Consider the following 56,574-nt stretch of genomic DNA (forward strand, 5'->3'; position numbering starts at 1 on the left):
CGACCTGTGCTTGCGTCTGTAGGGCTGCGCCGCATGGCGGTGGTGAACACCTTGCCGCCGTTTCGGGACACTATGACGGTGAAAAGGGTAACGCTGGTCATATTCCAGATAATCCAGTTCGTAAAATATGCTCGCCATCTCAAGTGATTCACGTGGCGTGAGGATGAACTGAATATCAGCCGGAGCCAGTTTCCGCCTGGCTTCCCATTGCATGTAGAGTGTGAACATCCGGTGTCTGCCTTTCCCTTTAAAATTGCAGGGATTTTCCGGCTAATATGATGAAAAATCAATCGTTCAGATAAAGAAAGCCTCATGCCCCATGGTGGGTACACAAGAAAACGGCGAGCGGAGCGACCAACTTCAGGCCGTTCTTTTGGGTTTCAGATTTTGCTTTGGGAGGATTATAGCGTATGCAGCACCGAATTTACCCGCGAGGGCACAGAACGCATTAGCCGCCAGCAGCAGACGTGGGTGCGGTTTGCTTACGGGTGGCGGATCATGGCGGCGCAGGTGAGTTTGATGGTGTAACGCTGAAAAACCTGCCTGGTGGCGCTGCGCTTACCGGGCCTACAATGTCCCGTATGCCCTGCGGATGCTGTAGGCCGGGTAAGGCGCAGCCGACACCCGGCACAATACGACATCGCTATTTCTGAAACGGATGCACGTCCCGCCAGTGGTCAGCAATTTGCTGGCGGGTACAGACCCAGACCCGCTCATGCTGCTGCACATAATCCAGGAACCGTTGCAGCGCGCGAAAACGTCCCGGACGCCCCAGCAGGCGGCAGTGCATGCCGATGGACATCATCTTCGGTGCGCTTTCACCCTCTTCATACAGCACGTCAAAATTGTCTTTCAGGTAAGTATAAAACTGCTCGGCGGTATTAAACCCCTGGGCGGTGGCGAAGCGCATGTCGTTCGCGTCCAGCGTGTAGGGCACGATCAGGTGCGGTTTACGGCTGCCATCGCTGCAGGCCACTTCCGTCCAGAAGGGCAAGTCGTCGCCATAGTAGTCGCTGTCGTAGTCAAAACCGCCGTGCTCGACCACCAGCTGGCGCGTGTTGGGGCTGTCGCGCCCGGTGTACCAGCCCGTAGGCGGCTTGCCAAACAGATCGGTCAGCACGTGCACCGCTTTGTGCAGATGTTCCCGCTCCTGGTTGATATCCATATTCTGATAGTGGATCCAGCGCCAGCCATGGCTGACCACGTCATAATCCGCCGCCTTGATCGCCGCGACAATCTCCGGGTGACGTGCCAGCGCCATCGCCACGCCAAAGACCGTCAGCGGCAGGCCGCGTTTCTGAAATTCACGATGGATTCGCCAGAACCCGGCGCGGCTGCCGTATTCGTACAGGGAGTCCATGGACATGTGTTTGTCGGGATAGCTGGCCGCTCCGATGATGTCCGAGAGAAACTGTTCCGACCCGGCATCGCCATGAAGGACGTGGTTTTCTGCCCCCTCTTCATAATTGAGCACAAACTGCACGGCGATGCGTGCCTGATTCGGCCACTGCGCATGCGGCGGGTTGCCTGCGTAGCCACGCAGATCCCGCGGATAACCCTCTTCAAAAAGCCCCATTGCTACCCCCCCAAAAATTAAAATGGATTCAATACCTGAAAATGTCCGCTTAACGGTTTGTTCTCCGGGAAGGCCAGATCCCCGTGCTTGCTGGTTGACAGCCCCAGCGCCACCAGCGATTCCACCATCTTCACCGCCGCACTGACACCGTCGATCACCGGCACGCGCAGCTCGCGCGTAAGCTCCTGGGCGAGCGTTGCCATCCCGCCACAGCCCAGTACGATGGCGCCGCAGCCATCCTCTTTCAGGGCCTGTATACAGCGCGCGCGCACCTTCTCCTGCGCCAGGCCGCTGCCGTCTTCCAGCGCCAGCACCGGGAGATCAATCGCGTGCAGGGCCGCGCAATGATCCTGAAAACCATACTGCTGCAGCAAATGACGGGCGATAATCAGCGTGCGCGGCAGCGTGGTGACGATGGAAAAGCGCGTCGCCACCAGCGTGGCCATGTGCATGGCAGCTTCGGCAATGCCGACAACCGGCCCTTGCGCCAGCTCGCGCGCGGCCAGCAGCCCTGGGTCGCCAAAGCAGGCAATCACGTGCCCTTCCACCCCCTGCTCTCTGCCTTTTTTGACTTGCTCAAGGACACCCACGGCGGCAATGGCTTCATCAAAATGGCCTTCGATTGAGGGCACACCCGCACTGGGGCAGACCGCGAGGATCTCCGTGTCCGGCGCAGCCACCGCGCGGGCGGCCGCGCCGATGGTTTCCGTCATTGCGAGGCTGGTATTGGGATTAATGACTTGTATACGGACAGACGACATTACGACTCCTTGTGGCTGGCGAACAGCCGGGCAAAATCGGGCAGGCATTCCCCCGCCCGTTCGAAACAGAGGCTGGCGACGATGTGTTCAAAATGGTGCATTAAGGCATCACTCAGGGGTTGCAGCGCTTTCTGACGCAGCAGCTCCACAAGCTGTTCGTGGTCATTGCAGCGACACCCCTGACGCCACGGCGCGCCCCAGGTGGCAATCACCAGCGAGGAGCGCTGGCTCAGGCGGGTCACCATCTCCGTCAGGACCTGATTGCCGGAGATGGCCTGCAGCTGAATATGGAAATTTGCGGAGTGGCGGATCGCCGCCGGGCCGTCGTAAGCCTCATGCGCCTGCTGCTCCTGACGGATGATTGACGCCAGCGCGGCCAGATGCGGCGGCTGACAGTGCGCCAGCACGTCCGGTAGATTGGCGACCTCCAGTAGCGCGCGGGTGCGAAAGATCTGCCGGGCCTCTTCGACCGTCGGGCTGGCAACGTGTGCACCACGTTTGGGCGTTAAGGTGACCATTTGCACAGCGGCGAGTCGCTGCAGCACCTTACGGATGCCCGTACGACTCACGCCAAAGACCTCCGCCAGCGCCTCTTCCGGCAATTTGCTTCCCGGCAGCAGTTGATGTTCGACAATCGCGGTCATCAGCGCCTGAAAGATGGATTCGTCTTTGTCTTGCAGGTCTGGCGCGGCGTGCAGACTGTTCACGTTGTTCATTAACCACTCCACTTTTTACTTTTCGCTATCGAATCGTATACATAAAAATAAAATATTGCATACAAGATTTATTATTTTGGCCTGGATCCTGCAACACCGTCTGCACTCCCACTCAACGGGTTTTTCATTCACAGGAGCAGGTTTCATGCCAAACAGACAAAATATGCAACACGGTACGGCCGCTGATTCCGGTGCGGTATACAGCCCACGGCTTTGCAATGAGGATCTGGCACCGACGCGTGACCAGAACTGGAGCTGGTACAACATCTTTTCTTTCTGGATGTCCGACGTCCACAGCATGGGGGGATACGTGGTCGCCGCGAGCTTCTTTACGCTCGGGCTGGCAAGCTGGCAGGTGTTGCTCTGCCTGCTGGTGGGAATTTGCATTGTGCAGTTGTGTGCCAACCTGGTGGCGAAACCGAGCCAGATGGCGGGCGTGCCGTATGCGGTGATCAGCCGTCAGGCCTTTGGCGTGTTCGGGGCAAACATTCCGGCGGTGATCCGCGGGCTTATCGCCTTTGCCTGGTACGGCATTCAGACCTATCTGGCCGCTAACGCCCTGATGCTGGTGGCGCTGAAGTTCTGGCCGTCGCTCTCGTCGCTCACCACCGGCGCGTTCCTCGGACTGTCGCACCTGGGCTGGGTCTGCTTTGCCATTATGTGGGTATTGCAGGCAATGGTCTTCTGGCACGGCATGAATGCCATCAAGCGCTTTATCGACATCGCCGGCCCGGCGGTGTATGTGGTGATGCTGGCGCTGGCAGGATGGATTGTATACAAGACCGGATTCGACGGGATCTCCTTTACCCTCGCCAGCAAATCCCTGAGCGCGGGCGAGCAGACCTGGCAGATGATCACCGCCACGGCGCTGGTGGTCTCCTACTTCTCAGGCCCGTTGCTCAACTTTGGTGATTTCTCCCGCTACGGCAAAAGCATGGGGGAAATCCGCCGCGGTAACCGCTGGGGCCTGCCGTTTAACTTCCTGCTGTTCTCCATCGTGACCGTGGTGATTGTCTCCGGTACCCAGTCGCTGTTTGGCCGCATGATCACCGACCCGATTGAAACCGTCAGCCGCGTGGGCAACGATCTGGCGGTGGCGATTGGTCTGTTGACCATGATCACCGCCACCATCGGGATTAACATCGTGGCCAACTTCGTCTCCCCGGCGTTTGATTTCTCTAACTGTTCCCCGCAGAAAATCAGCTTCCGCACCGGGGGAATGATTGCCGCCGTCGGCTCGATCCTGTTAACCCCGTGGAACCTGTTTAACTCCCCGGAGCTTATTCATTACACCCTGGATGTGCTGGGGGCGTTTATCGGTCCGCTGTTCGGTATCCTGATTGCCGATTTCTACCTGATTAAGCGTGGCAAGGTATCCGTGGACGACCTGTTCGATGACACGCCAGAAGGGAAATACTGGTACCGCAACGGCTTTAACCCGAAAGCCATCGGCGCGCTGATCCCCTCGGTTGCCGTCGGGCTGGTGATAAGCTTCATCCCGGCGCTGCATGAGGTGGCAAACTTTAGCTGGTTCATTGGCGTGTTCCTTGGCGGGGTAACCTACCGCTGGCTGGCGCGCGAAGAGCGCGAAGGGGCGTCCGCCGCTCACTTCACGTCACCCGAGGCCACGCAAACAATCAGACAGGAGCCGTGATGGATTACCAGACTGCGATACGCGGTGCATTTTTCGATATCGCCCGGGTCTGCGACAGCGCAGACCTGATTGCCGACCATGCGCGCTACCAGGAGGACGGCCTGCTGTTTATTCACCACGGGAAAATCGTGGCGCTCATGGCCTGGCAGGAGGGAGAGCAATATCTTGACCCGCACAAGGGTTACACCGACCTGCGCGGCAAACTGCTGCTGCCCGGCTTTATCGATACCCACGTTCATTACCCGCAGACCGAGATGATCGGCGCCTTCGGCGAGCAGTTGCTGGAGTGGCTGACCACCTATACGTTTCCGGTGGAGAGCCAGTTTGCCGACGAGAGCTACGCAAAAGAGATTGCGGAATTTTTCATAAATCAGCTGGTGAGCCACGGCACTACCACCGCACTGGTGTTTTGCACACTGCATCCGCAATCGGTGGATGCGCTGTTTACCGAAGCATCGCGCCTGAATATGCGCCTTATCGCCGGGAAGGTGATGATGGACCGGCACACCCCGGACTACCTGACTGAAACGGCACAACAGAGCTACCAGCAGACGCGGGATCTAATCCAGCGCTGGCACCACCATGGACGGCTGGGGTATGCCATTACGCCACGCTTTGCGCCCACCTCATCACCGGAACTGCTGGCGGCGGTGCGTTTACTCAGAGAGGAGTTTCCGGACACCTGGCTGCAGACCCATCTGAGCGAAAACCCGAACGAAGTGGCCTGGGTTAATGACCTGTGGCCGGAGCATGAACGTTATCTGGATGTCTATCACCACTACGGCCTCACCGGCGAGCGCAGCGTGTTTGCTCACGGGATCCATCTGCACCACAGCGAGTGGCAGTGCCTGCACGACACCGGATCGGCGGTGGCGTTTTGCCCTACTTCCAATCTGTTTCTTGGCAGCGGGCTGTTTCGGTTACCCGCCTGCTGGCAGCACAAGGTGCGGATGGGTATCGGCACCGACGTCGGCGCGGGTACCACCTTCAGCATGCTGCGTACGCTGGGGGAAGCTTACAAGGTGGGTCAGTTGCAGAGCTATCGCCTGCGCGCCAGCGAGGCCTTTTATCATGCCACGCTGGGTGGCGCGCATGCCCTGCGTCTGGATGACAAAATTGGCAACTTCGCTCCGGGCAAAGAGGCCGATTTTATCGTGATCGACCCGGCCGTCACCCCGCTGCAGCGCCTGCGTAGCGGGCGCTGCAAGGATATCTACGAGCAGCTGTTTGTGCTGATGACCCTGGGCGACGAGCGTAATATCAGCCAAACCTGGGTCAACGGCGAGCCAGTGTGGTCAGCTGCCGCGGTAGGTTGACCAGCCGCCAGGAGCAATCACAAACGGCAGATGGAAGTGCTCATCTGCCGTGTCGCCGATAAGAAAATCAATTTGCGCGCAGGGATAGAGCGTGTCGCGCCCCGTTTCGCTAAACCAGGCGCCAGTCTCGGCCACCAGCCGATAGCGGCCCGCAGGCAGGACGGGAACAAATTCGGTGATGCGGCCCTGCGCGTTGGTCACGCCAGTTGCGATGATCTCCGCGTCCTGTTCAAGGCGTACCGTCACCCCCTGCGCGGGTTTGCCCGTCGAGATATCCAGAATATGTGTACTGAGCGTGCTCATGCGCCAATGACTCCTTCCAGTCGTAATAAGGTAATTTCCCGCAGCTGATCCAGTGCGGCCTGCACCTCCTGCGCATCGCTGTTTTCCAGCCGCGCGTTCAGGGCCTGGAGGATCTCCTCCCCGCTGCGGCCTTTGGCGCGGATCAGAAAGACGCGCCCGAAACGACTTTCGTAGCGGGCATTGCCTGCCCGCAACGCCTCAGCAAGCCGGGCATCATCATGATTCACCGCTCCCTGCTCCCGACGCGACAGCGCCGCCTCCGCCTGCGTGCCCATGGGCTTCTCACCGATGCGCGGATGCGCGCTCAGGGCCCGCGTGAGCGCGTGTTCATCCCAGCTTTTCGTCAGCGCCTGGGCCGCATCAAAAAGAGCATCCCGGCTCGGATAAGGCCGCCCGGCGACCAGCGCCTCGGCCCAGCCGGGAATGGCCACGCAAGGGTGTAATAGCGTAAGCACCTCTTCGTGACTCCGGTAATTAAAATCGTCCAGCGTTATCATGGTTCCTCCCGTGTCATCATCGTCCCTGAACATTGCACAAAACACGCCACTCTTGCCTGAGACCTGAAACAGTTGATTCCTTAACCCTAAACTGGAAATTATTGATTCATAAAAAGGCATTCCCACCGCGATAACGCACCTTAGCAGTGCAAACATCCCTCCCACAACGCCCTTTACCCCACTCTGCAGCCTGGTACGCAAATTGCTGATGTTAATGACACCCGGCAAAAGGAGAGAAGCATGAAAGCAATCGTCATTGGTGCGGGCATTGGTGGCCTGAGCGCCGCTGTCGCGCTGGAAAAGGCGGGCATCGACTGTACCGTGTTTGAAGCAGTAAAAGAGATCAAACCCGTTGGCGCGGCCATCTCCATCTGGCCCAACGGGGTGAAATGCATGCAGCACCTCGGCATGGGCGACATCATTGAGATATACGGCGGGCCAATGCGCTTTATGGCCTACAAGGATCACCGGCGCGGCGACACGTTGACCCGCTTTAGCCTGGCCCCGCTGGTGGAGCGCACCGGGGGACGCCCCTGCCCCGTCTCGCGCGCTGAACTGCAGCGCGAGATGCTGGACTTCTGGGGTCGCGAGCGGGTGCAGTTCGGCAAGCGCGTCGAACACGTCCGGGAAGATGATGCTGGCGTCAGCGTAACATTTACCGACGGCAGCACGGCGACGGGCGATTTTCTGATTGCCGCCGACGGCAGCCATTCGGCGGTGCGCCCGTACGTGCTGGGGTATACCCCCGAGCGCCGCTACGCCGGTTACGTTAACTGGAACGGGCTGGTGAAGATTGATGAAGAGATTGCCCCCGCCCACCAGTGGACCACGTTCGTGGGAGAAGGCAAGCGTGTGTCGCTGATGCCCGTCTCCGGTGGCCGCTTCTATTTCTTTTTTGATGTCCCGCTTCCCCTCGGTCTGGCGGAAGATCGCACCACCCTCAGAGCCGATCTCACGGGTTACTTCCGCGGCTGGGCGCCGCCGGTGCAGAAGCTGATCGCCGCGCTGGATCCGGATACCACCAACCGCATTGAAATCCACGACATTGAGCCGTTCGACAGCCTGGTACGCGGCCACGTGGCGCTGCTCGGCGATGCGGCGCACAGCACCACGCCGGATATCGGCCAGGGCGGCTGCGCGGCGCTGGAGGATGCGGTGGTGCTGGGTGATTGTCTGCGCGAAAACCACAACATTACGCTGGCGCTGCGGCAGTACGAAGCCCTGCGCTGCGATCGGGTACGCGACCTGGTGCTGAAGGCTCGCAAGCGCTGCGACGTCACGCACGGTAAAGATATGGCGTTAACCAGAGCCTGGTATCAGGAGCTGAGAGAGGAGACCGGGGAGCGCATTATCAACGGTTTGTGCGACACCATTCAGGGCGGACCATTAGGCTGAACGTAAGAGGAATACACATGAATAAAGCACCTGTACCACCCGCCCATTGCACGTTTGAGCCAGAGGACTGGCTGCGTCTGGCAAAGTGCTGGCATCCGGTTGCGCGCGCCTGCGACATTGGCGCGGCGCCGGTTAAGGCGACCCTGCTGGACGAAGCGTTGGTTATCTACCGCGTGAACGGCCAGGTCGTGGTCGCTCGCGACGTTTGTCCGCATCGCGGCGTGCCGCTGACGCTGGGCTTTCATGATGAGCACGGGATTATCTGCCCCTACCATGGCCTGCGCTTCGGGGAAGATGGCCGCTGCAACCGTATTCCCTCCAGCCCCGACCAGCCGGTACCGGCGAAACTCAACCTGATTAACTACGCCGTGGAGGAGCGCTTTGGCTTGATCTGGACGTGTCTGGCGTTTGACCCCGACAACCCGATGCCGCTGCCCACCATGCCGCACTGGGATGACGACGGCTTTCAGCAGATCAACTGTCCGGCGTTTGAGGTGAATGGCTTCGCTGGCCGCCAGGTGGAAGGATTTTTGGATGTGGCGCATTTTGCGTGGATCCACACCAGCACCTTTGCGGACCCGGATAACCAGCTCGTCCCGACCTATCAGCCACAGGAAACACCGTTTGGTTTTGTAGCGGACTACTGGAGTTCGGTGAGCAATTATCCCGCGAGCGCTGACGTGCAGGCGCCGGAAGGCTTCCAGTGGCTGCGCCATTTTGAAATGCATTTGCCGTTTACCGCCACCCTGACGATCCATTTTCCGGGCGAATCCCGGCTGGTGATCATGAACGCCGCGTCGCCGGTCTCGTCACGCGTCACCCGCATGTTTGCCCCGATTGCGCGCAACTTTGATCTGCATATCCCGGTGGAAGAGGTGCATGCCTTTAACCTGCGAATTTTTGAGGAGGACCGCCTGATGGTCGAGACCCAGCGCCCGGAAAGTTTGCCGTTGGATCTGACCCTTGAAGCCCATATTCCCGCGGATAAAAGCTCGATTGCCTATCGCCGGGGGCTGAAAAAAATGGGTTTTGGCGCGTTTTTCCTGGTCTGATGGAGGGCTGTCATGAGTGATATCTTAAGCGTTATCGTCGACGGGCTGTGGCGTCAGGGGAACAAAAGCCTCGCCGTCAGGCTGGTGGCGGAAAACGGTGAAGCGCTGCCAGAGTGGCAGCCCGGTGCGCATATCGACGTGCATCTGCCCTGCGGGGTAATTCGTCAGTATTCTCTGACCGGCCCATGCGGGAGTGAAGGCTATCTGATCTGCGTGGGCCGGGAAACCGCCTCGCGCGGCGGGTCGCGCTATATTCATGAGACGCTGCGTCCCGGTCAGACGCTGCTGATCTCCGCGCCGCGCAATCTGTTTGCCCTGCAGAAGGCCGAACGGGTGTTGCTGCTGGCTGCGGGGATCGGGATTACGCCACTGTATGCCATGGCCCTGCAGCTGGAAGCAGCCGGAACCCCGTTCACTCTGCACTATTATGTCAAACACGCTGAAAGCGCGGCTTTCGCCCGCGAGCTGGCGCAGCTGAAGCACGGCGAATGCGTTATCCATACCACCAGCCCGCGCACGTTGCTGGCAGAGCATATCCCGGTGGCCGCGGCGGGTCTTCACGCCTGGGTCTGTGGCCCGGCCGGGTTTATGGAAAAACTACGTGAGGTGGCGACGGCGAAAGGCTGGGATGGCGCCACGATCCACAGCGAGGCGTTTCAACCCGCTGCGCCTGATACCGGCGCTGAAAGTGGCGAGATCTTCACGGTTAAACTGGCCTCCACCGGAGAGCGCTGGCCTGTGCCCGCTGATAAAACTATTGCCCAGGTGCTGCAGGAAAACGGTGTGGCCGTACCGCTCTCCTGCGAGATGGGGATCTGCGGTGCGTGTCTGACACCGGTGATTGACGGCGTGGTGGATCACCGGGACAGCGTACAGTCAGAGGCAGAGAAAAACGCCCCGAACCCGCATGTGGCGCTGTGTTGCTCAAGAAGTCATTCCGCTGAGCTGGTGATTGGGCTGTAAAACGAAAAAACCCTGCGATAGTGCTATCGCAGGGTTTTCGAATTTGGCGGAAGCGTAGAGATTCGAACTCTAGAACCCTTTCGGGTCGCCGGTTTTCAAGACCGGTGCCTTCAACCGCTCGGCCACGCTTCCAAAGTGAGGCGCACTATAAACATCTCTGAGCATGATGTAAAGCGTGAAATTGCATAAAGTTACACTTGCTCACCATCACCCCGCCCTCTGGCGTCATGACTCACTTCGGCGACGTTAATCTGAATATGAAGTTTCCCTCTCATTACAGGCACCGGCAAATGTCAGGCAGGCAGCGTGTTGCGCTCAGTCACAATATATGCATTATGTTATAACATAACAATTTGGGATTGATTTTTATGCTTCTGAAAAAAGGGTTATTACTGACAGTACTGCTGGCCATGGCACCAGCCACGTTTGCAGCAACAACTTACCCGCTGACGATTGAAAATTGCGGCGTCAGGCAGACCTTTACACAAGCGCCACAGCGCGTCGTTACCGTGGGTCAGCATGAAACGGAATTGCTGCTCGCGCTGGGGCTGGAAAAATCTGTCGCCGCAACCTCAGTCTGGTTCGGCAAACTCCCGGATTCGCTGGCTGATGCCGGAAAAAAACTCCCCCGGCTTGCGGATAACTCCCCCTCTTTTGAAGCCGTGGTGGGACAAAAACCGGAACTCGTCCTCGCTCAGTATCACTGGCATATTGGCCCGCAGGGCGAGGTGGGAACACGCGAGCAGTTTGCATCCCTGGGGATTAAGACGTGGATCTCCCCTGCCGACTGCACGGACAAAACGGTGACGGCAACCTCAAACGCTGACGGAGCACGGAGCACGCCGTTTTCACTGGCAGAAATAAAACACGAAGTCACAGACCTGGCCGCCATCTTTGATGTTCCCGCGCGCGGCGAGCAGCTCAATCGTGCGCTGACAGAACGGATTCAGAAAGCGCAGGCGCGCATCTCAGCAAAACCCCTGAAGGTTGTCTTCTGGTTTTCAAGCAGCCGCCTGAATGGCGATCCCTGGGTGGCAGGGAATTACGGCGCACCTGGCTGGATCAGCCGCACGCTGGGGTTAAAGAACGTTATTGATTCGCATGATGAATGGCCCGCTGTCACCTGGGAACATATTGCCCAAATGCAGCCAGACGTTATCGTCATCGCTCAGATGTCACGCAGGCTCTACCCTGCCGATGACGCCGCGGTAAAAGAGGCCTTTTTACGACGCGATCCGGTGACAAGAAACATTCCGGCGGTCAGGAATAATCAGATTATTGTGGTGCCCGCAATGTCGTTAAACCCTTCTTTGCGTAACGTCGACGCGGTTGAGCTTATCAGCGATCGGCTGGCTTCATTCCAGGGCGAATAATGAGTCATGTATCTTCTCCCCGCCGCCAGCAGGGGTTAATGGCGGCAGGCGCCGTGGCATTGCCGCTGATGCTGGTCTTTGCCGCGAGTATCGGCGATATGCCGGTATCGTATGCCGTTACCGGAAAAGCGATCCTCAATGGTCTTGGGCTGACTGCATACGTTCTGCCGCAACCCGAGGAAGGCATCGTCTGGCAGTACCGCATGAGCCGCGCATTAATGGCTGCTTGCAGCGGCGGCGGCCTGGCGCTGTGCGGGCTGGTGCTCCAGTCAATACTGCGCAACCCCCTGGCGGAGCCCTATCTGCTGGGCATCTCAGCAGGCGCTTCGCTGGGGGCCGTCTGCGTGATGCTGCTCGGTATCGGGGGGAGCGTGATTGGCGTGAGCAGCGGTGCGTTTGTTGGCGCCTGCGCCGCTTTTGCGCTCATCATGTTGATTACAAACGGCATGAGCGCAAGCCCGTCGCGCATTTTGCTGGCAGGCATTGCGGGCACACAGCTCTTCAACGCCATGACCGCGTATATCGTCAGCACCTCCGCCAATGCCGAGCAGTCGCGTAGCGTTATGTTCTGGTTAATGGGCAGCCTGAGCGGTGTGCGCTGGCCGGACGCGCTGCTGGCGCTGGCCGTTACGTTAACGGGCCTGCTGATGGTATGCCTCTTTGCGCGGGCGCTGGACACCTTTACCTTTGGAGACGAGGTCTCTACCACCCTCGGGATTCCGGTGACCGCTGTACGAATTATCCTGTTGCTGACCTGCGCGTTCGTCACCGCAACCCTGGTCAGTGCCATAGGCGCAGTGGGATTTGTGGGGCTGGTCATTCCCCATGTGACGCGCATGCTCAGCGGTCCGGGCCATCGCCGCACGATCCCGCTGACGTTTCTTATCGGCGCGCACTTTATGATCCTGGCCGATGTCGTGTCACGCACGCTGATTGTGCACCAGGTGCTTCCCATCGGCGTGGTGACGGCGCTGGTGGGCGCACCTGTCTTTGTGGCGCTGCTTTATCAAAACCGGAAGGAGCATCCATGAATATTTCCGTCTCCGGGTTAAGTGTGACCCGACAAGCACAGACAGTGCTTGAGGATATCGATCTCGACCTGTCATCCGGGCAGATTGTCGGCCTGTTAGGGCCAAACGGCTCGGGCAAATCAACGCTGTTACGCTGTCTTGCCGGGCTGTTTCCACACCACAGTGAACGCGTCGCGCTTAATGGCACGTCGCTTAGCGTGATGCCGTTAAAAACGCGCGCGCGGCAGTTAGCCTTCGTCCCGCAACATGCCGACGTTGAGGGAGAACTGACCGTCGAGGAAATCGTGCGGCTGGGACGTACGCCTTACCGGAAGGCGTTTCAGAGAAGCACTCGCGATGATGATATGGCGGTGGAAGAGGCGATTAGCCTCATGCGGCTATGCGGATTACGCCAGCGGCGGTGGCAGCAACTGTCTGGTGGGGAGCGTCAGCGAACCCAGATAGCGCGAGCGCTGGCACAGCAGCCCCGGGTGTTGCTGCTTGATGAGCCGACAAACCACCTGGACATTCAGCACCAGTTGGAGCTGATGCGACTTATATCGCAACTGCCTCTTACGGTGGTGGTGGCGCTGCACGATCTCAATCTGGCAGCTAACTACTGCCAGCGGCTGATCCTTCTGAAGGCCGGCCGTATCGCGGCCACGGGCGCGCCTGCGGAAGTGCTCACCCCTGAAAATATCGAGCAAACCTGGTGTGTCAAAGCGAGCGTCTACAGGGCAGACGCCGGGATGACGATCGGCTACAACATGGGCGGCATGGCGGAGGTGTAGAGCCAAAGCAAAAAACCCTGCGATATTGCTATCGCAGGGTTTTCGAATTTGGCGGAAGCGTAGAGATTCGAACTCTAGAACCCTTTCGGGTCGCCGGTTTTCAAGACCGGTGCCTTCAACCGCTCGGCCACGCTTCCTAAGTGAGGCGAACTATAAACACCTCACCGCAGGCTGTAAAGAGCACGCGCATTCGTTCGCTTTAAAAATAGCCAAATTACGTTTAATCGGTTGAATAGACAACATATTGGCCATTTTGCCAGCACAATCTCCAGCGATTGTCTTAGTGTTTTTTGATGTACATATCTTTCGTATAGTAGTACCCGAGCTTATCCGGCGTGAATCCCCCCACCCACGGTTTCACCAGGTGCGTACGAACGTAGTGATAGACAGGGATCGCCGGCACATCACGCCCCAGCAAATCCTCTGCCTGTTGATAAAACTTACCGCGCTCTTGTGCCGTTTTCGACTTCGCCGCATTCACCAGCGCTTGATCGTACTCAGGATTGCTGTACTGCGTGGTGTTTTGGCTATCCCCGGTACGGAAGTTATTCAGGAATGTGGAGGCGTCATCGTAATCGGCAATCCAGGCGTAGCGCACCGCGTCAAAGTTATGGGTGTGCATGGTATCGAGCATGGTTTTCCACTCCTGGTTCTGCAGCTTCGCCTCGACGCCGAGATTTTTCTTCCACATTGAGCTGGCAGCAATCGCGATACGCTGGTGCGTTTCAGAGGTGTTATACAACAGATTAAAACTCAGTGGATGGCTGGCGTTATACCCGGCCTCTTCGAGCAGTTTTTTCGCCTCGGCAATTCGTTTGTCCCGCGGCCAGCTGGCGTAATCCGGGTTCTGTAACTTAACGCCACCAATGTCCGGCTGGCTGATAAGCCACGCCGGACGCTGCCCCTGCCCCATCACTTTATCTGCGATGATGTCTTTATCGAGCGCCATATTGAGCGCCTTACGCACGCGCGCATCGTTGAACGGCGGACGGGCGGTGTTGAATTCGTAATAGTAGGTGGCAAGCTGCGGAGAGACATCCAGCTGACTGCCCAGCGTTTTCTTAAGCTGGGCGAACTGGTTGACTGGCACCGTGTAGACAATATCGATTTCTCCCGCTTTATAGCGGTTCACATCAGCCGCCTCGGAGGTGATAGGCAGATATGTCACCTTATTGATCACGGTATGGGCATTATCCCAGTAGCGCGGGTTACGCTCCGCCACAATGCGTTCGTTAACCACCCATGAGGACAGCTTATAGGCACCGCTGCTGACGATGTGCTCGGGCTTGGTCCACTTATCGCCGAAACGCCCCACCAGGACTTTATCTATCGGCACCAGAGACGGGTGTGCCAGCATCGCAAGGAAAGCTGCATTAGGCTGCGAAAGCGTGACTTCCAGCGTGGTGTCATTAATGGCTTTCACGCCCAGCGTATCGGGCGCTTTTTTGCCTTCGGCAATTTCAGTGCCGTTGACGATAAGCATGCTACCAGGATAGCTGGCATACGGTGAGGCGGTTTTTGGGTCAACCAGTCGCTGCCAGCTCCAGACGATATCTTCCGCGGTGATGGCGGTACCGTCGCTCCAGGTGATGCCCGGACGCAGATGGAACGTCCAGACGGTGTTGTCCTTGTTCTCCCATTTTTCCGCCAGCCGTGGCTGGATTTCACCCGCCGGGGAGACACTGACCAGCCCGTCGAATAAATCGCTGATAATATTGAATTCGACATCGCTTTCGACTTTATGCGGGTCGAGCGAAGCAGGTTCACTTCCGTTATTCCTGACCAGTTCCTGCTTATCGGCCAGCTGCGTTCCTGCAGGCACGTTAGCCGCCCAGGTTGCCGTGCTGGCGCACAGGATCCCGGCCGCCAGTAAAGAGAGTGTAAAGTGAGTGCGTGTTTGTGGTTTCATTTCCTTCGCCTTATTGTCTGTTTTGTGACGATCCGGAAATAACTCTTAGCGGCCTTATGGTAATAAGGCAATATTTTTCAGTAACCTATAAGAGCTTGATCTGATTAATTGTGCCAAACCGCTGTTCATACTGATGAAACGTCTTTCTGCAGAATAAATAACCAGCTCCGGCGCTAACCTGCTGAGTAAAGATGGGTAAAACCACTTTGAGACTGGCGCGCCGTTTCCTATTCTTTCCGTTAATTACATCTGTCATAAGAGAGTGACTCATGGATCGTATAATTACTTCCTCACGCGACCGCACATCGCTACTCAGCACCCACAAGGTGCTGCGCAATACGTACTTTATGCTCAGCCTGACGCTGGCGTTTTCGGCGATCACCGCCACCGCCAGCACCGTGCTGATGCTGCCGTCTCCGGGGCTGATCCTGACGCTGGTGGGGATGTACGGTCTGATGTTCCTGACCTACAAAACCGCTGACAAACCGGTCGGTATTCTCTCCGCGTTCGCCTTTACCGGCTTCCTGGGTTATATCCTGGGGCCAATCCTGAACGCATACCTGTCTGCCGGCATGGGTGATGTGATCGGTATGGCGCTGGGCGGCACCGCGCTGGTGTTCTTCTGCTGCTCCGCCTACGTGCTGACCACCCGCAAGGACATGTCTTTCCTCGGCGGTATGCTGATGGCAGGTATCGTGGTGGTGCTGATTGGTATGGTGGCTAACATCTTCCTGCAGCTCCCTGCCCTGCACCTGGCGATTAGCGCGGTGTTTATCCTGCTGTCATCCGGCGCGATCCTGTATGAAACCAGCAACATCATTCACGGCGGTGAGACCAACTACATCCGCGCCACCGTGAGCCTGTATGTGTCGCTGTACAACATCTTCGTCAGCCTGCTGAGCATCCTGGGCTTCGCCAGCCGGGATTAAGCAAATTTGCTGAAACATAAAGGAGAATGCCGCTGGCATTCTCCTTTTTTTATGCCCTATTCACCCCGGCAAATATAGGTGGGGTAATGCCGGTCCTGAATCAGCCATACAGAAGGCGAAAGTTCCGAGATCCGAAGATAGTAGCGTGCCGTCGGAGAGGCGAAGCTACCCCATTGGGTATCAGGCGTATTGTCATTGTGCCGACGCCAGGTTTTGGTGTAACTCAACACAATGACTTTATCATCGTCCCGCTGCTTCCAGGTAAATTCCACATCCCTGTCAACGATTAGGTTTTGCCCACCGGCCCTTGCTGCGCCTTTGTAAGTAGTCAAACCAGTACCGTCACGATGAAAATAGAACTGAGCAACGGTATTCACCTTTACTTCACTGGCTCTTCCCTCATTGCGCGTAAAATTAAACTCAGTGCTGCAGGCCAGCACATCCCTTTTAAAGGCGCCGCCGGAATAGTAAAAAACGGCCAGCGCGCCTCCCACCAAAGCACCGCCCAACCCGGCGAGAAATTTTATTTTCATTTCTCTGCCCCGCTTTTATAACGAATGGTTTTGCACAGGCTGGTTTTACTGACCGGACAGGCACCAATGAACACTTCATCCGCAACAGGAATGGTAAATCGGGCGCTGAAATAATATATATCGTACGCTTCACGCTCGCATGCTACGTTATTCATCTTCAGCCGCTCCGCTAATTTCGATAACACTAACGGGCGTCCATGATCGTTGATAATCCAGATGCTGCAGCGCGCAATTTTTCCGTTAACCGGCAAAAGGTTCTCCGGGACGGCAATCCCCTGCTGTCGGCCAAAGTAAAAACTTGCCGCCAACGCAGCAAGAATCACTAAAACCGCAATCGACCATCTTTTCAATGACGCATGCTGTGGTTTTACCTTTTGCGGTGCGGAGGATGGCTGAGGATCGGCGGATTGAACAGTCTCTCCTGGCTGAATAACCACATCGGCAACAAAGCGAAAACCATAACGGGGTACGGTCACGATAAATTCGTGTCCCTCACCCAGAGACTGGAAGCATTTACGTAATTCGCTGACCGCTTTATTGAGGTTATTTCCTGAAGGCGTAAAGCCGAATTCCTCCCATACGCGCGTGATCAATTCTTCTCGACTCAGGTCGCATCCTTTGTGCTTAATAAACTCCTGTAAAAGCCGAACGGCAGGTGCCGAAAGGGGTAATACAGATTCAGGTTGTCCAACAAGACTTATTGCATGTGCTTCAGGATCAAATAACAACGAATTATTGCATATAAAAAACATCTTTTATTCTCGGCTGTTACCGCATGCTTTTTAATCCCTGGTACATCGACAAGAAAACCGCCCCCTGACCTGCTTGTTTTTTCGTCAGAAGGAGTTTCCTCCCTATCCCTGGTCGCGGTATTTTCGCTTAACTATACAACCTTAAAGCAAGAAAAGCAGGATAAAAAACTGTATTTGTCGAGTTAATTAATACAAATTTTCACAAACTGCTGTTCTGGTTAAAGTTTCCCTGCCCTGAAGCGATACGAAAGCAGACGGTGTCCTGGTGTTAACGCGCCGCCGATGAACTCAGAGCAGGCAGACTGAAAGTGAAACAGATAAATCGAGTGAACGTAACAACCGCCTTGTATGTCGCCGCGCTGTCGTTGTCATTTTTCTCAGAAATGGCAATGGCGAATATGAGCGTATACCCCATGGAACTTAATGTAGATAAGTCCGGTGCGGCGCAAATAAAAGTGGCGTCAAAAACGGATGATATTCAGTTCATTCGGGTGAGGCAAAAGAAAATTCTTAATCCTGGCACTGCTCAGGAAAAAGAAATTGATGTGGCCTCGTGGAAAGAAGGCGGTGTTGTTGTCACGCCTGAAAAATTCGCCCTTGCGGCAGGCGCAATGCGCGTAGTTCGCCTGGTCTCGCTTATACCACCGGAAAAAGAGACTACATGGCGCGTCTATTTTGAAGGGGTGAAACAACCGGACAGTATTATTCCGGGCAAGGCAGAAACCCCTGCAGCAACGGCGACCCTGGGTGTCAATGTGATCTGGGGGGCACTGGTCCATCTCGCACCAGAAAAAAGCGTGGTTTCACTGTCGTTAGACCCTGTCAGGGGCACTTTAAAAAACAACGGAACGCTGCGCGTCCCGCTGAGAGAAATAGGGATTTGTGATGCAAATTCATCGTGTAAATGGATTAAAGAAGACGCGACGATTTATCCGGATACCGAACGGAAATTAAAAACGCTCACAACAATACAGGGCCAGAAATATAAATTCCGCTACTTCAACTGGGTGAATAAAACCGCTGAAGAAGCTGACTTACCCGTCGTGCAATAACACGACATCACAGTAAAAACCCGTGTGGTTTGTTTAAAGAGCCATGGTGCTCGTTTGTAAATATGGAGATATCAATGCGTAAGTATATTAAACCTCTGATGATCGTTGCCGCGATGACTACGTCCGTGAGCGCGCTAGCGATTCAAAAAGATATTACCGTCAACGCCAGCGTTGATTCACAGCTGGATATGACCCAGGCCGATAACACGCCGCTGCCGGCAAGTATCGATATGCAGTACCTGCCTGGTCGTGGTCTGGAAAGCTACCGTCTGAATACCAAGGTGTGGTCTAACTCCGCCACCAGCAACGTAAAAGTCCGTCTGGTGAGCGCAGCGAAGCTGGCGAATGCCGACGGCGCTGAGACCATCCCAATGACGGTGAAGCTGGGCGATAAAACCCTGACCACCGCTGACGTTGAATTTACCGGCACTGAACTGTTCCCGGGGAGCATTGAAAACGGTTCTGCGGTACTGCCATTGACCATCTCTCAGACCACCAAAGGTATTCTGAAAACTGGTCAGTACAGCGGCGTTGTCAGCCTGATGCTGACGCAAGCGACAACCACGGAAGGCGGTGCGTAACACCACAGCACCTAAGGAATAACGTCAGAGGGTGCCCACCCTCTGACGTCAGGATGATGTCGAGGCTCGTTCATGGCTTTTCACAGAAATACTCTTCTCTTTGTTGCTTTGTTACCCGCATCCATCCAACTTGCCTGCGCCGCGATGGCCGTCCCGGCAGGGTTTGAAGATCTGGCAAAAACGCAGCGCCTGTGGACAGAGGTGAACCTCTACGGCGAGTCGCTTGGCCTGTTTGAAACGGATATCACGCTTGAAACGGTAAGTTTTGTCGCCCCAGAAACCGTGGTTGCGGCCATCAAACGTCAGTTTAATGACGATCCCGCCCTTGTTGCTACCGTGTCGGCCGCGCTGGCCGTTCCGCTTGCCCGTAACGGCAATCTGGCCTGCAGTAGCAACGGCTCCGCAGCGGGATGCGATTACATTAAAACAGACCGTGCGGCCATTATTTATGACGAGAATAACGCCCGCATTAGCCTGTTTTTGGACAAAAAATTCCTGCCGAAACCGACAACAGAAAATCAGTGGTACCAACCCACTCAGGACACTGAAAACGCACTGATCCACCAGCAGAATATTAATTTTGTTGCAGACAGGGATTACCAGTCAGCCACCGTGCAGGGCAATGGCGCACTGGCGCTCACCCAGGACGGCTATTTTAATCTCGACTGGACCTGGCTGAGGCAGCGCTCAAGACACCAGCAGCAACAGGAGATCACCGTTAACAACGCCTGGTTCCGCCAGGATATCTGGCGTCAGTACTATGTCCAGTTAGGTGAGATGGATACCCGCGATTTGTTCAGTAACGCCGGTGGAAATATTAACCTCAGCCAACTGCCGCTGGGAAAAATTCGCGGCCTGCGCACGGGTTCGACAAGAGCATGGATTAACCCGGTTCAGCAGTCGAAGGGAACCCCCATCACCGTGCTGCTTTCCCATGACGCGCGAATTGACGCCCGCCGGGGCAATCAGCTGCTGGCGAGCTTTTACCTGACTGCCGGGGCGCAAACTCTGGACACACGAGCATTCCCGGACGGGAGCTATACCGTGACGCTCTCCGTTTATGAAAATAACCGGCTGACGCGTACCGAGCAGGTACCGTTTACCCGAACCGGCATTACAACCTTCGACCGCGTCGAGTGGTTTCTGCAGGCGGGCGAAACAGACAATAGTGATCAAAATGAAGAACGCAGCGCGATTGCGCAGGCGGGCGTACGCCTGCCCGTCACTCAGACGCTGGCGCTAACGAGTGGCGCAACGATAAAGAAAAACCAGCGTTTTCTGGAAAATGCCCTCGACTGGAGCCGGGGTTTCAATGCGGGGCCAATCGATGGCGTGCTGAATACCCGGTTTAGCTACCTTTACGGCAGCGAAGGTCAACGCGGCAATATTCAGCAAGTCAGCTACAACGACGGTTTTTCACTGAGCGTCTATCGCAATGCGTTATCAGCAGAGAACTGCAATACCCGAAGCGCTGGGTTTGACGCCGTGAACGGTTGTTATCGCACTCTCTCGGTGATGTTCTCTGTTCCAGTCGGTTCCTGGTATGCAAGTCTGGGGTATTCGGATAACCACAACGAAGGAAGGTACGTTACGCGTCGCGAGTTGCCGGACAATGACGATCGCCACGATGCGGGTTTGCCATGGGATTCGGTCTATATGACCCGTTCGCGCACGCGGGCCTGGCAAGGGGGGCTGAGCAACGCTTTTAGCACCCATGGCCTGAACATTAACAGCAGTATTAACCTGTTCATGCGTCACGATGACGCCCGCGAAAGCAGGGATAAAGGCGGCTACCTGAGCGTGAGCCTGTCCATGGCCCATAGCCGCCAGGGGGATGCATCAAGTTACACCTCTGTGGGCGCAACATGGCAACACAAGCAGCGCGAAAAAAATCAGCTGAGCTACAACGTGGCACATAACTGGTACGCCGATGCACGTGGTGAAAATGAGTATGGCGTGAGCGCGTCAGGCATAAACAGCGACTCGCTAAACACCTCAGCCTATACGCGCCAGGGCGGGCGATTTGGCAACGCCAGCCTGACCGTTAGCGATGCCTGGGATCGTCAGGAACAGCGCCACACGCTGAGCAGCAGCGGTAATTACAACTCGACCCTTGCGCTGTCGCGTTCTGGTCTGTGGCTGGGCCGCTGGAGCGACGGTCGTCCTGCTTCCGCTGTCGCAGTTAATGTTGCCACGCTGGAAGATTCTCAGGATCCGCGCGTCGCCGTATCGCTGGATAACGGCGGTAGTGCAGATATTCCGGGCAATAGCCGTGCTCTCTTCGCGGTGCCGGGTTATCAGCAGACTACGTTAACGATTAACGAATCGCTGGATGTCTCGCAGGGAGCCAGCAGTGAAATTACGCAAGGTTCTGGCAGCAGAACGCTGTTTATGGTGCCAGGCAAACTGCTGCGTCGGGACGTACAAACCACCGCAAGTTACACCTGGCTCGGCCAGTTAACCGACGAGCGTCACGTGCCGTTTATCGGCGGCGTGCCGCTTAACGTGAACGGCTGGAGCGACCTTGGCAACGGTGGGTTTAGCGCACAAAGCGACGCTCTGCTGCATAACCTCTACCTGGTGCGTCAGCAGCAGTTTTATCAGTGCGCGCTGACCGTGAAGAGTATGCGCGACGTGGTGCGCTACGTCGGGTCGATCCCTTGCCGGGAATTAACCTTCTCTGCCCTGCCGGATGCCGTCCAGCAGCAGGCGCAGCTGATGCTGGCCGGACGCTCGGTTCCAGCGGGCCCGACAGCCATGAACGCCGACAACCTCACAAAAGGGAAATGATGTGAATAAGTGCCTCTTTATTTTACTGTGCTTAAGTCTGTGGACAGGCCAGACGCTGGCGGGTGCCCCCGCGGGACGAAGCACCAGCACAGGGATCAGCTTCGATCGCATGGCTGCGCCAGCACGTTTCGATATCTGGCTTCATGAATCAGGCGGCTATGACGCCGCCGACCCGCAAAAATGGGGACGTAATACCCTGACCTGTCAGTCCCGGACTGACACCACGTACGGTGCCTGCATGACCGCCCCGGTCTGGTTCTCAGCGAACCCGGCCGCGCCTTATGCCATCACCTTACGTTTTACGCATGCCCTTACCCGCAAAACGGTAGATATTAAGGTGTATGGCGATCACTACATGTTTATCAACAACAAAGTATTTACCTTTGCCAGCTTTGTCACGGGAGGAACCAGCGATCTGGTGGCCTGGAACAGAGAGCCGTACTTCGATTTTTATATCGTAAAAGGCGAACTGGATAAGCTCACCCTGTCGGGGATCTGGACCGCAACGCTGAAGCAGAATCTGCGTCAATGGGGAAGCGCCAGCTGCGGCGGGAACTTTAATGATGTGAATGTCGGATGTCCGGGTTATCTCACCATCGCCAACTGGCAGGCCAATATTCGCATTGAGGTGGTCGATTCGGGAAATCAGCAGATTTATCTGCCGGCATTTCCGCACTCAACGCCCATCGTTAACCTCAACCTGACTAACTTCCCGGGGCGGCCCGGTGGCAGTGAGATCCAGGGGGAAAATACGCTGGATATGTGCCTGTACGACGGCAAAAACAGCACCAGCACCCGCGCCTATCTTCGCTTTGAAGACGATGGGCTCCCCGCAGCGGATCGTGCCGAAGGCGCGTTTTCTATCCGGCGGCGCGGTGGAAGCCAAACGGATGCGCGGGATCGTCTTGATTATCGGATCTCCGTCACCAATCCAATCACAGGCGCAACCGAAACTGTCGCTAACGGTAAAACCGTGGTCTGGCAAGGTACCAACGATCCGCAGTATCTGCGTCAGGTCATCCTTCCCGGCGGACGCGAGACCGTACTGTGCATTCCTGCCCCGATTATCCTGAAAACCCCTGCATTTGCTGCCAGCAGCAAAAACGCGGGCGACTACACCGGTACGCTGCGTGTGATCTACACACCCAGCACGTTATAACGAGGTCACTGTGAGTTACGCCATTCTCGACAATAATCGATTTTACGCCGAAGGGTTACGCTATGCGCTGCAGCGTCGGGGCGTTCAGTTAGCGGTCCATTGCGACACCGTACAATGGCAGCCTTTGCTGGTTACACGTCGCGTGGTTGTCGTCCGCTGTCGTTTTTCCGTTGCGGCTACGCATCAGGCGCTGATAAGCATTTTGCTCAAATTGGAAGCCGCACGCTGGAAAGGCAGCCTCTATCTGGTCTGCAACGAGAAGGGATGGGCACTGGCAACGCATTTACGCAAGCGCTTCGCTGCGTTAACCATTTATATCATAGATGACAGGATCGCGGTTGCCGACGCGGCGTACTTACTGGCAAAAGAGCCCCGCCGCCTTCGGAGCCTGGACTGCTGTCTGACGGGACTGGAATTCAGCGTGCTCGACCTTATGCTAACCGGGTTGCCGGTGCGCCACATTGCCCGCATGACGCGCATGTCGGAGAAACAGGTCTCGACACATAAATGCAATGCACTGAAAAAGCTCAATGCCAATAATCTGCTGCAGCTACTCCTGTAGGTCACGGTTTATCCTGAAGCCTCTTTTTTGCTACACTGTCGCCGATTTTTTCACACACGACTGAAGATTATGTTGATTTTTGCAGGCCAGGAAATTGAGACCGATAGCGAAGGCTATCTTAAAGACACGACGCTCTGGAGCGAGGCGCTGGCGGAAGTGATTGCAGAAAAAGAGGCGATCGCGCTCTCCCCTGAGCACTGGGAAGTGGTGCGCTTTGTGCGCGAGTTCTATCTCGAATTCAATACCTCTCCGGCTATCCGGATGCTGGTTAAAGCCATGGCCAATAAATTCGGTGAAGAGAAAGGCAACAGCCGCTATCTGTATCGTCTGTTCCCGAAAGGCCCGGCCAAACAGGCCACCAAAATTGCCGGCCTGCCTAAACCGGTGAAATGCATTTAGTAGCGAATACCGAAGTTCATGTATTCCCGGCCGGGTTGATGCGGTTCGGTTAAGACCTTATCAACCCGGGCACTGCGCGGCCCACCCGCTTTCAGCCACGCCAGCAGTTTTTCAACCTGCTCTGCCTCGCCACAGGCGACCACCTCAACGCTGCCATCATCCATGTTTCGCGCATATCCCGTTAGCCCAAGCTGGACCGCCTCGCGCTGCGTGCTGTAGCGGAAGCCCACGCCCTGAACGACGCCGTGAACCCAGGCGATAGTGCAGACTTTTGACATCTTCCTTCTCCTTATCCGTCTGGCGCGTTGCATTTCCCCGGCGAACTCGGGAAAATGGCGGCCATTTTCTTGAATCGACAGAATAACAAATTATGAGTGTACGTTTAGTGTTAGCCAAAGGGCGCGAGAAGTCATTACTGCGCCGTCATCCCTGGGTCTTTTCCGGCGCGGTTGCCCGTATGGAAGGTAAAGCCAGCCTCGGTGAAACCATTGATATTGTTGACCATCAGGGGAAATGGTTAGCACGAGGCGCCTACTCGCCAGCCTCCCAGATCCGCGCGCGCGTCTGGACCTTCGACAAAGATGAAACCATCGATATCGACTTCTTCGTGCGTCGTTTGCAGCAGGCGCAGCAGTGGCGCGACTGGCTGGCCAAACGCGATGGTCTGGACAGCTACCGCCTGATTGCCGGAGAGTCCGACGGTCTGCCGGGCGTGACCATTGACCGCTTCGGTAACTTCCTGGTTCTGCAGTTACTGAGCGCTGGGGCGGAATACCAGCGCGCCGCGCTGATCAGCGCCCTGCAGTCTCTGTTCCAGGAGTGCGCCATCTACGACCGCAGCGATGTGGCTGTGCGTAAAAAAGAGGGAATGGAACTGACCCAGGGTCCGGTGACCGGCGAACTGCCGCCTGCCCTGCTGCCTATCGAAGAACACGGCATGAAGCTGCTGGTGGATATTCAGGGTGGTCATAAAACGGGCTATTACCTCGACCAGCGTGACAGCCGTCTGGCCACGCGTCAGTACGTTGCCGACAAACGCGTGCTCAACTGCTTCTCTTACACCGGCGGCTTTGCGGTATCGGCTTTAATGGGCGGCTGCGCGCAGGTGGTGAGCGTGGATACGTCTCAGGAAGCGCTGGATGTGGCAAAACAGAACGTCGAGCTGAACAAGCTGGATCTGAGCAAAGCCGAATTCATTCGCGACGACGTCTTCAAACTGCTGCGTAAATATCGCGATCAGGGTGAGAAGTTTGACGTTATCGTGATGGATCCGCCCAAGTTTGTGGAGAACAAAAGCCAGCTGATGGGTGCCTGCCGCGGCTATAAAGATATCAACATGCTGGCCATTCAGCTGTTGAACCCAGGCGGCGTGCTTCTCACCTTCTCCTGCTCTGGACTGATGACCACAGATTTATTTCAGAAAATCATCGCCGATGCCGCAATAGATGCTGGTCGTGATGTACAATTTATAGAGCAGTTCCGTCAGGCAGCCGATCACCCGGTGATCGCTACCTACCCGGAAGGGCTGTATCTGAAAGGGTTTGCCTGTCGCGTCATGTAACTTGAAAAGAGAAATATTGCCCGCACATAGAGTGTAAGTAGTGTTTCCCGGGAGGTGACTATGATTGCCAGCAAATTCGGTATCGGCCAGCAGGTCCGCCACACTTTGCTCGGGTATTTGGGTGTGGTCGTGGATATCGACCCGGAGTATTCCCTTGATGAACCGTCGGCGGATGAGCTGGCGGTGAACGCAGAGCTTCGCGCCGCACCCTGGTACCATGTGGTGATGGAAGGTGATGATGGACAACCCGTCCATACTTATCTTGCTGAGGCGCAGCTAAGCAGTGAATTGCAGGATGAGCATCCGGAGCAACCCACGATGGATGAACTGGCTCAGACTATCCGCAAACAGTTACAGGCTCCGCGCCTGCGGAACTAAGCGTGTAAAAAAAGCCCGATAACGGGCTTTTTTTTATGACTTTGTCAGCCCCAGCCGGGGGATTTCAATCGCCGGACAGCGGTCCATCACCACCTTCAGCCCCGCCTCGCGCGCCAGCACCGCAGCCTGTTCGTTAATAACGCCTAACTGCATCCACAGCGTTTTCGCACCGATGGCAATGGCCTCCTGCGCCACACCCCATGCAGCCTCGGAATTACGGAACACATCCACCATATCCACCTTTTCCGGTACGTCGTTTAGCGTGGCGTATCCTGGCTGGCCCAGCAAGGTCTTACCGGCCACTTTTGGTGACACAGGGATGACGTGGTAGCCCTGATCGAGAAGGTACTTCATTACCCGATAGCTTGGACGATCCGGTTTATCGCTCGCCCCCACCAACGCAATGGTGCGTGTGGACGTCAAAATCTCGGCAATATCATTCTCTTTCATGCTTTTCCTCCTGGCTTTTTAACAAGTGTATGTCAAAGCGCACATCTCAACCATCCATCCCATACAGATGTATGAGAGCAAAAGGCCAGAATATGTCTATATGTTAGTAAACATGATTATCGACAAATTTAGATACATTATCGCGATAAGCGTACGTTAAACAGGAGCCTCTATGAAAGCCGGCCTTGCCACTGCTGTGATTGCGTTAGTGATGCCGGTTTGCGTTTTTGCAACCACGCTGCGGCTTTCTTCTGACATTGACCTGCTGGTGCTGGACGGAAAAAAAGTCTCCAGTTCGTTATTACGCGGTGCCGACAGCATCGAACTGGATAACGGCCCTCATCAGGTGGTGTTCCGGGTGGAAAAAACCATCCGCCTTGCTAATCATGAACAACGAACGTATCTCTCTCCCCCGCTGATTATGAGCTTTAACACCCAGCAGGTAAGCCAGGTGAACTTTACGTTGCCGCGTCTGGAAACGGAAAAAGAGTCGGCGACGTTTGACGCCTCGCCGCGTGTGGAACTGGTGGATGGCGATGCCACCCCGATCCCGGTGAAGCTGGATATTCTGGCGCTGACATCGTCACCGACGGGCACAGATTATGAGGCCGCAACCCAGGCCTATAACAAAGCGGGTAAGCGCGCCTCGCTGCCCCGGTTTGCCTCCATGATGGCTGACGACAGTACACTGCTGTCCGGCGTCTCAGAGCTGGATGTGATCCCCCCTCAATCCCAGACGCTGACAGAACAACGCCTGAAATTCTGGTTTCAGCAGGCCGATCCCGACACGCGAGCCCGCTTTTTACAGTGGGTGAAGCAACAACCTTCGTCGTAAGCCACATTTTTTTCGCCTTTCTCTTGCAGCATCAGGCGGTTCCCGTCATCGTGTAGCCAGTTAACCTGATGGATATGATTATGGAACTGACAACACGCACATTACCGGCACGCAAGCACATTGCGCTGGTTGCGCACGATCACTGTAAACAAATGCTGCTTAACTGGGTTCGTCGCCATCAGTCCTTGCTGGAAAAGCACGCCCTCTCGGCGACGGGCACCACCGGTAACCTTATCCACCGCGAAACGGGTCTGGAGGTGAACGCCATGCTGAGCGGCCCGATGGGTGGCGATCAGCAGGTGGGCGCACAGATTTCTGAGGGGAAAATTGATGTTCTGATCTTCTTCTGGGATCCGCTGAATGCGGTTCCGCATGACCCGGACGTGAAAGCGCTGCTGCGTCTTGCCACCGTCTGGAATATTCCCGTGGCGACAAACCTGTCGACGGCGGATTTCATCATTGAATCACCGCAGTTCAACTCGCCGGTTGAAATTCTCATCCCGGATTATCAGCGTTATCTTTCCAAGAGACTGAAGTAGCGTTATGCCCGGCGGCGCTACGCTTGCACGGGCCAACGAGTTTTGTCGGCCGGGTCAGGCGAAGCCGCCACCCGGCAATCCCGCTACGGCTTGCGCGCCACCGGCACATCAATACTCTTCAGAATATCGACAAACACTGACGGCTCCTCTTTGTTGAACAGCAGCCACACGCGATGACGCGCGCGGGTGATCGCCACGTACAGCAAACGCCGCTCTTCGGCATCCGGGAAATCCTCCGGTTCCGGCAGTAATGCTTCTTCCATCACCGACTCACGGGCAGGGGCCGGGAACCCATCGCTCCCCTCTTTCAGCCCGACCACAATGACGTAATCGGCCTGCTGGCCCTTGCTTGCGTGGATGGTCATAAAATCAAGCTGCAGCTTCGGCCAGCGAGTCGCCGCCTTCTCCAGCGCCGCAGGTTTTAGATGGTGATAACGCGCCAGCACCAGAATACGTTCATCTGGCTTTGCGTAGCCGCTGAGTTTGTCCAGCAGCGGCTCAAGCTGGTCGTCCGCCAGCAGGGTTACGGCTTTTTTATCTCCCGCCCTCAGACTATTAAGCGGCTTGGCCAGCTGATGGGGGTTCTGCTGAATAAAGCGGTTCGCAATTTCACCAATTCGGGAGTTAAAGCGGTAGGTGGTATCCAGATCGCTGCGATCGCCTTCGCCAAAATAGTGATGGAACGCGGTGGTCAGTGAAAGCTGCGCGCCGCTAAAGCGGTAGATGGCCTGCCAGTCATCCCCGACGGCAAACAGAGAGGTATGTTTATTTTGCGCCCGTAACGCCGAAAGCAGCGCGGCACGCTGCGGAGAGATATCCTGGAACTCATCAACCAGAATGTGTTTCCACGGACTGACAAAGCGTCCCTTCTCCAGAATGATGATGGCCTGATGGATCAGGCCTGAGAAGTCGACGGCGTTTTCCTCCTTCAGCGCCGTTTTCCAGGCTTTCAGCAGCGGTGCCATCAGTTTGACCCGCTTTGAAAAAAGCGCGCGGATGTCCTCCGGCGCACTCTCAATCATCTCGGCTTGGGTTCCGCCGTGCATACGCATCAGGCTCACCCAGCGGTCGAGACGCGAGCCAAGCCGTCGCGCCAGCTTTTCATCCTGCCAGAAACTGCCTTCCGGCACGTCCCAGTTGAGCTCGTCTTCCAGCCATTGTCGCCACCCTTTCGCCTGCGCTTTTTTCTCGCTGCACTGCTGCCGCCACGCCTTAATAAACAGGGCCTGACGCGCCTGGGTGTCGTTTTCCAGTTTACTGATGGAAGGGACTTTTTTGCTGCCCTGCTGAATGATGTGCAGGGCAAGGGCATGGAAGGTTCGGGCGGTAATATCCCGGGTGTGCAAACGCTCCTGAATGCGTTCGTCCATCTCCTGCGCCGCCTTGCGACCAAACGCCAGCAGCAGGATCTGATCGGCGACGGCCTCGCCCGTTGTCAGCAACCACCCCGCCCGCGCGACCAGTACGGACGTTTTGCCGCTCCCGGCCCCCGCGAGCACCAGCAGCGATTGTTCGCCGTTAACCACGGCGCGAGCCTGGGCAGGATTCAGCGGCGACGACTCCACCGTACTGAAGAAATCGGCATAGCGGGTGAGCATTTCGTCAGTCCACGCCTGGTTATGCGCCAGCCGGCTCTTGTCTGCGTCGCTCAGCCAGGCCTGACACTGTCGCCAGGCGTCACGGCAATTATCAAACTCATTGAGACGCGTCACCGGTAACGGCAGCGCCGACAGCGCCTGCCTGATTTTTTGCTGCAGACCGGCGGTCTGCTGACGGGTCAGCCATGTTTGTTGGGCATTACTCTGCGCGATATCACTCAGCACCTGCTGCAGGACCTGTGCGGCTATCACGCTCATATCGTGACTCCACTGCTGCCAGAGCTGGTTCAGATGATGATGAAAACGCTGGGTTTCGCCCCACTCCGTACCGTGAAGACGCACGACTTTATCCGCAGGGAGCACAAACTCCAGTTCGCCCCATACCAGCCCGCGTTTGCAGTGGATGGCCAGGAGTTGATTGAACGGAATGAGGTATTCGTGGCGTTCACCGGAGACCTTTACTCCCGCGTTGAGGAGGACAACCTTGTCGTAAGGGTGTTGCGCCAGGCGTTTGCCCATTGAAGTTGCTTTCAGTTCCATATCCAGCCGGATCCACGAAGAGATAATTGCCTGATAGTTTAACTGCCAGTTTTAAGGTGCTCCAGCCTAAAAAAACGTTACAATCATTGGGCGTTAATTTTATCGAAAGGAAGTGAGGGTTTATGCGTACCGTTCTGAATGTGTTGAATTTTGTGCTGGGCGGTTTTGCCACCACCCTTTCCTGGCTTTTTGCCACCCTGGTGAGCATCGTCCTGATTTTTACGCTTCCCCTGACCCGCTCCTGCTGGGAAATCACCAAACTCTCCTTTATCCCTTACGGGAATGAAGCGGTTCACGTTGACGAACTGAACCCGGAGAATAAAAGCGCGCTGATGAACACGGGCGGAACCGTGCTGAACATTCTGTGGCTGATTTTCTTCGGCTGGTGGCTGTGCGTAATGCATATTTTTGCCGGTATTGCGCAGTGCATCACAATCATTGGTATTCCGGTGGGGATCGCGAACTTTAAGATCGCCGCCATCGCTCTGTGGCCTGTCGGGCGCAGGGTGGTTCCTGTTGAAGTGGCCCAGGCGGCGCGTGAAGCGAATGCACGTCGTCGTTTTCAGTGATTAAGGACTGGCCGCGTCTATGCTAAGCCCACTGCTTCGCCGTTACACCTGGAACAGCTCCTGGCTCTATAACGTCAGGATTTTTATCGCACTTTGCGGCACGGTTGCGCTGCCGTGGTGGCTGAACGATGTCAAGCTCACCATTCCGCTCACGCTGGGGGTGGTTGCGGGAGCGCTGGCGGATCTCGACGATCGCCTTGCCGGGCGTCTGCGCAACCTGGTCATCACCCTTGTCTGCTTTTTTATTGCCTCCGCGTCCGTGGAGTTGCTGTTCCCGTGGCCGTGGCTGTTTGCTCTAGGCCTTACGCTTTCCACCAGCGGGTTTATTTTGCTGGGTGGGCTGGGGCAGCGCTATGCCACCATCGCGTTTGGCGCCCTGCTGATTGCCATCTACACCATGCTGGGGGTGTCACTTTACGACCAATGGTATCAGCAGCCTGTACTGCTGTTGCTGGGGGCCATCTGGTATAACCTGCTGACGTTAACCGGCCATCTGATCTTCCCGGTTCGTCCTCTGCAGGATAACCTTGCGAGAAGTTACGAGCAGTTGGCCCACTATCTTGAGCTCAAATCCCGGCTGTTTGACCCGGATATCGAAGAGGAGAGCCAGGCTCCGCTCTACGATCTGGCTCTGGCGAACGGCCAGCTTGTCGCCACGCTTAACCAGACAAAAGCGTCGCTGCTTACCCGTCTTCGCGGCGACCGTGGCCAGCGAGGGACGCGCAGAACGCTGCACTATTACTTTGCCGCTCAGGATATTCATGAACGCGCCAGCTCGTCTCATGTTCAGTATGCGGCCCTGCGCGAGAAGTTTCGCTACAGCGACGTTATGTTCCGCTTCCAGCGTCTGCTTTCCATGCAGTCCCAGGCGTGCCAGCAGCTGGCGCGCTCCATTCTGCTGCGCACGCCTTATCAACACGATCCACGCTTTGAACGCGTGTTCAGCCATCTTGATGCGGCAATTGACCGCGTGCGAGCCAGCGGAACGTCGCCGGAGCACATTAAAGCGTTGGGATTTTTGCTCAATAACCTGCGGGCGATTGATGCTCAGCTGGCAACGATTGAGTCTGAACAGGCCATGGCGCTGCCGGGCAATGAGGCGGACAGTCAGCTCGCGGATGACAGCGTGCACAGTTTTAGCGATATGTGGCTCCGGTTAAGCCGAAACTTTACGCCGGAATCTGCCCTGTTTCGCCATGCGGTACGCATGTCGCTGGTGCTGTGCGTGGGCTACGCCTTTATCCAGATCACCGATTTACACCACGGGTACTGGATCCTGCTGACCAGCCTGTTCGTCTGCCAGCCGAACTATAACGCCACCCGACACCGCCTGGCGCTGCGTATTATCGGCACGCTGGTGGGGGTCGCAATCGGGCTACCGGTGCTCTATTTTGTACCCTCGGTGGAAGGCCAGCTGATCCTCATCGTAATCACCGGGGTGCTGTTCTTCGCCTTTCGTAATGTACAGTACGCCCACGCGACGATGTTCATCACCCTGCTGGTGCTACTCTGCTTTAATCTGCTGGGCGAAGGGTTTGAAGTCGCCCTGCCCCGCGTGATCGATACGCTGCTCGGCTGTGCTATCGCCTGGGCGGCAGTGAGTTTTATCTGGCCCGACTGGCGTTTTCGTAATTTGCCGCGCGTCCTGGACAGGGCGATGAATGCCAACTGCCGCTATCTGGATGCCATTCTTGAACAGTACCACCAGGGACGCGATAACCGTCTGGCTTACCGCATTGCCCGACGTGATGCGCATAACAGCGATGCTGAACTGGCTTCCGTAGTCTCGAATATGTCAACGGAGCCGCGCGCCACGGCAGAAATTCGTGAAACGGCTTTCCGCCTGCTGTGCCTGAACCATACCTTCACCAGCTATATCTCAACGCTCGGTGCCCACCGCGAAAAACTGACAAACCCGGGCATCCTTGCCTTGCTGGATGATGCTGTCTGCTATGTCGATGATGCGCTACATCACCGCCCAGCCGATCAACCGCGTGTCCAGCAGGCGCTGGATGAACTGGCTCAACGGATTGCGCATCTTGACCCAGGAAACGACAGCAAAGCGCCGCTGGTTCTCCAGCAGATTGGTCTGCTTATCGCTCTGCTGCCAGAAATTTGCCGACTGCAACAGCAAATCGCTACCTGGAGGAGCGATTCTCCTGTGGCTCAGGCAGCGCATTAAACCACTCCGTCAGCTCCCGGCGAATTTCCGCCGGGAGTGCCGCTTCATGCAGGCCCTCAATCGCCCCTTCCAGGGCAAACAGTACTTTGATACTGAGCGCTTTATTTTTTGCCCGCAGCTTTAGCCAGCTCGTTCTGGCTCCCAGCGACCGGAGGGTATCTTCGTTGGTAATCCCGGCTTCACAGAGCAGCACTTCCAGCTGAAAAGTCAGGTTGGGCAGATCCTTAAGCCGGTTTCGCTGGTAGCGCTGGATGCGCTCTTTACGCGCGGCATTAAGCGCGTAAGAGGAAAGCTGAAGCAGCCGCTCCCTGTCCTGCCAGAGACCGTCATCCACACGATAATAGTTGAGAAGGATCGGCCGGCCGCGTTTCATTAAGGTCAAAAAGGAGGATCCGTTTTTTACACAGTACTTCGCACTTTCCTCACAGGCGCGAAGGTAAAGCTCACCGTCTGACACCATGGCAAACACCGCCTCATCGACGGCCAGGGTATAGCCACCAAAAAGCGCACGATGATGAATTTCTCCTAATGGAGAGAGGTATTCCTGGGATTTATAAATCCGTTCATAAGATATCTTTTTCATGATATTTCCATTAAAAATCAGATATTAACGACGACATTTCTTACTAACGGATCCGTTAACAGGAAAATAGGCAACTTATTGCCGATGAGCAAGATGATTTTTTCAGGTTCGCCAGGAATGAATGAATTTTGCGAGTCGCTTTCCGAAATTGAGGTTGATCTTTATGCATACAGGGGTTACTGTATATTCATACAGTAACTACAGGGCTGGAATGATTATGTACACTTCAGGCTATGCAAATCGCTCAACATCTTTCTCTTCTACCGCTGGCGATGTCGCACAGAACGCCGTCGGGCGTGTTTCGACAGGGCTTATCAGTGAAGTGGTTTATCGTGAAGACCAGCCCCTGTTGACCCAACTTCTGTTACTGCCGCTCTTGCAGCAGCTTGGTCAGCAATCGCGCTGGCAGCTCTGGCTGACGCCGCAGCAGAAACTGAGCCGGGAATGGGTTCAGTCTGCAGGCCTGCCGCTGACGAAGGTCATGCAAATTAACCAACTCTCTCCTTGCGATACGGTTGAGTCGATGATCCGGGCATTACGTACAGGGAATTACAGTGTGGTGATTGGATGGTTATCAGACGAATTGACGGAGCAGGAACATTTTCGCCTCACCGAAGCGGCAGAAGAAGGCAATGCGATCGGCTTTATCATGCGCCCGGTTCGCCAGGATTCTTACCGCAGAGGACAACTTTCTGGGCTAAAAATTCACTCAAATTTGTATCACTGAGCAAATTTAAGAGTTTTCCTGGAATTTTTTTCGACCTTAAGATGCGCTTTTAGTTCCATCGACCAAAACGGCGGCAAGGCTTGTCTGGTGCGGTTCTTCTTAATTTTATTGCACAAATTTCGTTCAGAAATTGTTAAATAATCGGTATACGGAACTTTTTTTTTCATATGCCTGACGGACTTCACACTTGTAAGTTTTCAGCTACGTTGTAGACTTTACATCGCCAGGGGTGCTCGGCCTAAGCCGAAGATATCGGTAGATTTATATTTGACCACGCCCCCCGGTGAAGGATTTAACCGTGATTCTCGATTGAGATTTTCATGGCGAATTTTGGATGATAACGAGGCGCAAAAAATGAAAAAGACAGCTATCGCGATTGCAGTGGCACTGGCTGGCTTCGCTACCGTAGCGCAGGCCGCTCCGAAAGATAATACCTGGTATGCAGGTGGTAAACTGGGCTGGTCTCAGTTCCACGACACCGGCTGGTACAACAGCGCAAACAACAATGATGGCCCGACTCACGAGAGCCAGCTTGGTGCAGGTGCGTTCGGTGGCTATCAGGTTAACCCGTATGTTGGCTTTGAAATGGGTTACGACTGGTTAGGTCGTATGCCATATAAAGGCGACACCGTAAACGGCGCTTTCAAAGCTCAGGGCGTTCAGCTGACCGCTAAACTGGGTTACCCAGTAACTGACGATCTGGACGTGTACACCCGTCTGGGCGGCATGGTATGGCGCGCTGACTCCAGCAACAGCAACGCTGGTGACGACCACGACACTGGTGTTTCCCCAGTATTCGCTGGTGGCGTTGAGTGGGCTATGACCCGTGACATCGCTACCCGTCTGGAATACCAGTGGGTTAACAACATCGGTGACGGTGCTACCGTTGGTGTTCGTCCAGACAACGGCATGCTGAGCGTAGGTGTTTCCTACCGTTTCGGCCAGCAGGAAGATGCAGCACCAGTTGTTGCTCCAGCGCCGGCTCCAGCTCCAGAAGTACAGACCAAGCACTTCACTCTGAAGTCTGACGTTCTGTTCAACTTCAACAAAGCGACCCTGAAACCAGAAGGTCAGCAGGCACTGGATCAGCTGTACACCCAGCTGAGCAACCTGGATCCTAAAGACGGTTCTGTAGTGGTTCTGGGCTTCACCGACCGTATCGGTTCTGACGCTTACAACCAGAAACTGTCTGAGAAACGTGCTCAGTCTGTTGTTGATTACCTGATCTCTAAAGGTATCCCAGCTAACAAGATCTCCCCACGTGGTATGGGCGAATCTAACCCAGTTACTGGCAACACCTGTGACAACGTTAAAGCTCGCGCTGCTCTGATCGACTGCCTGGCACCAGATCGTCGCGTAGAGATCGAAGTTAAAGGCGTTAAAGACGTTGTAACTCAGCCAGCGGCTTAAGTTATCGTCTTATAAAAAAACCCCGCGATGCGGGGTTTTTTATTATCTGAAGAAACTCAAAAGTTATTTTTTACCCAGCAGCGCCTGAAGATCGTTCTTCAGCGTAGACATCTGGTTGGCGTATTTCTCTTTATGCTCGGCATCTTCAATCAACTGCACCACCGTTTCTGACAACGTTTTTCCCCGCCGTTGCGCAAGCCCTGCAAGACGCTGCCAGACCATGAATTCGAGGTCGATGGATTTTTTACGGGTGTGCTGATGCTCAGCATTAAAATGCCGTTTGCGTCGTGCGCGGATAGTTTGCTTCATCCGGTTCAACAGTGCCGGATTGATATGTTTCTCAATCCAGCCATTCACCTGTACCGGTTCATTTTCGAGGGTCAGCAAAATATCCACGGCCTCTTGTGCGGCGCTGGCTTCGATGTAGCAGGTAATCAGCTCCCCTTCTCGGTGCTTTTTGACCAGGTACTTCCATTTCCAGCCGCTTTCGAGATTTTCCAGTTGTTGATATTTCATTGCGATCTCAGTGTTACCACGTAACTCTGTTCAGAATATCAGTTTTTTAGCAATCTGCTGAAAAGAAATCATATCCTGTGAAGCATTGCAGGCGATTCGCTTCCCGAAAACCCCAATCCTGCTTGGGAAGAGCCCCCCGCTTACGGTATACTCCACGGTTTTACATCTGACTAAAAAACATCAACTTTGACCATTACGAAACTTGCATGGCGTGACCTTGTTCCGGATACCGAAAGTTATCAGGAATTGTTTGCACAGCCAGACCTCGCACAAGAACACGAATTCATACTTAGCGATACACAACCGCGTTTGCATTACGCACTGGAGCAGGTGTTAAGCCCGTGGGCGACATCTCCCTTCATGCTGCTCAAAGCCCCGGAAGAAGCCGAGTATTTAACGCTTCTGGGTGATGCCATGCGCCAGTTGCAGCCGGAAGCCAATGCTATTTACGGCGGTCAGTATCGTATTTCAGGACATGATGTCTCTTTCGAACCCGCAGAACAGGCTGATGGCCGTTTTGCGGTAAAGGGCGAAGTGGTATCCGCTAACTGGGCCGAGGCCGAACAACTCTTTGGTTGCCTTCGCCAGTTTAACGGTGAGTTATCGCTGCAACCGGGCCTGGTGCATCGCGCCAATGGCGGCGTACTGATCATTTCCCTGCGTACCCTGCTCTCCCAGCCGCTGCTATGGATGCGCCTGAAAACGATTGTGAGCCAGCAACGATTTGACTGGGTGGGCTATGACGAGTCTCGTCCTCTGCCGGTCTCTGTCCCTTCCATGCCGCTGTCGTTGACCGTGGTGCTGACGGGTGACCGTGAATCGCTGGCTGATTTCCAGGAAATGGAGCCGGAGCTGGCTGCACAGGCAGTGTACAGCGAGTACGAAGACAATATTCAGATTGCTGATGCCGATGACATGGCGCAGTGGTGTCAGTGGGTGATGGCCGTTGCTGCCCGCTTTGCCCTGCCGACGCCTGCGGCTGACGCCTGGCCGGGACTTATCCGCGAAGCGGTTCGCTATACCGGTGACCAGGAGACGCTGCCGCTGTGTCCGCTCTGGATCAGCAAACAGCTGCGTGAAGTGGGTGCGATCAGTGGGAATGGCGCATTTACCGGTGAGCAACTTTCCCAGATGCTGGCCCAAAGAGAGTGGCGGGAAGGCTATCTGGCCGATCGTATGCAGGATGAAATTCTGCTGGAGCAAATTCTGGTCGAGACCGAAGGCGAGCGCATCGGACAGATCAATGCCCTGTCGGTGATTGAATTTCCCGGGCATCCGCGTGCGTTTGGCGAGCCTTCACGCATCAGCTGCGTCGTCCATATTGGCGATGGCGAGTTTACCGACATCGAACGGAAAGCCGAGCTGGGTGGAAACATCCACGCCAAAGGCATGATGATCATGCAGGCGTTCCTGATGTCAGAGCTGCAGCTTGAGCAACAAATCCCCTTCTCTGCCTCGCTGACGTTTGAGCAATCCTACAGCGAAGTGGATGGTGATAGCGCCTCTATGGCCGAGCTGTATGCCTTAATCAGCGCCCTGGCGGAAGTCCCGATCAATCAGAACATCGCCATTACCGGTTCGGTCGATCAATTTGGTCGTGCCCAGCCAGTGGGGGGCCTGAATGAAAAGATTGAGGGCTTCTTCTCTATTTGTCAGCAACGCGGGTTAAACGGCAAACAGGGTGTGATTATTCCAGCCCCCAACGCACGCCATTTAAGCCTCAGCCAGGCACTGCTGGATGCGGTAGAGCAGGGACAATTCTCCCTCTGGGCCATCGAAGGCGTCGAGGATGCACTACCCTTACTGACAAACCTGGTATGGGACGGCGAGGGACAAACGACCCTGATGCAGACCATCCAGGAGCGCATTGCTCAGGCGACCCAGCAAGATGCTCGTCATCGTTATCCGTGGCCGTTACGCTGGTTAGGTTGGTTTAGTTCAAACTGATCGGACTTGTTCAGCGTACACGTGTTAGCTATCCTGCGTCCTTCACTAAAATAAGGCTTACTGAGAACATGGTAGATAAACGCGAATCCTATACAAAAGAAGATCTTCTTGCCTCTGGTCGCGGTGAACTGTTTGGCGCGAAAGGCCCACAGTTACCGGCCCCGAACATGCTGATGATGGACCGTGTCGTGAAAATGACCGAAACCGGCGGCAACTTCGATAAGGGTTACGTAGAAGCAGAACTCGATATCAATCCGGACCTGTGGTTCTTCGGTTGCCACTTTATTGGCGATCCGGTAATGCCTGGCTGCCTGGGCCTGGATGCGATGTGGCAGCTGGTTGGCTTCTACCTGGGCTGGCTGGGCGGCGAAGGTAAAGGCCGTGCGCTGGGCGTGGGTGAAGTGAAATTCACGGGTCAGGTTCTGCCAACTGCGAAGAAAGTGACCTATCGTATTCACTTCAAACGCATTGTTAACCGCCGCCTGATTATGGGCCTGGCGGATGGCGAAGTGCTGGTAGATGGCCGTCTGATCTATACCGCGAACGACCTGAAAGTGGGCCTGTTCCAGGATACATCTGCTTTCTAAACGCTGCTATACGCGGCTTCAGAAAGGCGAAACCTCCGCATTGCGGAGGTTTCTGTTTTTAAAGAGACGTTATCAGGCTATGAGTGCCCTGTCGCCGATGGCTTCTCGCCAGCCTCCCAGCCATTGTGACCTTTGATTAATCGTCTGATAAGGACACATTTCTTTAGATCGTCCAGCGATGCCGGCCTGATAACCACGTTGATGAGCCCGTTCCAGGCGATCTCGTTTCTGTCTCTTCATGCCTCGTTTCCCTCATTCTTTTGTCTGGTGGAAAGAAAACAGTGACTGCACAATGCGTGCAGGCACAGATAACGAATACCCCGAATTAGTCGTAGCGTCAACGTTCAAAATTCATACGGATGTCATATTTGTGAGCTAGCCAGAAGATCATTTGTACAAAAATTGTGACCCGGGACAAGTAACGGTCTGACGTGAAAACGAAAAAAAACCGCAATCAGTGGCAGACCGATTGCGGTTTTTGATGATGAATTTTACTTATGGCAGCCGGGAGATTTCTCTCGCGATGTTGGCCGATTCCTGTGCCCACCCCTGGGCAAGCACTTTCACCATTTCATCATAGCCATCTTTTTGCTGCTTGAGCTCCAGATGGAACGGACGCTTAATCAGCTGTCCCTGATGGTTAAGCAGCCATTCTCCGCTGATGACAACGGCACCGTCATAACGACCATGGAAGCCCGTTACCGTCACGTTCAGCGTGTCCTGGTCGCTTCCAAGAGGCTGGGAGGCGACAACCCAGCCCGGAAGCTGGCTGCTGAGATTCGCCACCAGCGTATTGCGCAACTGTTGATCCAGCGGGCTGGCCCACAGGTTATTATTCGCAATCACATACTGCACATCGCTGGTCTGGTAAACCACCCCGTTGCCGGCCAGATAATCTGGCACAGCCACTTGCTCAACCCACAGCAGACGGTTGCCCTGCGAGGCGGTGCTCTGTGCACCCGCCTGCGCCATCAGCGGCAGCTGATAGTAGCTTTTCGTTTCACTCCCTGAGCTACAGGCCGTGAGCACCATCGCACCTACAATCGCTAGCCATTTTTTCATTGTTTCGCCCTCTTCGGCTCAGGATCCTTTTTATCTTTTGCTTCAAACACCAGCGCGTTGCTCTTCTCATTGAGCGTTTTCAGTACGGGCTGCAGTTCACGCAAGACCTGATCAAGACGCTGCATATCTGCCACCATCTTGTTGTAGGCCGCCGAACCAGGCTGGAAGCCCTGCATGCTACGGTTCAGTTCACGCAGCGTTTTCTGCATATCCTGCGGCAACTGCTGCATGCTCTGGCTTGCCGTGAGCTTATTGATGTTATCCAGCGTGGTTTGCAGACGCTGCATCGTCTCCTGGCTCTGATGCAACGAGCCTGTCGCCGCTTCTATCATCGGATTCAGTGGCAGATTGTTGATCTTATCCAGTGTTTCCATCAGACGCTGCTGGATTTGAGCCAGACCGCTGCTCACCGTTGGAATGATCTTGTAGCCGCCAAATTCACGGATACCGGTAATCGGCGGAGCTTTTGGATAGAAATCCATATCCACATACAGCGCACCAGTCACCAGGTTGCCAGTCTTCAGCGAGCCGCGCAGGCCACGGTTCATTAAATCGGTAATATGCGCGCCGATATCCTGATTCTCGCCAATCTGGTTAACCAGACGCTCTGGCTCAATGCGGATCAGCACCGGAATACGATAGTCATCATCAAGTACTTGCTGAAGTCCCGGCACAAAGAACGGCACCTGTCCGACCGTACCCAGACGAATACCGCGGAACTCAACGGGCGCACCCGGCTGCAGGCCGCGGACGGAATCTTTAAAGAACATCAGGTAATCAATATGATCGGTATAGAGCGCGTCCTGAATGCTTCTTTGATCGTCAAAGAGCCTGAAGGCCGTTTTCTCGGCCACCGGCTGCCCCAGATCCAGCCCTTCCGGCACGTCAAAGCTGACGCCGCCGCCAAACAGGGTGGTCAGCGACCCCATTTCAACGCGCATACCTGCTGAGGTGAGATCGACCGCGATCCCGCTGTCTTTCCAGAAGCGTACGTTGCTGGTCACCAGACGATCGTTTGGCGCATTGATGAATAGCTGATAGCTGATGGTCCTTTTTTGCGGATCAAAGGTGCTGGTCTCGACTGAGCCAACACGATAGCCGCGGAACAACACCGGGTCGCCAGGTGAGAGCTGGCCCGCTTTTTTACTGTCGAGAATCACGCGGATCCCTTTTGCATCAGGCGGCGCAAGCGGTGGAGAGTCTAAAAGCTGATACTGGGCTGGCTGCGCCCCTTTTGCCCCCGGCTGTAGCTCAATGTACGCGCCCGAGAGCAGCGTGCCTAAACCACTGATCCCTTCCCGTCCGACCTGCGGTTTAACCACCCAAAAAACGGAGTCACCGTGAAGCAGCTTTTCCATCCCGGCATTTAACCGCGCTTTAATTTCTACGTGCGTTAAATCATCCGTCAGGGTGGCGCTTTCAACCACCCCTACATCCACGCTGCGGCTTTTGATGGTCGTTTTACCGCCCTCAATCCCCTCGGCATTGGTGGTGATGAGCGTCACTTCCGGTCCCTGATGGCTGTAATGATAAAACAGGATCCATGCACCGATCAGCGCCGTCACGATGGGAAAAATCCACACCGGTGACCAGTTTTTGACCTTCTGCACTTTCGCCTCTCCACTCTTATTTTCCATGCTCTTACTCTTCCTCATGGCTTGATTCAGGCTCACGATCCCACGATAAACGAGGGTCGAAGGTCATGGCCGCAAACATGGTCATAATCACGACCAGCGCAAACATTAAAGCCCCCATCGCAGGATAAATACTCATCAAACCGCCCATCCGCACCAGTGCAGAGAGAACGGCAATGACAAACACGTCAATCATTGACCAGCGTCCAACAAACTCGACAACTTCATAAATGAGGTGCATGCGTTCGCTATCGCGTTTGCCGTGCCCTTTCGCATCCCAGCAGAGCCAGGCAATCGCGATCATTTTTAAGGTAGGCACCATAATACTGGCGATAAAAATCACCCCAGCCACCGGATAAGATCCCTCGCCCCACAGCAATATCACCCCGGCGAGGATCGTCGAGGGCATTTTGTCACCGAGCAAATCGGTGATCATGATCGGCAGAATATTCGCGGGAAGATACAGCATGACTGAGGTCACCAGCAGCGCCATGGTCCACTGCAGGCTATTTTTGCGTCGCACATGGCCTTTGGTTTCACAGCGTGGGCAGACGTCCAGATCCGCGGGCAGCACGGCAGTACAGCAGGAGCAAGAGCGCAGCCCCTGGCGGATCCCCGGCACGCCAACCTTCACCGTCTGGGCAAGCGTGGGAGCCGGAGCGATATCATCCCATGCCCAACGCCGGTCAACGCACTGGAATGCGCGCAGCTGCAGCACACAATAGAGACACCACGGGATAAAGCTGCTGCCAATCCCCACGTCACCGTAGGCCATCAGCTTTACGAAGCTGACCAGAATACCCGCCAGAAAAATCTCGGCCATCCCCCAGCTTTTAAGCTGAAACAGGACTCGCGCCAGTTTGATTTTCAGGGCTGCGGGCATTTTTACGCGGTTGACCAGCAAAAGGATGACAACCAGACAAAAAGCCGGAACGATCTGCACAAACAGAAGGAAGAAGGTGCCGAGGCTGGCGTAATCTTCCGAGAACATCACCCCCGGAATTTCAAGCAGATCAACCTGGCTTGTCATCCCTCCCACCTTCATATAGATGAAGGGGAAGAGATTAGAGAGCAACAACATGAACAACGCGGCCAGCGCATACGCCGTGGGACGCTGTCTTGGCGCGTCCCATTCGGTTGTCAACGTTGTGCCGCAACGCGGGCATAGGGCCTTATGTCCGTGACCAAGCTCTGGCAACGCCACGAGCATATCGCATTGCGAGCATAATATATGCCTGTCGGCATGGTGCTGGTCACACATATGTTATCCCTATTTATGCGCCGTTTTTCAGAGACTCAAGGTACTCCCAGCGCTCAAATGCTTCTTCCAGAGCTTTTTCAGCTGCGGACAATTCGGCCAGGACTTTTTGAGTATAGTCGTGCGATTGGGTGAAGAAGGATGCATCGGCAACCTGCGCTTGCAGCGCCTCCAGCGCGGCCTCCAGCTCCTCAAGACGCTGAGGCAAACCCTCAAGTTCGCGCTGCAGGTTATAGCTTAGTTTAGCCGAGGTTTTCTTGACAGTTTCTGCTTTTGTTACAACAGGTTCAGTCGTTGTTTTAGACTTCGCCTGTTTTTGCGCCAGCGACTGTGCCTGCTGCCCTTTCGCGTCGTGGTAGCCACCCACATATTGACCAATCCGCCCTTCGCCTTCGAAGATCCAGCATTCGGTCACGGTATTGTCAACGAACTGACGGTCGTGGCTCACCAGCATCACGGTGCCCTGATAACCATCGATCAGCTCTTCCAGCAGTTCGAGCGTTTCGACATCCAGGTCGTTGGTTGGTTCATCGAGAATCAACAGGTTGCTTGGTTTCAGGAATAACCGCGCCAGCAGAAGACGGTTTCGCTCACCGCCAGACAGCGCACGCACCGGGGTCATCGCCCGTTTAGGGTGGAACAGGAAGTCCTGGAGATAGCCCAGCACATGGCGCGGCTTACCGTTTACCATGACCTCCTGCTTACCTTCGGCAAGGTTATCCATCACCGTTCTGTCCGGATCCAGCTCTGCACGGTGCTGGTCAAAATAGGCCACTTCCAGTTTGGTGCCGCAGTGAATTCGGCCACTATCCGCCTGCAACTGGCCCAGCATCAGCTTCAGCAGCGTGGTTTTACCGCAGCCATTGGGGCCAATCAGGGCGATTTTATCCCCGCGCTGAACCTGGGCGGAGAAGTCTTTCACCAGCACTTTCCCGTCAACCTGGTAGTTAACGTTTTCCATCTCGAAGACGATCTTCCCGGAACGGGAGGCCTCTTCTACCTGCATTTTGGCGCTGCCCAACACTTCGCGACGTTCGCTGCGTTCACGACGCATCGCTTTCAGGGCACGAACGCGGCCTTCGTTGCGGGTACGGCGGGCTTTGATACCCTGACGGATCCACACCTCTTCCTGCGCCAGTTTGCGGTCGAATTCGGCGTTTTGCAGCTCTTCCACGCGCAGGTTTTCTTCTTTTTCCAGCAGATAAGTATCGTAATCGCCGGGATAGGTGACCAGCTTGCCACGATCGAGATCGACAATGCGCGTCGCCATATTGCGAATGAAGGAACGGTCGTGGGAGATGAAGATAATGGTACCGCTGAAAGTTTTCAGGAACCCTTCAAGCCAGTCGATCGCTTCAATGTCCAGGTGGTTGGTTGGTTCATCCAGCAGCAGCACCTTCGGCCCGCTGACCAGCGCGCGGCCCAGTGCCGCCTTACGCAACCAGCCACCAGATAGCGCAGACAGCTGCATATCCGGCTCCAGGCCCAGCTGAGCCAGCACCTCGTTAATACGGTTCTCCAGTTGCCACAGGCCGTGGTGATCGAGCATCTCCTGGACTTTCGCCAGTTCGTTAAGATTTTTGTCGCTCGGGTCGGTCATCACCAGATGAGAAATTTCGTGATAGCGCTTCAGGTATTCAGCCTGCTCCGAAATCCCTTCCGCCACGAAATCGTACACGCTGCCGGCGACATGACGCGGCGGATCCTGCTGCAGGCGGGAGACAATCAGATCCTGCTCGTAAACAATACGCCCGTCATCCAGACCCTGCTCGCGGTTGAGGATTTTCATCAGCGTGGATTTACCCGCGCCGTTACGGCCCACCAGACAGACGCGTTCGTTGTCTTCGATGTGCAGTTCAGCATTGTCGAGAAGCGGTGAGTCGCTGAAGGAGAGCCACGCACCGTGCATACTAATTAAAGACATTTATTTTTCCTTTCAGGCCGCGGTGATAAGCCAGCAGTTATGGATCTGACGATTACGGGCAAAGTCCTGAGACAGCGTTTTTTGGCTGATTTCTTGTGCTTTCAGTCCCAGAGCGGCCAGGCCGTCGTGATCCATGCGGAAACCGCGTTTGTTATTCGAGAACATAATCGTGCCGCCTTTACGCAGAAGGCGCTTCAGGTCGGTCATCAGGCGCAGGTGATCGCGTTGTACATCAAAGCTATCCTCCATACGCTTGGAGTTGGAGAATGTTGGCGGATCGATGAAGATCAGATCGAACTGTTCATCGGTGTCACGCAGCCAGCCCAGGACATCGGCCTGCATCAGACGATGCTGGCGTCCGGTCAGGCCATTGAGACGCAGGTTGCGCTCCGCCCACTCCAGATAGGTGCGCGACATATCCACCGTAGTGGTGCTGCGCGCGCCGCCCAGGCCCGCATGCACGCTGGCGCTACCGGTGTAGGAAAACAGGTTAAGGAAGTCCTTACCTTTGCTCATCTGGCCCAGCATACGACGGGCAATGCGGTGGTCGAGGAACAGCCCGGTATCGAGGTAATCTGTCAGGTTAACCCACAGGCGAGCGTTGTATTCGCCCACTTCAATAAAGTCGCCCTTCTCACCCATCTTCTGATACTGGTTTTTCCCTTTCTGACGCTCGCGGGTTTTCAGCACCAGTTTGTTTGGCGCGATGCCAAGCACGGCAATCGTCGCTGCGATCACGTCCAGCATGCGCTGGCGCGCTTTTTGCGCATCAATGGTTTTTGGTGGAGCATATTCCTGAATCACCACCCAGTCTGCATAGCGGTCAACCGCCACGTTGTACTCCGGCAGATCGGCGTCATACAGGCGATAGCATTCAATGCCTTCCTGTTTGGCCCATTTTTCAAATTTCTTCAGGTTCTTGCGCAGACGGTTAGCGTAATCTTCCGCCACGCCCGACGGTTTGCTGTCCGCCGCTTTCTCCGCCAGATGGTAGTTTTTCTGCACACAGTCCAGCGGGCCGTTCTTCGCCTTAAACTGGCGATCGGCACGCAGCTGCAGACAGCTCAGCAGTTCTGGTGAAGCGCTAAACAGGGAGAGATTCCAGCCGCCAAAGTAGTCTTTCATATTGCGGCCCAGCAGGCTGTGCAGGGCAATCAACGCCGGTTCGCTATCCAGACGCTCGCCGTATGGCGGGTTGCTAATAACAGTACCATACGGGCCTTTCGGCAGCGGGTTGGTCAGGTTCGCGACATCTTTCACGTCAAAGGTCACCAGCTCACCGATACCTGCGCGACGGGCATTGCTGCGCGCGCGTTCAATGACGCGCGGGTCGCTGTCAGAGCCATAGAAATGCGAGGTATACTCCGCCAGGCCTTTACGCGCACGGGCCTGCGCTTCGGCTTTGACCTCTTTCCAGAGCGCTTCATCGTGCTGCGCCCAGCCGCTAAAGCCCCAGTGGCCGCGATGCAGGCCGGGAGCGCGGTCGGTGGCCAGCATCGCGGCTTCAATCAGCAGCGTACCGGAACCACACATTGGGTCGAGCAGCGGCGTGCCCGGCAGCCAGCCGGAGCGCATCACGATGGCGGCGGCCAGCGTTTCTTTGATGGGTGCCATACCGGTGCGATCGCGGTAGCCACGCAGATGCAGACCTGCCCCGCTCAGATCCAGAGAGATGCTGGCGGTATCGCCATTGAGCCAGACGTTAATGCGCAGATCCGGGTTTTCACGATCGACGTTTGGTCGTTCTTTGTTTTTACGGGTAAAGCAGTCCACGATGGCATCTTTCACGCGCAGCGCGCCGTACTGGCTGTTGCGGATCTCATCGTTTACGCCGTTAAAATGCACTGCGAAGGTCGCGTCTGGCGTGAAGATCTCTGTCCAGTCGATCATCTGTACGCCGGTATAGAGATCAAGATCGCTGTAGACCTTGCACTCTTTCATCGGCAACATGATGCGCGACGCCAGGCGGCTCCACATCAGGCTCTGGTAAATAAGCCGTGTGTCGCCCTCAAAATGGACACCACCCTGAACCACCTGGCACTCTTGCGCGCCCAGGGCTTCCAGTTCAGTTTTTAACAGCTCTTCCAGCCCACGGGCCGTACTGGCAAACAGAGAATTCATATCGTCACTTTTACTCTAAGAAAATTGTCGCGCATTATAGCTAATATGACGTGTATGTCATAAAGTTGAAGGCTTATTTTCATTCGAGGGACTGTGCACAGTGGCGACGTTATCCAGGCTTTTTATTCATCCGGTGAAATCCATGCGCGGTATCGGCGTTTCTCACGCCCTGGCTGACATCAGTGGATTTGCCTTCGATCGTATTTTTATGATCACCGAGCCTGACGGTACGTTCATTACCGCACGCCAGTTCCCGCAGATGGTGCGCTTTACGCCTTCGCCGCTGCATGACGGCCTGCACCTCACCGCCCCGGATGGCTCAAGCGTGGTGATTCGCTTTGCTGATTTTGCGCCTGTCGATGCGCCAACGGAAGTGTGGGGCAATCATTTTACCGCTCGCATCGCTCCGGACGAGATTAACCGCTGGCTGAGCGGCTTCTTCTCCCGCGAGGTACAGCTGCGCTGGGTGGGTCCGGCGCTGACGCGACGCGTCAAGCGCCACGACGCGGTTCCCCTCTCGTTTGCCGATGGTTTCCCGTTCCTGTTAACCAGCGAAGCCTCGCTGCGTGACCTGCAGCGTCGCTGTAAGGCCAGCGTGCAGATGGAGCAATTTCGCCCGAATCTGGTGGTGACCGGTACGAAAGCCTGGGATGAAGATACCTGGAAAGTGATCCGCATCGGCAGCGTCATTTTTGATGTCGTGAAGCCGTGCAGCCGCTGCATTTTCACCACCGTAAGTCCGGAGAAAGGCCTGAAGCATCCTTCCGGCGAACCGCTGAAAACCCTGCAATCATTCCGTACCGCGCAGGATAATGGCGACGTGGATTTCGGCCAGAATCTTATTCCACGCTCAAGCGGAGTGATCCGCGTGGGTGACGAGGTGGAAATTCTCACCCGTGGGCCTGCGCGCGTGTACGGTGCGGGTCAGGAAGAAGAAACGGTAGACGTTGAGACGCAAGCCAGTTCCGCAGTGGATATTCACTGGCAGGGCCGCGTTATACGGGGTAACAATCAGCAGGTGATACTTGAGCAGCTGGAGCAAGCCGGGATCCGTATCCCGTATTCCTGTCGGGCGGGTATCTGTGGTTGCTGTCGAATCAAGCTGGTCGGGGGCGACGTCAGTGCGCTGAAGAAATCCGCAATCGGTGATGACGGGACGATCCTGTGCTGTAGCTGTATTCCAAAAACGTCGATACAGCTGGAAGCTTAAACCGCCTGTTCCAGGCTGAACGAATCCACGCGCAGCTGCGGTTTCAGCCTGTCATTCATGACCTTAATGGCATCCCCGAGTTGCATCGTCCGCCCGGCAATGGTCACGCCGGGCTGAGCCAGCAGACAAAGCGCGGCATTTTCGCCAGGTTCCACCACCAGTAAACTCACCTCTTCTGCGGTATCGCTCAGATTGACGCTGGCCGCATCGCCCGTGGACGGCGTCCAGTTCATATCATGCGGCAGAAAATGCCAGCTTTTCGGCATTTGCGGTTTCAGAAAACGAATCGCCACCAGCGCGTTTAATATCAGTTCGGCACGCTGTTCTTTTGAGAGCAGCAGGTCACGGCATTTCTCTTCAAAGGAGAAATAAAGCGCAGCATCGTCTACACAAAAGCCAGACGGGGAGAAAGCGTCCGGGGTTAACATTCGACGCGCAAAACGAGAACGGAACAACATGCCATTGGCTAAATCGAGCATCATTCGGTCATGCTCTTCACAAAAATACCAGCGCCAGTTATCGTCAGGTTTAATTCGCATGTGTCTCTCCCGTACCCAAACGTCCTGTACTAAAAATGTCCCATTCGCCGCTTCGTTTATAACACCATTAATAAAAGACTATAATGTCTAAATAAGCAACAGTGACGGAATATAAAACAACCAGGGCTGGAAATAAAGCCCTAGTTGTCTAATTAAGAGAAAAGATTAGATATGAGTAACGATTTCTTTTATGAGCGGCGGGCCTTTAAAAATAAAGCCGGAATAGATTTGCACCAGTGAGGCGCCCGCAGCCATCTTCTCGCGCGCAGCAATCACCGAATCGATACCACCGACACCGATTATTGGCAGACGACCTTTTAATTCGGCGGAGAGCGCACGAATAATTTCCGTACTTTTTAATTGTACCGGACGTCCACTTAACCCACCCGCTTCGTCACAGTTTTTCATTCCCTGGACGAGGGAGCGATCGAGCGTCGTATTGGTCGCAATCACACCATCAATATTATGGCGAACTAAGCTGTCGGCAACCTGGATCAATTCTTCAGCAGAAAGATCCGGTGCGATCTTAACCGCCACCGGAACATATTTATGATGGATCGCCTGCAGCTCATTTTGTTTATTTTTAATGGCGCTGAGAAGATCGTCCAGCGCTTCACCATATTGCAGAGAACGTAGCCCCGGGGTATTCGGCGATGAAATATTCACGGCGATATAACCGGCATAGGCGTAGACTTTTTCCATACAAATCAGGTAGTCATCTTTACCCTGTTCAACCGGCGTGTCTTTATTTTTGCCAATATTGATGCCTAATACACCATCAAAATGGGCTTTTTTAACGTTTTCTACGAGATGATCCACGCCGAGGTTATTAAAGCCCATGCGGTTGATCAGCCCCTCGGCTTCGACCAGGCGGAACAAACGCGGCTTATCATTACCCGGCTGTGGACGCGGTGTGACGGTACCGATTTCGATGGAACCAAAGCCCATCGCGCCCAGGGCATCAATGCACTCGCCATTTTTATCCAGACCTGCCGCCAGACCCAGCGGGTTTTTAAAGGTCAGACCCATGCACTGCACAGGTTTTTCCGGCACGTTCTGACGCACCAGCGCGGCCAGCGGCGTTCCCGTAATACGGCGTAATTGCTGGAATGTAAATTCATGAGCGCGCTCAGGGTCGAGCTGGAAAAGGGCTTTACGAACGAAGGGGTAGTACATGAACTCTCCTGGATTCCCGGTGTGCAAACCGGGAGGGGATTATGTGCGATCCTGCCCGGAAAGGGAATTGACCTGCGGCAAAAAAATCAGCGTAAAACGCAAACGTTTACTTCCCCGTACACTTCTTATGCGCTTTTTCGCATTTTAATTGCGGATAAATCATTTAGTGGAATAACCACGCAGTGTCACACTCCTGAAAATTGTTATGAATGTTAGATAAAAGCAAACAATTAGTTATAAGGAGCACACATGCGCGTCATCACCCTGGCCGGAAGTCCACGTTTCCCTTCTCGTTCCAGCGCCCTGCTGGAATATGCCCGCGAAAGGCTTAATGCTCTGGATGTGGAAGTGTGCCACTGGAATCTGCACAACTTTGAACCTGAGGATCTGCTCTACGCGCGCTTTGACAGTCCGGCATTGAAAACCCTGATTGAACAGCTAAAAAGTGCTGACGGGCTTATCGTCGCGACCCCGATTTATAAAGCCTCATTTTCCGGCGCACTGAAAACCTTGCTCGATCTGCTGCCTGAACGTGCACTTGATGGAAAAGTGGTGTTGCCGCTGGCTACGGGCGGTACGGTTGCCCATTTACTGGCCGTGGATTACGCCCTGAAGCCGGTACTGAACGCGTTGAAGGCGCAGGAGATCCTGCACGGCGTTTTTGCCGATGACTCGCAGGTTATCGATTACCAGCACAAACCGCATTTCACCCCGAATCTGCAAACCCGGCTCGACACTGCGCTGGAGACATTCTGGCATGCCCTGCACCGTCGCGATATTCAGGCACCTGCGTTTGGACAGCCACAAGGAGTCGCACATGTTTAAAACACTTACCCGTATCAGCCTGGCTGGTCTGCTCACACTCTCGTCCCTGACCCATGCAGCAGAGACGGCACCTGACAGTTTGCGCATTGGTTACCAGAAAGGCAGCGTCAGTATGGTGCTGGCAAAAAGCCACCAGCTTCTGGAAAAACGCTTCCCACAGACCAAATTCTCCTGGGTGGAGTTTCCTGCCGGGCCACAAATGCTGGAGGCGCTGAACGTTGGAAGCATTGATTTAGGCAGTACTGGCGATATTCCACCGATCTTTGCGCAGGCGGCCGGGGCCGATCTGGTCTACGTTGGCGTTGAGCCACCCAAGCCCAAAGCCGAGGTGATTCTGGTGCCGGAAAATAGCGCCATTAAAAATGTCGCCGAACTTAAAGGTCACAAAGTCGCATTCCAGAAAGGTTCCAGCTCGCACAACCTGCTACTCCGCGCCCTGCAGGAGGCCGGGCTAAAGTTCACCGATATTCAGCCCGTCTATCTGACCCCTGCTGATGCCCGCGCCGCCTTCCAGCAAGGCAATGTCGACGCGTGGGCTATCTGGGATCCTTACTACTCCGCGGCATTACTTCAGGGCGGCGTACGGGTATTGAAAGATGGCACAACCCTGAAACAGACCGGTTCGTTCTACCTTGCAGCCCGTCCGTATGCAGAGAAAAACGGTGCCTTTGTTCAGGAGGTCCTGAATACCTTTACCGAGGCCGATACCCTGACGCAAAGCCAGCGCCCGGAGAGCATCACCCTGCTGGCGAAAACCATGGGCTTACCGGAGGCGGTGATCGCGAGCTACCTCAACCACCGTCCACCCACCACCATTATCCCGGTGGACGCGCATGTTGCAGCCCTGCAACAACAGACTGCCGACCTCTTTTATCAAAACCGCTTAGTACCAAAACAGGTGAACATTCGCGAACGCATCTGGCAACCCGCAGCCAAAGAAGGAGCCAAATCATGAGTCTGAATCTTTTCTGGTTTTTACCCACCCACGGTGATGGACACTATCTTGGCACCGAAGAAGGGTCGCGCCCGGTTGACCACGGCTATCTGCAGCAGATTGCGCAGGCGGCAGACCGAATCGGTTTCACCGGCGTGCTGATCCCCACCGGACGCTCGTGCGAAGACGCCTGGCTGGTCGCCGCGTCGATGATCCCGGTCACCCAGCGCCTGAAATTCCTGGTGGCATTGCGTCCGAGCGTGGTTTCCCCGACCGTTGCCGCACGTCAGGCGGCAACGCTCGACAGGCTCTCCAACGGACGCGCGCTGTTTAACCTGGTCACCGGCAGCGATCCGCAGGAACTGGCCGGTGACGGCGTGTTCCTCGATCATACGGAACGCTATGAGGCCTCCGCCGAGTTTACCCGCGTCTGGCGACGTCTGCTTGAGGGGGAAACGGTCACCTTTGATGGCAAGCATATTCATGTTCGCGACGCGAAACTCTACTTTCCTCCGGTACAGCAGCCGCGTCCACCGCTCTACTTCGGCGGATCGTCGGATGTGGCACAGGATCTGGCGGCAGAACAGGTCGATCTCTATCTGACCTGGGGGGAGCCACCTGAACTGGTGAAAGAGAAAATTGCCCAGGTGCGGGCCAAAGCCGCCGCCCACGGCCGAAAGGTGCGCTTTGGCATTCGCCTCCACGTTATTGTGCGTGAAACCAACGAAGAGGCCTGGCAGGCCGCTGACCGGCTGATCTCGCATCTGGACGATGAGACCATCGCCAAAGCGCAGGCGGCATTTGCGAAAACCGACTCCGTAGGACAGCACCGGATGGCTTCGTTACATAACGGCAAACGCGAGAACCTGGAGATCAGCCCCAATCTCTGGGCGGGTGTCGGCCTGGTACGCGGTGGTGCTGGTACTGCGCTGGTGGGTGACGGCCCGACCATCGCGGCGCGTATCAACGAATATGCCGAGCTGGGTATCGACAGCTTTATCCTCTCGGGCTATCCGCATCTTGAGGAGGCATACAAAGTGGGTGAACTGCTGTTCCCGCATCTGGATGTCGCTATCCCGGACATTCCGCAGCCCCGCCAGCTGCAGCTTCAGGGCGAAGCCGTGGCCAACGAGTTTATTCCGCGAAAAGTCGCGCAAAGCTAAGGAGTGGCTATGTCTCTCACCACACAAAAATGGCTGTTGCGCGCCGCCCCGTGGTTTTTACCTGTCGGCATTGTCCTTATCTGGCAACTGGCCTCCTCCACCGGCTGGCTGTCGAGCCGTATCCTGCCCTCTCCAGAGGGGGTGATCGAAGCCTTCTGGTCGCTGAGTGCCAGCGGCGAGCTGTGGCAGCACCTGGCCATTAGCTCCTGGCGCGCGGTGATTGGGTTTGCCATCGGCGGGAGCATCGGCCTGACGCTGGGGTTGATCAGCGGCCTGTCCCGCTGGGGGGAACGGTTGCTGGATACCTCCATTCAGATGCTGCGCAACGTACCGCATCTGGCGCTGATCCCCCTGGTCATTCTGTGGTTTGGTATCGATGAGAGCGCCAAAATTTTCCTCGTGGCGCTGGGCACGCTGTTCCCGATTTACATCAATACCTGGCATGGGATCCGCAATATCGATCGCGGGCTGGTTGAGATGGCACGCAGCTACGGATTATCAGGATTTGCCCTGTTTATCAACGTGCTGCTGCCGGGCGCCCTGCCCTCCATTATGGTTGGCGTTCGCTTTGCGCTCGGCCTGATGTGGCTGACGCTGATCGTCGCGGAGACCATTTCAGCCAACTCCGGCATTGGCTATCTGGCAATGAACGCCCGCGAATTCCTGCAAACGGACGTGGTGGTAGTCGCCATTATCCTTTATGCCCTGCTGGGCAAACTTGCTGACGTCAGCGCCCAGTGGCTGGAACGCAGCTGGCTGCGCTGGAACCCGGCCTATTTCTCTCAGGAGGCGAAAGCATGAATACCGCCCGACTCACTCAGGGGACACCGCTGTTACTTAACGGCGTCACGAAACGCTACGGCGACAAAACCATTCTTAACGCCCTGGATCTGCATATCCCCGCCGGACAATTTGTGGCCGTTGTCGGCCGCAGCGGCGGCGGCAAGAGTACGCTGCTGCGCCTGTTAGCCGGACTGGAAGCGCCGAATGGAGGGGAGATTCTGGCAGGGACAACGCCGCTGGCCAATATTCAGGATGATACTCGCATGATGTTTCAGGATGCGCGCCTGCTGCCCTGGAAAACGGTGATCGATAACGTCGGGCTGGGGCTGAAAGGTCACTGGCGGGAGGAGGCGCGTCAGGCGCTGGCCGCCGTCGGGCTGGAGGATCGCGCCGGTGACTGGCCTGCGGCCCTCTCAGGCGGGCAAAAACAGCGCGTAGCGCTGGCGCGGGCGTTGATACATCGTCCAGGCCTGCTGCTGCTCGATGAGCCACTCGGGGCACTTGATGCCCTGACGCGGATTGAAATGCAGGATTTAATTGCCTCGCTCTGGCAGGAGCACGGTTTTACGGTCCTGCTGGTGACGCACGACGTGAGCGAAGCCGTCGCCATGGCTGACCGGGTGCTGTTAATAGAAGAGGGAAAAATTGGTCTGGATCTGACGGTAGATATTCCACGCCCTCGCCGTGTGGGATCGGCCAGACTGGCAGAGCTGGAAGCGGAGGTGCTGGAGCGAGTGATGAGGCGCGGTGTGAATGAGCGCGCCTTGATTACGGCTAATGCCTGATGCCTTCACCCGGCCCTCTCCCACAGGGAGAGGGTGGGATTAACGTTTATATTACGCCAGCGCCTTCGAAATCTTCTCGTACAGATCGCCAGAGAGATTTTCCAGCCCTTTAAGCTGCTCAAGCGCGGCACGCATCTTCGTCTGGCGCTGCGCATCGTAGCGTTTCAGGCGGATCAGCGGCTCAATCAGGCGTGATGCCACCTGCGGGTTACGGCTGTTCAACTCGGTCAGCATTTCTACCATGAACTGATAACCGCTGCCGTCTTCCGCGTGGAACGCAGCCGGGTTGCTGCTGGCAAACGCGCCAATCAGGGAGCGGACGCGGTTCGGGTTGCTCATGGTAAAGGAGCGATGCTTCAGCAGGCTGCGCACGTTGCTGAGCGCATCGGCTGCCGGACTGGTCGCCTGCAGAATGAACCACTTGTCCATAACCAGGCCATCCTGGTGCCACTTGTCGTCATACTCTTGCATCAGCGCATCACGGCACGGTAACTCGGCTGCCACGCTTGCCGCCAGGGCTGCGAGCGCGTCGGTCATATTATCCGCTTCGTGATACTGCTTGCTCACCAGCGTGTTCGCCAGGTCTGTTTCACCAAAGGCCAGGTAGCGCAGACAGGTATTGCGCAGGGAACGTTTACCAATGTCGCCATGTTCCACGCGGTACGCATCCAGCTTGTTGGCGTTGTAGATCGCCAGGAACTCATCCGCCAGTTCGGCCGCCAGCGTGCGGGTCAGCGCTTCACGCACAGCCACGATGGCAATAGGATCGATGGTCTCGAACAGCTCGGCGATTTCGGTCGCGGACGGCAACGTCAGGATTTCAGCCGCGAGGGCCGGATCAATCTGTTCATCCAGCAGAACCGCACGGAACGCGTCAGCCACGTGAACCGGCAGCGACAGCGGCTGGCCCTGCTGATGACGATTAACGTTCAGCTTGATGTATGTCGCGAGCAGGCTTTGCGCGGCATCCCAGCGGGAGAAATCGTTGCGCGCGTGACGCATCAGGAACGTCAACTGCTGATCGCTCCACTTGTACTCCAGCTTCACTGGTGCAGAGAATTCACACAGCAGTGCAGGCACCGGCTGGAAATAGACGTTATCGAAGATAAAGGTCTGCTCTGCCTGGGTCACGTTCAGCACGTTGTGTACCGGGTGGCCGCCCTTCTGCAGCGGGATCACTTTGCCTTCGTTATCATACAGTTCAATGCTGAACGGAATGTGCAGCGGATATTTTTCTTCCTGCTCAGCCGTTGGCGGCGTGCGCTGGCTGATGGTCAGGGTGTACTGCTCGGTCTCCGGATTGTAATCGTCTTTAACGGTGACAATCGGCGTACCGGCCTGGCTGTACCAGCGGCGGAAGTGAGAGAGATCCACATTCGACGCATCTTCCATTGCCTGCACAAAATCATCGCAGGTGGCGGCGCTGCCGTCGTGACGCTCGAAATAGAGCTGCATCCCTTTCTGGAAGTTCTCCTCGCCCAGCAGGGTGTGGATCATACGGATAATTTCCGCCCCTTTTTCATACACCGTCAGGGTGTAGAAGTTATTCATCTCGATGACTTTGTCAGGACGAATTGGGTGCGCCATCGGACTGGCATCTTCCGCGAACTGCAACCCACGCATGGTGCGCACGTTGTTGATGCGGTTAACCGCCCGCGAGCCCAGATCGGAGCTGAACTCCTGGTCACGGAATACGGTCAGGCCTTCTTTAAGGCTCAGCTGGAACCAGTCGCGGCAGGTGACGCGGTTACCGGTCCAGTTATGGAAATATTCGTGGCCAATAACGCGCTCGATATCGAGGTAGTCTTTATCGGTGGCGGTATCGGTACGGGCCAGCACGTATTTGGAGTTAAAGATGTTGAGACCTTTGTTCTCCATCGCGCCCATGTTGAAGAAGTCGACGGCGACAATCATATAGATGTCGAGATCGTATTCCAGACCAAAACGCTCTTCGTCCCATTTCATGGAGTTGATGAGCGAGGTCATCGCCCATGGCGCGCGATCGAGGTTGCCACGGTCAACGAACAGTTCCAGCGCCACTTCGCGGCCAGAACGGGTTTTGAAGGTGTCACGTAAGACGTCGAAATCACCCGCCACCAGCGCAAACAGGTAGCATGGTTTCGGGAACGGATCCTGCCACTGTACCCAGTGACGGCCGTTTTCCAGCTCACCCTCACCCACGCGGTTACCGTTAGAGAGCAGGAAAGGATAAAGCGTTTTATCCGCGATGATTTTGGTAGTAAAACGCGCCAGCACGTCCGGACGGTCAAGATACCAGGTGATGTGGCGGAAACCTTCCGCTTCACACTGGGTGCACAGCGCCACGCCAGACTGGTAGAGCCCTTCCAGCGCCGTATTGGCGGCAGGGCTGATTTCATTCACGATGCGCAGCGTAAAGCGTTCCGGCAGGTTATCGATCACCAGCTGGTTGTCTTCTTCTTTATAGTCAGTCCAGGCTGCATCATTAATATGCAGGGAGACCAGCGTCAGGTCTTCACCATCCAGACGCAGCGGCACTGCCGTCGCGCTCTGGCGCGTCACCTGGCTTACCGCCGTCACAACGGTTTTAGTGGCATCCAGGTCAAAAGTCAGATCGATATCGCTAATCAGGTAATCCGGCGCACGATAGTCGTGGCGGTATTTGGCTTGTGGCTGTTGTGTCATA

53 protein-coding genes, 2 tRNA genes and 2 pseudogenes are annotated in these 56,574 nt (G+C 55.7%); 32 read left to right on the plus strand and 25 right to left on the minus strand.

Annotation, left to right across the window (positions count from 1 at the left end):
• Positions 1 to 228: pseudogene (locus tag M8370_RS15355) on the minus strand (DUF6883 domain-containing protein); the annotation flags it as partial.
• Between the two features lie 105 nt (positions 229 to 333).
• Here M8370_RS15355 and M8370_RS15360 point away from each other — a divergent pair.
• A pseudogene (locus M8370_RS15360) lies at positions 334 to 528 on the plus strand (AtzH-like domain-containing protein); the annotation flags it as partial.
• 115 nt (positions 529 to 643) lie between these two features.
• Here M8370_RS15360 and puuE read toward each other — a convergent pair.
• Genes puuE through M8370_RS15375 form a run of 3 tightly spaced genes read right to left on the minus strand, consistent with a single transcriptional unit; the run spans position 644 to position 3,053 of the window.
• Positions 644 to 1,576, minus strand: coding sequence for an allantoinase PuuE (gene puuE, locus M8370_RS15365; protein WP_250021315.1), 933 nt, complete (start codon positions 1,574 to 1,576; stop codon positions 644 to 646).
• A gap of 17 nt (positions 1,577 to 1,593) precedes the next feature.
• Complete coding sequence (gene hpxA / locus M8370_RS15370) at positions 1,594 to 2,337, minus strand: allantoin racemase (protein ID WP_502799558.1); 744 nt, start codon at positions 2,335 to 2,337, stop codon at positions 1,594 to 1,596.
• Positions 2,337 to 3,053 (minus strand): GntR family transcriptional regulator, encoded by a 717-nt coding sequence (locus M8370_RS15375; protein ID WP_013097231.1) that lies wholly within the window; start codon positions 3,051 to 3,053, stop codon positions 2,337 to 2,339. The genes hpxA and M8370_RS15375 overlap by 1 nt, the downstream gene beginning before the upstream one ends.
• Positions 3,054 to 3,198: 145 nt before the next feature.
• Between M8370_RS15375 and M8370_RS15380 the strand changes: the two genes are divergently transcribed.
• Positions 3,199 to 4,707, plus strand: coding sequence for an NCS1 family nucleobase:cation symporter-1 (locus tag M8370_RS15380; RefSeq protein WP_114519449.1), 1,509 nt, complete (start codon positions 3,199 to 3,201; stop codon positions 4,705 to 4,707).
• Positions 4,707 to 6,023 (plus strand): guanine deaminase, encoded by a 1,317-nt coding sequence (gene guaD / locus M8370_RS15385; protein ID WP_029883240.1) that lies wholly within the window; start codon positions 4,707 to 4,709, stop codon positions 6,021 to 6,023. The genes M8370_RS15380 and guaD overlap by 1 nt, the downstream gene beginning before the upstream one ends.
• On the opposite strand, the gene uraH is transcribed toward guaD, so the two are convergent.
• Positions 6,003 to 6,326, minus strand: a complete 324-nt coding sequence (uraH, locus tag M8370_RS15390) for a hydroxyisourate hydrolase (protein WP_038419051.1) — start codon at positions 6,324 to 6,326, stop codon at positions 6,003 to 6,005. The two genes, guaD and uraH, sit on opposite strands and share 21 nt — an antisense overlap.
• On the minus strand, positions 6,323 to 6,823 hold the full coding sequence (uraD, locus tag M8370_RS15395; protein ID WP_045295752.1) for a 2-oxo-4-hydroxy-4-carboxy-5-ureidoimidazoline decarboxylase: 501 nt from the start codon (positions 6,821 to 6,823) through the stop codon (positions 6,323 to 6,325). The genes uraH and uraD overlap by 4 nt, the downstream gene beginning before the upstream one ends.
• A 240-nt stretch (positions 6,824 to 7,063) precedes the next feature.
• Here uraD and hpxO point away from each other — a divergent pair, with 240 nt between their 5' ends.
• The 3 genes from hpxO to M8370_RS15410 are packed head-to-tail and all read left to right on the plus strand — an operon-like array spanning position 7,064 to position 10,233.
• Positions 7,064 to 8,218 carry an FAD-dependent urate hydroxylase HpxO gene (gene hpxO / locus M8370_RS15400; RefSeq protein WP_250021287.1) on the plus strand — a complete coding sequence of 385 codons (1,155 nt, stop codon included), beginning with the start codon at positions 7,064 to 7,066 and terminating at the stop codon, positions 8,216 to 8,218.
• 17 nt (positions 8,219 to 8,235) lie between these two features.
• Positions 8,236 to 9,270: a molybdenum cofactor-independent xanthine hydroxylase subunit HpxD gene (hpxD, locus tag M8370_RS15405; protein WP_038985564.1), complete on the plus strand. Its 1,035-nt coding sequence runs from the start codon at positions 8,236 to 8,238 to the stop codon at positions 9,268 to 9,270.
• Positions 9,271 to 9,282: 12 nt separating this feature from the next.
• Complete coding sequence (locus M8370_RS15410) at positions 9,283 to 10,233, plus strand: PDR/VanB family oxidoreductase (RefSeq protein ID WP_250021288.1); 951 nt, start codon at positions 9,283 to 9,285, stop codon at positions 10,231 to 10,233.
• Positions 10,234 to 10,277: 44 nt separating this feature from the next.
• On the opposite strand, the gene M8370_RS15415 is transcribed toward M8370_RS15410, so the two are convergent.
• A tRNA-Ser gene (locus M8370_RS15415) sits at positions 10,278 to 10,365 on the minus strand.
• Between the two features lie 236 nt (positions 10,366 to 10,601).
• Between M8370_RS15415 and M8370_RS15420 the strand changes: the two genes are divergently transcribed.
• Genes M8370_RS15420 through M8370_RS15430 form a run of 3 tightly spaced genes read left to right on the plus strand, consistent with a single transcriptional unit; the run spans position 10,602 to position 13,407 of the window.
• Complete coding sequence (locus M8370_RS15420; RefSeq protein WP_108453606.1) at positions 10,602 to 11,606, plus strand: ABC transporter substrate-binding protein; 1,005 nt, start codon at positions 10,602 to 10,604, stop codon at positions 11,604 to 11,606.
• On the plus strand, positions 11,606 to 12,637 hold the full coding sequence (locus M8370_RS15425) for a FecCD family ABC transporter permease (RefSeq protein WP_095427249.1): 1,032 nt from the start codon (positions 11,606 to 11,608) through the stop codon (positions 12,635 to 12,637). Before M8370_RS15420 ends, M8370_RS15425 begins: the two co-directional genes overlap by 1 nt.
• Complete coding sequence (locus M8370_RS15430; protein WP_058661152.1) at positions 12,634 to 13,407, plus strand: ABC transporter ATP-binding protein; 774 nt, start codon at positions 12,634 to 12,636, stop codon at positions 13,405 to 13,407. The genes M8370_RS15425 and M8370_RS15430 overlap by 4 nt, the downstream gene beginning before the upstream one ends.
• Before the next feature lie 49 nt (positions 13,408 to 13,456).
• On the opposite strand, the gene M8370_RS15435 is transcribed toward M8370_RS15430, so the two are convergent.
• Together M8370_RS15435 and M8370_RS15440 are read right to left on the minus strand one after the other, a co-directional pair.
• Positions 13,457 to 13,544, minus strand: a tRNA-Ser gene (locus tag M8370_RS15435).
• A gap of 143 nt (positions 13,545 to 13,687) precedes the next feature.
• Positions 13,688 to 15,316, minus strand: a complete 1,629-nt coding sequence (locus M8370_RS15440) for an ABC transporter substrate-binding protein (protein ID WP_114519452.1) — start codon at positions 15,314 to 15,316, stop codon at positions 13,688 to 13,690.
• Positions 15,317 to 15,585: 269 nt separating this feature from the next.
• On the opposite strand from M8370_RS15440, the gene yccA reads away from it, so the two are divergent.
• Entirely contained in the window at positions 15,586 to 16,245 is a 660-nt protein-coding gene (gene yccA / locus M8370_RS15445; RefSeq protein ID WP_013097244.1) for an FtsH protease modulator YccA, read from the plus strand.
• 56 nt (positions 16,246 to 16,301) lie between these two features.
• Here yccA and M8370_RS15450 read toward each other — a convergent pair whose 3' ends face one another.
• Together M8370_RS15450 and M8370_RS15455 are read right to left on the minus strand one after the other, a co-directional pair.
• On the minus strand, positions 16,302 to 16,778 hold the full coding sequence (locus M8370_RS15450) for a FidL-like protein (protein WP_047351971.1): 477 nt from the start codon (positions 16,776 to 16,778) through the stop codon (positions 16,302 to 16,304).
• Complete coding sequence (locus M8370_RS15455) at positions 16,775 to 17,530, minus strand: winged helix-turn-helix domain-containing protein (RefSeq protein WP_047351970.1); 756 nt, start codon at positions 17,528 to 17,530, stop codon at positions 16,775 to 16,777. Before M8370_RS15455 ends, M8370_RS15450 begins: the two co-directional genes overlap by 4 nt.
• Positions 17,531 to 17,838: 308 nt before the next feature.
• Here M8370_RS15455 and M8370_RS15460 point away from each other — a divergent pair, with 308 nt between their 5' ends.
• The 6 genes from M8370_RS15460 (at position 17,839) to tusE (ending at position 24,073) form a co-directional block, all read left to right on the plus strand.
• The gene (locus M8370_RS15460; protein ID WP_185868276.1) at positions 17,839 to 18,582 is read left to right on the plus strand and encodes a fimbrial protein; all 744 of its coding nucleotides are present in this window, start codon (positions 17,839 to 17,841) and stop codon (positions 18,580 to 18,582) included.
• Between the two features lie 74 nt (positions 18,583 to 18,656).
• A complete protein-coding gene (locus M8370_RS15465) occupies positions 18,657 to 19,163 on the plus strand; it encodes a CS1 type fimbrial major subunit (RefSeq protein ID WP_047351968.1) in 507 nt (168 codons plus the stop codon).
• A gap of 72 nt (positions 19,164 to 19,235) precedes the next feature.
• Positions 19,236 to 21,953 (plus strand): TcfC E-set like domain-containing protein, encoded by a 2,718-nt coding sequence (locus tag M8370_RS15470; protein WP_250021289.1) that lies wholly within the window; start codon positions 19,236 to 19,238, stop codon positions 21,951 to 21,953.
• 1 nt (position 21,954) lies between these two features.
• On the plus strand, positions 21,955 to 23,112 hold the full coding sequence (locus M8370_RS15475) for a CblD like pilus biogenesis initiator family protein (protein WP_250021291.1): 1,158 nt from the start codon (positions 21,955 to 21,957) through the stop codon (positions 23,110 to 23,112).
• Between the two features lie 10 nt (positions 23,113 to 23,122).
• A complete protein-coding gene (locus M8370_RS15480) occupies positions 23,123 to 23,674 on the plus strand; it encodes a LuxR C-terminal-related transcriptional regulator (protein ID WP_250021293.1) in 552 nt (183 codons plus the stop codon).
• A 69-nt stretch (positions 23,675 to 23,743) separates the two neighbouring features.
• Positions 23,744 to 24,073, plus strand: coding sequence for a sulfurtransferase TusE (gene tusE, locus M8370_RS15485; protein ID WP_047351965.1), 330 nt, complete (start codon positions 23,744 to 23,746; stop codon positions 24,071 to 24,073).
• Here the strand turns inward: tusE and yccX are convergent.
• Entirely contained in the window at positions 24,070 to 24,351 is a 282-nt protein-coding gene (gene yccX, locus M8370_RS15490; protein WP_013097246.1) for an acylphosphatase, read from the minus strand. The two genes, tusE and yccX, sit on opposite strands and share 4 nt — an antisense overlap.
• A gap of 92 nt (positions 24,352 to 24,443) precedes the next feature.
• Here yccX and rlmI point away from each other — a divergent pair, with 92 nt between their 5' ends.
• Positions 24,444 to 25,634 (plus strand): 23S rRNA (cytosine(1962)-C(5))-methyltransferase RlmI, encoded by a 1,191-nt coding sequence (gene rlmI, locus M8370_RS15495; RefSeq protein ID WP_129328245.1) that lies wholly within the window; start codon positions 24,444 to 24,446, stop codon positions 25,632 to 25,634.
• A gap of 60 nt (positions 25,635 to 25,694) precedes the next feature.
• Positions 25,695 to 26,012, plus strand: coding sequence for a heat shock protein HspQ (hspQ, locus tag M8370_RS15500; RefSeq protein ID WP_013097248.1), 318 nt, complete (start codon positions 25,695 to 25,697; stop codon positions 26,010 to 26,012).
• Positions 26,013 to 26,045: 33 nt separating this feature from the next.
• Here hspQ and M8370_RS15505 read toward each other — a convergent pair whose 3' ends face one another.
• Complete coding sequence (locus M8370_RS15505) at positions 26,046 to 26,462, minus strand: CoA-binding protein (RefSeq protein WP_020689684.1); 417 nt, start codon at positions 26,460 to 26,462, stop codon at positions 26,046 to 26,048.
• A gap of 172 nt (positions 26,463 to 26,634) precedes the next feature.
• Between M8370_RS15505 and csgI the strand changes: the two genes are divergently transcribed.
• The gene (csgI, locus tag M8370_RS15510; RefSeq protein ID WP_095455502.1) at positions 26,635 to 27,297 is read left to right on the plus strand and encodes a curli synthesis inhibitor; all 663 of its coding nucleotides are present in this window, start codon (positions 26,635 to 26,637) and stop codon (positions 27,295 to 27,297) included.
• Between the two features lie 80 nt (positions 27,298 to 27,377).
• Positions 27,378 to 27,836: a methylglyoxal synthase gene (gene mgsA, locus M8370_RS15515; RefSeq protein ID WP_250021294.1), complete on the plus strand. Its 459-nt coding sequence runs from the start codon at positions 27,378 to 27,380 to the stop codon at positions 27,834 to 27,836.
• Between the two features lie 83 nt (positions 27,837 to 27,919).
• Here mgsA and helD read toward each other — a convergent pair whose 3' ends face one another.
• A complete protein-coding gene (helD, locus tag M8370_RS15520; RefSeq protein WP_250021296.1) occupies positions 27,920 to 29,974 on the minus strand; it encodes a DNA helicase IV in 2,055 nt (684 codons plus the stop codon).
• Between the two features lie 122 nt (positions 29,975 to 30,096).
• On the opposite strand from helD, the gene M8370_RS15525 reads away from it, so the two are divergent.
• Complete coding sequence (locus M8370_RS15525; protein WP_013097253.1) at positions 30,097 to 30,543, plus strand: YccF domain-containing protein; 447 nt, start codon at positions 30,097 to 30,099, stop codon at positions 30,541 to 30,543.
• A 19-nt stretch (positions 30,544 to 30,562) separates the two neighbouring features.
• On the plus strand, positions 30,563 to 32,725 hold the full coding sequence (yccS, locus tag M8370_RS15530; protein WP_095440304.1) for a YccS family putative transporter: 2,163 nt from the start codon (positions 30,563 to 30,565) through the stop codon (positions 32,723 to 32,725).
• Here yccS and M8370_RS15535 read toward each other — a convergent pair.
• Positions 32,682 to 33,308: a TfoX/Sxy family DNA transformation protein gene (locus tag M8370_RS15535; protein WP_013097255.1), complete on the minus strand. Its 627-nt coding sequence runs from the start codon at positions 33,306 to 33,308 to the stop codon at positions 32,682 to 32,684. The two genes, yccS and M8370_RS15535, sit on opposite strands and share 44 nt — an antisense overlap.
• Positions 33,309 to 33,525: 217 nt before the next feature.
• On the opposite strand from M8370_RS15535, the gene sulA reads away from it, so the two are divergent.
• Together sulA and ompA are read left to right on the plus strand one after the other, a co-directional pair.
• The gene (gene sulA / locus M8370_RS15540; RefSeq protein ID WP_013097256.1) at positions 33,526 to 34,035 is read left to right on the plus strand and encodes an SOS-induced cell division inhibitor SulA; all 510 of its coding nucleotides are present in this window, start codon (positions 33,526 to 33,528) and stop codon (positions 34,033 to 34,035) included.
• A 354-nt stretch (positions 34,036 to 34,389) separates the two neighbouring features.
• Positions 34,390 to 35,445: a porin OmpA gene (gene ompA, locus M8370_RS15545; protein ID WP_141237438.1), complete on the plus strand. Its 1,056-nt coding sequence runs from the start codon at positions 34,390 to 34,392 to the stop codon at positions 35,443 to 35,445.
• Positions 35,446 to 35,508: 63 nt separating this feature from the next.
• Here the strand turns inward: ompA and matP are convergent, their stop codons facing one another.
• Entirely contained in the window at positions 35,509 to 35,961 is a 453-nt protein-coding gene (gene matP / locus M8370_RS15550) for a macrodomain Ter protein MatP (RefSeq protein ID WP_013097258.1), read from the minus strand.
• A gap of 186 nt (positions 35,962 to 36,147) precedes the next feature.
• On the opposite strand from matP, the gene M8370_RS15555 reads away from it, so the two are divergent.
• Complete coding sequence (locus M8370_RS15555; RefSeq protein WP_250021298.1) at positions 36,148 to 37,908, plus strand: AAA family ATPase; 1,761 nt, start codon at positions 36,148 to 36,150, stop codon at positions 37,906 to 37,908.
• Positions 37,909 to 37,976: 68 nt separating this feature from the next.
• Positions 37,977 to 38,495, plus strand: a complete 519-nt coding sequence (gene fabA, locus M8370_RS15560) for a bifunctional 3-hydroxydecanoyl-ACP dehydratase/trans-2-decenoyl-ACP isomerase (protein ID WP_000227926.1) — start codon at positions 37,977 to 37,979, stop codon at positions 38,493 to 38,495.
• Between the two features lie 72 nt (positions 38,496 to 38,567).
• Here fabA and rmf read toward each other — a convergent pair whose 3' ends face one another.
• The 6 genes from rmf to rlmKL form a co-directional block, all read right to left on the minus strand.
• Complete coding sequence (rmf, locus tag M8370_RS15565; RefSeq protein WP_013097261.1) at positions 38,568 to 38,735, minus strand: ribosome modulation factor; 168 nt, start codon at positions 38,733 to 38,735, stop codon at positions 38,568 to 38,570.
• A gap of 255 nt (positions 38,736 to 38,990) precedes the next feature.
• Positions 38,991 to 39,557, minus strand: a complete 567-nt coding sequence (gene pqiC, locus M8370_RS15570; RefSeq protein ID WP_102752519.1) for a membrane integrity-associated transporter subunit PqiC — start codon at positions 39,555 to 39,557, stop codon at positions 38,991 to 38,993.
• On the minus strand, positions 39,554 to 41,194 hold the full coding sequence (pqiB, locus tag M8370_RS15575) for an intermembrane transport protein PqiB (RefSeq protein WP_013097263.1): 1,641 nt from the start codon (positions 41,192 to 41,194) through the stop codon (positions 39,554 to 39,556). Before pqiB ends, pqiC begins: the two co-directional genes overlap by 4 nt.
• A 4-nt stretch (positions 41,195 to 41,198) precedes the next feature.
• The gene (pqiA, locus tag M8370_RS15580) at positions 41,199 to 42,452 is read right to left on the minus strand and encodes a membrane integrity-associated transporter subunit PqiA (RefSeq protein WP_028027912.1); all 1,254 of its coding nucleotides are present in this window, start codon (positions 42,450 to 42,452) and stop codon (positions 41,199 to 41,201) included.
• A gap of 13 nt (positions 42,453 to 42,465) precedes the next feature.
• Positions 42,466 to 44,373 carry an ABC transporter ATP-binding protein gene (locus tag M8370_RS15585; protein WP_250021300.1) on the minus strand — a complete coding sequence of 636 codons (1,908 nt, stop codon included), beginning with the start codon at positions 44,371 to 44,373 and terminating at the stop codon, positions 42,466 to 42,468.
• Between the two features lie 12 nt (positions 44,374 to 44,385).
• A complete protein-coding gene (gene rlmKL / locus M8370_RS15590) occupies positions 44,386 to 46,494 on the minus strand; it encodes a bifunctional 23S rRNA (guanine(2069)-N(7))-methyltransferase RlmK/23S rRNA (guanine(2445)-N(2))-methyltransferase RlmL (protein WP_048972447.1) in 2,109 nt (702 codons plus the stop codon).
• Between the two features lie 100 nt (positions 46,495 to 46,594).
• Between rlmKL and M8370_RS15595 the strand changes: the two genes are divergently transcribed.
• Positions 46,595 to 47,704: a YcbX family protein gene (locus M8370_RS15595; RefSeq protein WP_250021301.1), complete on the plus strand. Its 1,110-nt coding sequence runs from the start codon at positions 46,595 to 46,597 to the stop codon at positions 47,702 to 47,704.
• On the opposite strand, the gene zapC is transcribed toward M8370_RS15595, so the two are convergent.
• Entirely contained in the window at positions 47,701 to 48,243 is a 543-nt protein-coding gene (gene zapC / locus M8370_RS15600) for a cell division protein ZapC (protein WP_020689696.1), read from the minus strand. The genes M8370_RS15595 and zapC overlap by 4 nt on opposite strands.
• A 165-nt stretch (positions 48,244 to 48,408) precedes the next feature.
• Positions 48,409 to 49,419 carry a quinone-dependent dihydroorotate dehydrogenase gene (gene pyrD, locus M8370_RS15605; protein WP_013097269.1) on the minus strand — a complete coding sequence of 337 codons (1,011 nt, stop codon included), beginning with the start codon at positions 49,417 to 49,419 and terminating at the stop codon, positions 48,409 to 48,411.
• 249 nt (positions 49,420 to 49,668) lie between these two features.
• Here pyrD and ssuE point away from each other — a divergent pair, with 249 nt between their 5' ends.
• The 5 genes from ssuE to ssuB are packed head-to-tail and all read left to right on the plus strand — an operon-like array spanning position 49,669 to position 53,909.
• Positions 49,669 to 50,244 (plus strand): NADPH-dependent FMN reductase, encoded by a 576-nt coding sequence (ssuE, locus tag M8370_RS15610; RefSeq protein ID WP_023619892.1) that lies wholly within the window; start codon positions 49,669 to 49,671, stop codon positions 50,242 to 50,244.
• On the plus strand, positions 50,237 to 51,199 hold the full coding sequence (locus M8370_RS15615; RefSeq protein ID WP_023619891.1) for a sulfonate ABC transporter substrate-binding protein: 963 nt from the start codon (positions 50,237 to 50,239) through the stop codon (positions 51,197 to 51,199). Before ssuE ends, M8370_RS15615 begins: the two co-directional genes overlap by 8 nt.
• Positions 51,196 to 52,341, plus strand: coding sequence for an FMNH2-dependent alkanesulfonate monooxygenase (ssuD, locus tag M8370_RS15620; protein ID WP_250021307.1), 1,146 nt, complete (start codon positions 51,196 to 51,198; stop codon positions 52,339 to 52,341). Before M8370_RS15615 ends, ssuD begins: the two co-directional genes overlap by 4 nt.
• Positions 52,342 to 52,350: 9 nt before the next feature.
• Positions 52,351 to 53,142 (plus strand): aliphatic sulfonate ABC transporter permease SsuC, encoded by a 792-nt coding sequence (gene ssuC / locus M8370_RS15625; RefSeq protein ID WP_048972455.1) that lies wholly within the window; start codon positions 52,351 to 52,353, stop codon positions 53,140 to 53,142.
• On the plus strand, positions 53,139 to 53,909 hold the full coding sequence (gene ssuB, locus M8370_RS15630) for an aliphatic sulfonates ABC transporter ATP-binding protein (protein ID WP_038985600.1): 771 nt from the start codon (positions 53,139 to 53,141) through the stop codon (positions 53,907 to 53,909). The genes ssuC and ssuB overlap by 4 nt, the downstream gene beginning before the upstream one ends.
• Before the next feature lie 51 nt (positions 53,910 to 53,960).
• Here the strand turns inward: ssuB and pepN are convergent, their stop codons facing one another.
• On the minus strand, positions 53,961 to 56,573 hold the full coding sequence (gene pepN / locus M8370_RS15635; protein ID WP_130627006.1) for an aminopeptidase N: 2,613 nt from the start codon (positions 56,571 to 56,573) through the stop codon (positions 53,961 to 53,963).
• Position 56,574: the final 1 nt, after the last annotated feature.

It is taken from the genome of Enterobacter cloacae complex sp. OE43NF, assembly GCF_023544405.1.
GTDB classification, from domain to species: domain Bacteria; phylum Pseudomonadota; class Gammaproteobacteria; order Enterobacterales; family Enterobacteriaceae; genus Enterobacter; species Enterobacter cloacae.

Bases quoted from the DNA above. Each gene is read 5' to 3' on its own strand.
- csgI (WP_095455502.1), top strand. From the start codon at position 26,635: ATGAAAGCCGGCCTTGCCACTGCTGTGATTGCGTTAGTGATGCCGGTT.
- M8370_RS15465 (WP_047351968.1), top strand. From the start codon at position 18,657: ATGCGTAAGTATATTAAACCTCTGATGATCGTTGCCGCGATGACTACG.
- M8370_RS15615 (WP_023619891.1), top strand. From the start codon at position 50,237: ATGTTTAAAACACTTACCCGTATCAGCCTGGCTGGTCTGCTCACACTC.
- rlmI (WP_129328245.1), top strand. From the start codon at position 24,444: ATGAGTGTACGTTTAGTGTTAGCCAAAGGGCGCGAGAAGTCATTACTG.
- helD (WP_250021296.1), bottom strand. From the start codon at position 29,974: ATGGAACTGAAAGCAACTTCAATGGGCAAACGCCTGGCGCAACACCCT.
- pyrD (WP_013097269.1), bottom strand. From the start codon at position 49,419: ATGTACTACCCCTTCGTTCGTAAAGCCCTTTTCCAGCTCGACCCTGAG.
- M8370_RS15440 (WP_114519452.1), bottom strand. From the start codon at position 15,316: ATGAAACCACAAACACGCACTCACTTTACACTCTCTTTACTGGCGGCC.
- ssuD (WP_250021307.1), top strand. From the start codon at position 51,196: ATGAGTCTGAATCTTTTCTGGTTTTTACCCACCCACGGTGATGGACAC.
- zapC (WP_020689696.1), bottom strand. From the start codon at position 48,243: ATGCGAATTAAACCTGACGATAACTGGCGCTGGTATTTTTGTGAAGAG.
- M8370_RS15535 (WP_013097255.1), bottom strand. From the start codon at position 33,308: ATGAAAAAGATATCTTATGAACGGATTTATAAATCCCAGGAATACCTC.
- yccA (WP_013097244.1), top strand. From the start codon at position 15,586: ATGGATCGTATAATTACTTCCTCACGCGACCGCACATCGCTACTCAGC.
- hspQ (WP_013097248.1), top strand. From the start codon at position 25,695: ATGATTGCCAGCAAATTCGGTATCGGCCAGCAGGTCCGCCACACTTTG.
- M8370_RS15455 (WP_047351970.1), bottom strand. From the start codon at position 17,530: ATGTTTTTTATATGCAATAATTCGTTGTTATTTGATCCTGAAGCACAT.
- M8370_RS15450 (WP_047351971.1), bottom strand. From the start codon at position 16,778: ATGAAAATAAAATTTCTCGCCGGGTTGGGCGGTGCTTTGGTGGGAGGC.
- uraH (WP_038419051.1), bottom strand. From the start codon at position 6,326: ATGAGCACGCTCAGTACACATATTCTGGATATCTCGACGGGCAAACCC.
- hpxO (WP_250021287.1), top strand. From the start codon at position 7,064: ATGAAAGCAATCGTCATTGGTGCGGGCATTGGTGGCCTGAGCGCCGCT.
- mgsA (WP_250021294.1), top strand. From the start codon at position 27,378: ATGGAACTGACAACACGCACATTACCGGCACGCAAGCACATTGCGCTG.
- M8370_RS15425 (WP_095427249.1), top strand. From the start codon at position 11,606: ATGAGTCATGTATCTTCTCCCCGCCGCCAGCAGGGGTTAATGGCGGCA.
- pqiC (WP_102752519.1), bottom strand. From the start codon at position 39,557: ATGAAAAAATGGCTAGCGATTGTAGGTGCGATGGTGCTCACGGCCTGT.
- pqiA (WP_028027912.1), bottom strand. From the start codon at position 42,452: ATGTGTGACCAGCACCATGCCGACAGGCATATATTATGCTCGCAATGC.
- ssuE (WP_023619892.1), top strand. From the start codon at position 49,669: ATGCGCGTCATCACCCTGGCCGGAAGTCCACGTTTCCCTTCTCGTTCC.
- hpxA (WP_502799558.1), bottom strand. From the start codon at position 2,337: ATGTCGTCTGTCCGTATACAAGTCATTAATCCCAATACCAGCCTCGCA.
- M8370_RS15430 (WP_058661152.1), top strand. From the start codon at position 12,634: ATGAATATTTCCGTCTCCGGGTTAAGTGTGACCCGACAAGCACAGACA.
- matP (WP_013097258.1), bottom strand. From the start codon at position 35,961: ATGAAATATCAACAACTGGAAAATCTCGAAAGCGGCTGGAAATGGAAG.
- M8370_RS15420 (WP_108453606.1), top strand. From the start codon at position 10,602: ATGCTTCTGAAAAAAGGGTTATTACTGACAGTACTGCTGGCCATGGCA.
- puuE (WP_250021315.1), bottom strand. From the start codon at position 1,576: ATGGGGCTTTTTGAAGAGGGTTATCCGCGGGATCTGCGTGGCTACGCA.
- guaD (WP_029883240.1), top strand. From the start codon at position 4,707: ATGGATTACCAGACTGCGATACGCGGTGCATTTTTCGATATCGCCCGG.
- hpxD (WP_038985564.1), top strand. From the start codon at position 8,236: ATGAATAAAGCACCTGTACCACCCGCCCATTGCACGTTTGAGCCAGAG.
- sulA (WP_013097256.1), top strand. From the start codon at position 33,526: ATGTACACTTCAGGCTATGCAAATCGCTCAACATCTTTCTCTTCTACC.
- rlmKL (WP_048972447.1), bottom strand. From the start codon at position 46,494: ATGAATTCTCTGTTTGCCAGTACGGCCCGTGGGCTGGAAGAGCTGTTA.
- M8370_RS15470 (WP_250021289.1), top strand. From the start codon at position 19,236: ATGGCTTTTCACAGAAATACTCTTCTCTTTGTTGCTTTGTTACCCGCA.
- yccX (WP_013097246.1), bottom strand. From the start codon at position 24,351: ATGTCAAAAGTCTGCACTATCGCCTGGGTTCACGGCGTCGTTCAGGGC.
- pqiB (WP_013097263.1), bottom strand. From the start codon at position 41,194: ATGGAAAATAAGAGTGGAGAGGCGAAAGTGCAGAAGGTCAAAAACTGG.
- M8370_RS15505 (WP_020689684.1), bottom strand. From the start codon at position 26,462: ATGAAAGAGAATGATATTGCCGAGATTTTGACGTCCACACGCACCATT.
- M8370_RS15375 (WP_013097231.1), bottom strand. From the start codon at position 3,053: ATGAACAACGTGAACAGTCTGCACGCCGCGCCAGACCTGCAAGACAAA.
- M8370_RS15410 (WP_250021288.1), top strand. From the start codon at position 9,283: ATGAGTGATATCTTAAGCGTTATCGTCGACGGGCTGTGGCGTCAGGGG.
- ssuC (WP_048972455.1), top strand. From the start codon at position 52,351: ATGTCTCTCACCACACAAAAATGGCTGTTGCGCGCCGCCCCGTGGTTT.
- tusE (WP_047351965.1), top strand. From the start codon at position 23,744: ATGTTGATTTTTGCAGGCCAGGAAATTGAGACCGATAGCGAAGGCTAT.
- uraD (WP_045295752.1), bottom strand. From the start codon at position 6,823: ATGATAACGCTGGACGATTTTAATTACCGGAGTCACGAAGAGGTGCTT.
- M8370_RS15380 (WP_114519449.1), top strand. From the start codon at position 3,199: ATGCCAAACAGACAAAATATGCAACACGGTACGGCCGCTGATTCCGGT.
- ssuB (WP_038985600.1), top strand. From the start codon at position 53,139: ATGAATACCGCCCGACTCACTCAGGGGACACCGCTGTTACTTAACGGC.
- ompA (WP_141237438.1), top strand. From the start codon at position 34,390: ATGAAAAAGACAGCTATCGCGATTGCAGTGGCACTGGCTGGCTTCGCT.
- M8370_RS15525 (WP_013097253.1), top strand. From the start codon at position 30,097: ATGCGTACCGTTCTGAATGTGTTGAATTTTGTGCTGGGCGGTTTTGCC.
- pepN (WP_130627006.1), bottom strand. From the start codon at position 56,573: ATGACACAACAGCCACAAGCCAAATACCGCCACGACTATCGTGCGCCG.
- rmf (WP_013097261.1), bottom strand. From the start codon at position 38,735: ATGAAGAGACAGAAACGAGATCGCCTGGAACGGGCTCATCAACGTGGT.
- fabA (WP_000227926.1), top strand. From the start codon at position 37,977: ATGGTAGATAAACGCGAATCCTATACAAAAGAAGATCTTCTTGCCTCT.
- yccS (WP_095440304.1), top strand. From the start codon at position 30,563: ATGCTAAGCCCACTGCTTCGCCGTTACACCTGGAACAGCTCCTGGCTC.
- M8370_RS15585 (WP_250021300.1), bottom strand. From the start codon at position 44,373: ATGTCTTTAATTAGTATGCACGGTGCGTGGCTCTCCTTCAGCGACTCA.